Annotated in this window: 38 protein-coding genes and 2 other RNA genes (1 of these 40 running past the window's edge); 16 read left to right on the top strand and 24 right to left on the bottom strand. The window is 33.9% G+C overall.

The window, feature by feature from the left end; genetic code table 11:
• The 11 genes from RLT85_RS11065 to RLT85_RS11115 form a co-directional block, all read right to left on the bottom strand.
• A protein-coding gene (locus RLT85_RS11065) for an NB-ARC domain-containing protein (RefSeq protein ID WP_311402104.1) crosses the window boundary here: on the bottom strand, window positions 1-2,191 show its 5' portion. 410 nt of this gene lie to the left of the window's left edge; 2,191 of the gene's 2,601 nt are visible here — the first part of the coding sequence; the start codon lies at window positions 2,189-2,191; its stop codon lies off the left edge, out of view.
• Between the two features lie 36 nt (window positions 2,192-2,227).
• Window positions 2,228-5,329: an Eco57I restriction-modification methylase domain-containing protein gene (locus RLT85_RS11070; RefSeq protein WP_311402105.1), complete on the bottom strand. Its 3,102-nt coding sequence runs from the start codon at window positions 5,327-5,329 to the stop codon at window positions 2,228-2,230.
• Between the two features lie 104 nt (window positions 5,330-5,433).
• Window positions 5,434-6,006, bottom strand: coding sequence for a hypothetical protein (locus tag RLT85_RS11075; RefSeq protein WP_311402106.1), 573 nt, complete (start codon window positions 6,004-6,006; stop codon window positions 5,434-5,436).
• A gap of 26 nt (window positions 6,007-6,032) precedes the next feature.
• Complete coding sequence (locus tag RLT85_RS11080) at window positions 6,033-6,398, bottom strand: hypothetical protein (RefSeq protein WP_311402108.1); 366 nt, start codon at window positions 6,396-6,398, stop codon at window positions 6,033-6,035.
• 446 nt (window positions 6,399-6,844) lie between these two features.
• Window positions 6,845-7,756: a DUF5712 family protein gene (locus tag RLT85_RS11085; RefSeq protein ID WP_311402109.1), complete on the bottom strand. Its 912-nt coding sequence runs from the start codon at window positions 7,754-7,756 to the stop codon at window positions 6,845-6,847.
• The gene (locus tag RLT85_RS11090) at window positions 7,756-8,220 is read right to left on the bottom strand and encodes a BfmA/BtgA family mobilization protein (protein ID WP_311402110.1); all 465 of its coding nucleotides are present in this window, start codon (window positions 8,218-8,220) and stop codon (window positions 7,756-7,758) included. The genes RLT85_RS11085 and RLT85_RS11090 overlap by 1 nt, the downstream gene beginning before the upstream one ends.
• Window positions 8,221-8,457: 237 nt before the next feature.
• Window positions 8,458-9,345, bottom strand: coding sequence for a DUF8464 domain-containing protein (locus RLT85_RS11095; RefSeq protein WP_311402111.1), 888 nt, complete (start codon window positions 9,343-9,345; stop codon window positions 8,458-8,460).
• 213 nt (window positions 9,346-9,558) lie between these two features.
• On the bottom strand, window positions 9,559-10,824 hold the full coding sequence (locus RLT85_RS11100; RefSeq protein ID WP_311402112.1) for a primase-helicase family protein: 1,266 nt from the start codon (window positions 10,822-10,824) through the stop codon (window positions 9,559-9,561).
• A 102-nt stretch (window positions 10,825-10,926) separates the two neighbouring features.
• Window positions 10,927-11,217: a DUF3853 family protein gene (locus RLT85_RS11105; RefSeq protein WP_311402113.1), complete on the bottom strand. Its 291-nt coding sequence runs from the start codon at window positions 11,215-11,217 to the stop codon at window positions 10,927-10,929.
• Window positions 11,218-11,411: 194 nt separating this feature from the next.
• Window positions 11,412-12,356, bottom strand: a complete 945-nt coding sequence (locus RLT85_RS11110; protein WP_311402114.1) for a hypothetical protein — start codon at window positions 12,354-12,356, stop codon at window positions 11,412-11,414.
• Window positions 12,353-13,690: a site-specific integrase gene (locus tag RLT85_RS11115; RefSeq protein ID WP_446221217.1), complete on the bottom strand. Its 1,338-nt coding sequence runs from the start codon at window positions 13,688-13,690 to the stop codon at window positions 12,353-12,355. The genes RLT85_RS11110 and RLT85_RS11115 overlap by 4 nt, the downstream gene beginning before the upstream one ends.
• A gap of 620 nt (window positions 13,691-14,310) precedes the next feature.
• On the opposite strand from RLT85_RS11115, the gene RLT85_RS11125 reads away from it, so the two are divergent.
• Window positions 14,311-15,225: an NADP-dependent oxidoreductase gene (locus RLT85_RS11125; protein WP_311402115.1), complete on the top strand. Its 915-nt coding sequence runs from the start codon at window positions 14,311-14,313 to the stop codon at window positions 15,223-15,225.
• Between the two features lie 254 nt (window positions 15,226-15,479).
• On the opposite strand, the gene RLT85_RS11130 is transcribed toward RLT85_RS11125, so the two are convergent.
• Both RLT85_RS11130 and RLT85_RS11135 read right to left on the bottom strand, forming a co-directional pair.
• Window positions 15,480-17,999: a TonB-dependent receptor gene (locus RLT85_RS11130; protein WP_311402116.1), complete on the bottom strand. Its 2,520-nt coding sequence runs from the start codon at window positions 17,997-17,999 to the stop codon at window positions 15,480-15,482.
• Window positions 17,950-19,650 carry a M23 family metallopeptidase gene (locus RLT85_RS11135; RefSeq protein WP_311402117.1) on the bottom strand — a complete coding sequence of 567 codons (1,701 nt, stop codon included), beginning with the start codon at window positions 19,648-19,650 and terminating at the stop codon, window positions 17,950-17,952. Before RLT85_RS11135 ends, RLT85_RS11130 begins: the two co-directional genes overlap by 50 nt.
• Before the next feature lie 173 nt (window positions 19,651-19,823).
• On the opposite strand from RLT85_RS11135, the gene RLT85_RS11140 reads away from it, so the two are divergent.
• The 6 genes from RLT85_RS11140 to RLT85_RS11165 all read left to right on the top strand — a co-directional run bounded on the left by RLT85_RS11140 (window position 19,824) and on the right by RLT85_RS11165 (window position 25,789).
• Window positions 19,824-20,114, top strand: coding sequence for a coiled-coil domain-containing protein (locus tag RLT85_RS11140; RefSeq protein WP_311402118.1), 291 nt, complete (start codon window positions 19,824-19,826; stop codon window positions 20,112-20,114).
• A 6-nt stretch (window positions 20,115-20,120) separates the two neighbouring features.
• Complete coding sequence (locus tag RLT85_RS11145) at window positions 20,121-20,414, top strand: cell division protein ZapA (protein ID WP_311402119.1); 294 nt, start codon at window positions 20,121-20,123, stop codon at window positions 20,412-20,414.
• A gap of 65 nt (window positions 20,415-20,479) precedes the next feature.
• Window positions 20,480-20,587: non-coding RNA, 6S RNA (gene ssrS / locus RLT85_RS11150), on the top strand.
• A gap of 44 nt (window positions 20,588-20,631) precedes the next feature.
• The gene (rny, locus tag RLT85_RS11155; RefSeq protein WP_311402120.1) at window positions 20,632-22,203 is read left to right on the top strand and encodes a ribonuclease Y; all 1,572 of its coding nucleotides are present in this window, start codon (window positions 20,632-20,634) and stop codon (window positions 22,201-22,203) included.
• Between the two features lie 743 nt (window positions 22,204-22,946).
• Window positions 22,947-25,109: a M3 family metallopeptidase gene (locus tag RLT85_RS11160; RefSeq protein ID WP_311402121.1), complete on the top strand. Its 2,163-nt coding sequence runs from the start codon at window positions 22,947-22,949 to the stop codon at window positions 25,107-25,109.
• A 2-nt stretch (window positions 25,110-25,111) separates the two neighbouring features.
• Window positions 25,112-25,789: a M15 family metallopeptidase gene (locus RLT85_RS11165; RefSeq protein WP_311402122.1), complete on the top strand. Its 678-nt coding sequence runs from the start codon at window positions 25,112-25,114 to the stop codon at window positions 25,787-25,789.
• A 404-nt stretch (window positions 25,790-26,193) separates the two neighbouring features.
• Here RLT85_RS11165 and RLT85_RS11170 read toward each other — a convergent pair whose 3' ends face one another.
• From RLT85_RS11170 to RLT85_RS11180, 3 genes are all read right to left on the bottom strand, one after another.
• Window positions 26,194-29,220: an SbcC/MukB-like Walker B domain-containing protein gene (locus RLT85_RS11170; RefSeq protein ID WP_311402123.1), complete on the bottom strand. Its 3,027-nt coding sequence runs from the start codon at window positions 29,218-29,220 to the stop codon at window positions 26,194-26,196.
• 13 nt (window positions 29,221-29,233) lie between these two features.
• Window positions 29,234-30,442 carry an exonuclease SbcCD subunit D C-terminal domain-containing protein gene (locus RLT85_RS11175; protein WP_311402124.1) on the bottom strand — a complete coding sequence of 403 codons (1,209 nt, stop codon included), beginning with the start codon at window positions 30,440-30,442 and terminating at the stop codon, window positions 29,234-29,236.
• An 80-nt stretch (window positions 30,443-30,522) separates the two neighbouring features.
• On the bottom strand, window positions 30,523-31,071 hold the full coding sequence (locus tag RLT85_RS11180; RefSeq protein ID WP_311402125.1) for a DUF3575 domain-containing protein: 549 nt from the start codon (window positions 31,069-31,071) through the stop codon (window positions 30,523-30,525).
• Between the two features lie 119 nt (window positions 31,072-31,190).
• On the opposite strand from RLT85_RS11180, the gene RLT85_RS11185 reads away from it, so the two are divergent.
• Both RLT85_RS11185 and RLT85_RS11190 read left to right on the top strand, forming a co-directional pair.
• Entirely contained in the window at window positions 31,191-31,340 is a 150-nt protein-coding gene (locus RLT85_RS11185) for a hypothetical protein (RefSeq protein WP_311402126.1), read from the top strand.
• Between the two features lie 118 nt (window positions 31,341-31,458).
• Complete coding sequence (locus RLT85_RS11190; RefSeq protein WP_311402127.1) at window positions 31,459-31,926, top strand: hemerythrin domain-containing protein; 468 nt, start codon at window positions 31,459-31,461, stop codon at window positions 31,924-31,926.
• Here the strand turns inward: RLT85_RS11190 and RLT85_RS11195 are convergent.
• Window positions 31,923-32,447: a 1-acyl-sn-glycerol-3-phosphate acyltransferase gene (locus RLT85_RS11195; protein WP_311402128.1), complete on the bottom strand. Its 525-nt coding sequence runs from the start codon at window positions 32,445-32,447 to the stop codon at window positions 31,923-31,925. The two genes, RLT85_RS11190 and RLT85_RS11195, sit on opposite strands and share 4 nt — an antisense overlap.
• Before the next feature lie 89 nt (window positions 32,448-32,536).
• A complete protein-coding gene (gene clpB, locus RLT85_RS11200) occupies window positions 32,537-35,137 on the bottom strand; it encodes an ATP-dependent chaperone ClpB (RefSeq protein WP_311402129.1) in 2,601 nt (866 codons plus the stop codon).
• 328 nt (window positions 35,138-35,465) lie between these two features.
• Between clpB and ytxJ the strand changes: the two genes are divergently transcribed.
• On the top strand, window positions 35,466-35,855 hold the full coding sequence (gene ytxJ / locus RLT85_RS11205; RefSeq protein ID WP_311402131.1) for a bacillithiol system redox-active protein YtxJ: 390 nt from the start codon (window positions 35,466-35,468) through the stop codon (window positions 35,853-35,855).
• On the opposite strand, the gene RLT85_RS11210 is transcribed toward ytxJ, so the two are convergent.
• Both RLT85_RS11210 and fahA read right to left on the bottom strand, forming a co-directional pair.
• Window positions 35,856-37,028 carry a hypothetical protein gene (locus tag RLT85_RS11210; protein ID WP_311402132.1) on the bottom strand — a complete coding sequence of 391 codons (1,173 nt, stop codon included), beginning with the start codon at window positions 37,026-37,028 and terminating at the stop codon, window positions 35,856-35,858.
• A 111-nt stretch (window positions 37,029-37,139) separates the two neighbouring features.
• Entirely contained in the window at window positions 37,140-38,423 is a 1,284-nt protein-coding gene (gene fahA / locus RLT85_RS11215) for a fumarylacetoacetase (protein ID WP_311402133.1), read from the bottom strand.
• 112 nt (window positions 38,424-38,535) lie between these two features.
• Here fahA and glyA point away from each other — a divergent pair, with 112 nt between their 5' ends.
• Entirely contained in the window at window positions 38,536-39,810 is a 1,275-nt protein-coding gene (glyA, locus tag RLT85_RS11220; RefSeq protein WP_311402150.1) for a serine hydroxymethyltransferase, read from the top strand.
• Window positions 39,811-39,833: 23 nt separating this feature from the next.
• Window positions 39,834-40,235, top strand: coding sequence for a DUF2059 domain-containing protein (locus RLT85_RS11225; RefSeq protein ID WP_311402134.1), 402 nt, complete (start codon window positions 39,834-39,836; stop codon window positions 40,233-40,235).
• Between the two features lie 203 nt (window positions 40,236-40,438).
• On the opposite strand, the gene RLT85_RS11230 is transcribed toward RLT85_RS11225, so the two are convergent.
• Complete coding sequence (locus tag RLT85_RS11230; RefSeq protein WP_311402135.1) at window positions 40,439-41,980, bottom strand: hypothetical protein; 1,542 nt, start codon at window positions 41,978-41,980, stop codon at window positions 40,439-40,441.
• Window positions 41,981-41,983: 3 nt separating this feature from the next.
• Window positions 41,984-43,048 (bottom strand): glutaminyl-peptide cyclotransferase, encoded by a 1,065-nt coding sequence (locus tag RLT85_RS11235; RefSeq protein WP_311402136.1) that lies wholly within the window; start codon window positions 43,046-43,048, stop codon window positions 41,984-41,986.
• 87 nt (window positions 43,049-43,135) lie between these two features.
• Between RLT85_RS11235 and ffs the strand changes: the two genes are divergently transcribed.
• The 3 genes from ffs (at window position 43,136) to fsa (ending at window position 44,839) form a co-directional block, all read left to right on the top strand.
• An RNA gene (gene ffs / locus RLT85_RS11240) (signal recognition particle sRNA small type) lies at window positions 43,136-43,234 on the top strand.
• Between the two features lie 117 nt (window positions 43,235-43,351).
• Entirely contained in the window at window positions 43,352-44,158 is an 807-nt protein-coding gene (locus RLT85_RS11245; protein ID WP_311402137.1) for an SDR family oxidoreductase, read from the top strand.
• A gap of 24 nt (window positions 44,159-44,182) precedes the next feature.
• Complete coding sequence (gene fsa, locus RLT85_RS11250; protein ID WP_311402138.1) at window positions 44,183-44,839, top strand: fructose-6-phosphate aldolase; 657 nt, start codon at window positions 44,183-44,185, stop codon at window positions 44,837-44,839.
• A gap of 82 nt (window positions 44,840-44,921) precedes the next feature.
• Here fsa and RLT85_RS11255 read toward each other — a convergent pair whose 3' ends face one another.
• The gene (locus RLT85_RS11255) at window positions 44,922-46,349 is read right to left on the bottom strand and encodes a TlpA family protein disulfide reductase (RefSeq protein WP_311402139.1); all 1,428 of its coding nucleotides are present in this window, start codon (window positions 46,347-46,349) and stop codon (window positions 44,922-44,924) included.
• Between the two features lie 169 nt (window positions 46,350-46,518).
• Between RLT85_RS11255 and RLT85_RS11260 the strand changes: the two genes are divergently transcribed.
• Complete coding sequence (locus RLT85_RS11260; RefSeq protein ID WP_311402140.1) at window positions 46,519-48,144, top strand: ABC-F family ATP-binding cassette domain-containing protein; 1,626 nt, start codon at window positions 46,519-46,521, stop codon at window positions 48,142-48,144.
• 450 nt (window positions 48,145-48,594) lie between these two features.
• Here RLT85_RS11260 and RLT85_RS11265 read toward each other — a convergent pair.
• A partial coding sequence (locus RLT85_RS11265) for a hypothetical protein (protein WP_311402141.1) occupies window positions 48,595-49,401 on the bottom strand: 807 nt, incomplete at its 5' end.

The following is a 49,401-nucleotide window of genomic DNA, read 5'->3' on the forward strand; positions in this document are numbered from 1 at the left end:
CTACTGCTACAATATATTTGTTACAAGCTTCAATGGCTTCATCTATAAAATCGAACTCCTCTAGCAGCGTCGAATATAAAAGATAGGTTTTTGGCCTTTTAAGAGAGATATATTCCATAATCGGAATAAATTTATCAATTTGTTCTGTTTCTGATGAGACTTCCTTAGCAACTTCTTGGAAAAACTTTGAAATTCTATCATTAATACCATTTTTCAATTCTGTGTTTCTTCCGACACCCAATTTCATTAGAATTCCAGCGTCTTTTTTTATAGCGAACTGATGAATGTCTGTTTTTAATTTCTTTTCGGCGAATAGTTGTGCGCTAATTGGTAAACTTAGAATTATATCTTTCTTCTGAGTTGTCATCTTGTCTATGAGTGAGAATTTATATAGTTCATCAATTGCAAGCTCAACATCAATTTTTTCATCAATTGTTGATTTTAAAACGGCTTCGATTGCAATTCTAGGGATTGAACTTCGCCAAGAGCCTAATGTTAAAAACACCCTTTTGGCAGCAGCAGATAGTTGCTTGTATGTTCTTTCAAAAAGTGCTTGAAGCAAATTTTCTTGATCGGCCATAATTCGTTTGATATCTCCAAGTTTTCCTTCATTCGCAACTTGTCCCAGTAAAATTTTCGCAACGTAGGGATGACCAGAAGACTCTTCAAAAAGTTGATCTATGTATCTTGAAGTAATAAGCTCATTAATATGAAGCTCCTCGCTAACATTTGTGATTAACTCTTTAAACTCACAGTATTCCATACCTCCAACACTTATCGGATAATCAGCTTTAAATTCATTCATTCTAGAGGTAATTAGAACCTTATTCGGTAATCGAATATGAGTATCTAGCCAATTAAACATTGTTAATTGATCTACTACAGTTTCAAAATTGTCAAATACAAACAGAGAGCTTGCCGATTTGTCCTGTAAACTTTGCTTAAATAAATCAAATCTTTCGTCTTGTTTAAGTTTGGGGTCTTGAGGGCCAATTAATTTGTTAAATACATTGACTACATCTGTAATGTCCAAAATATCTGGTTGCACTCGTTTAGCTCCTAAAGACATTAAATCTATATCTCTTGAGCTAAACCAAAATATATTTTCAAATCTATTTTTTGAACAAAAGTCTCTTAACACTTTGATCGCTAATGTTGTTTTTCCAATACCTCCACGTCCAATAAGTGTAATGATTGGATGTCTTTCATTTTTTAAAACATCTTGTAGTTCATTTTCTAGTGATGAACGCATAATGTAAACAGCCTGATTTTCTGGTATATTGGTGAAGCAATTTTCGACTATTCTCAATTCCTCGGAACCTGTAGTTTCGCTTTTAGGTAAAGAACCTGGAGGTGTCAAATACTTCTTACCATCCTGAACGATTTTTGTTCCCGTAGAATAGGATAATGTTTCAAATGAATCTCGTCTAAAAGATCCATTTGGAAAGAAGAATTCATTTAGTTCATTATCCGTAAAAATAAGCTCAATTTTTATGGGTTCATTTATAAAAGTATAAATTCCGGTTTCTAAGCTACTTTTGCTACCAGCAGTACTTGTCAAATATGCAAAATTATCAATATGTTCGGATATCCCTGACACTTTATATTTTCCAGAAAGATTTTGACTTAAAAATGCCCATTGCAGTTTAAAGGGTGAAAATTGTTCGCAAATAATTTTAATAGAAGTTGCTAAGCTTTTATTCAATTCTTCAGCTAACTCAATTGTAATAGCTCCGTGACCTCTTGTCTTGTTTCTTAGGTAAGCAAAATATCCAAACCATGTTTTTAACTGTATTTTATTCACCCTAACTTCAGGACTTTGATCGATAGTCTTCAAGCATTTCAATAGAGCTGTTACGGCAATATTTTGCCAATCATTTTTTGAGGTTTTGTCATTCAGTTCTTTAGAATAAATATTGTATTCAATTTTCATTTCTTGAGACGAGGGACCAGTTAAAAGCTCATCAAGGCTACTACTCCATTCACCTATACCGTTTGCACGAACCAATTTATAGAACTGAGTATATTTATAATTTTTTTGAGATTCTCCAAGACCAGAAAGCATAAATAAACAAGTAGTCTTCGTGACTACTTCTCCTAAATACATTAAACTATTAAAGTAAGATAATTGTGAATCTTTTTTTTCTAATTCTATTCTATCCCAGATTTTTTGAAGTATTTGATTTTTCAAGATATTGCTATTTATTTTATTACTAATATTAATGCTTTAACTATATTCCACAACCTTAATTTCTTCCTCCGTTAATCCATAAAGTTCATAAACCATTTGGTCAATTTCTGCTTCGGTTTGGCTGATTTGCATTTGCAATTCTTTTGCTTTTTTCTTGTTGTCTTCAAAAAGCTCCATCCACTCAAACTCATCTTTTTTCGTAAGCTCTGGAATTGGGTTTAGATTTTCTTTGGCTCTTTCTTTATTGGTTGATTTTATGGCTTTGTTGAGTTCTTTTATGAAGTCTCCGAAAGTTAAGTGGTGCCAGTTTTGAAGTTTGCGAGATAATTTCGTTAAATCCAGTTTATGATTTAAATAACTTAAAAATTTAGAGGATTCTTTATTACTTTTCAATACTAATTCAATAATTTTATTTGCCTCTGACTCAAAAAATATAGTATCACTTTTAATTACAAATGGAAGCTCTAATAATTGTGAACGCTTAACTTTTGGAAAAGTTTTTTTATTGTCAGAAAAAGTGTTCTTAAAGTAATAATAGATAAGTCTTGAATTCAAAATACATAAGAGATATAGTAGTTCACAATCTTCCTCTTTTTTATTTATAACATATGTAGTCTGATCAGTATAGATTTTAGATTTATCGAAACAAGTCTTGATTTTATCTCCTAAAATTTGACGAACTATTAATTTATCCTCTTCAAATATTTGAGGTGTTCTAAATGCTTGATTAGTAAAAAGTTTTTCGTTTTCAACTTTATAATCTATGTAAATATTATCGTATGAATAATAATAAGAGTCAATGTTCTTACCTAAAACAAATGGTTTATGATATTCATCTCGCTTAACATTATAAAGTAAATCTTTTCTAACCTTAACCCCATTCTTAACTTCATAATGTTTCCCAATTCGAGAGAACTTGTTCATTTTTAAAATTATTGAAAGAGACTCAATTTTAAAGTTTTCATTGATGAGATAATCTTGCTCGATAAAAACACTCACTGGAATCTTTTTCTTAAAGAAAAATTCATTGTTATGAATTGATATAAATTCAGTGCTTTTACTGTTAGAATTTTTGGAAATAATAAATATAACCGTTTTGACACTTGCTCCCTCAAAAATGTCTTTTTCACTCGATACAACTTTTTCTAATAAATGTTTCTCTAAAATAAATTTACGTAAAGGTTTATCATAATCATTAGTAAGAAATACAGACGGCGTAATAAAAGAGAGAACACCTTGGTCGTTTATTAAATTACAAGATTTCTCTATGAAAAGCTTATATAAATCTAACTGATAAGAAGTTGTAGTATAATATTTTAAATAATAATTCTTTTCTTGGTCATTGAATAGTTCACGACTTCTCACATAAGGCGGATTCCCAATGACCACATCAAAACCACCTTTAGCAAAAATTACTGGAAATTCAATTTCCCACTTAAAAGCCTTATCGCCCGCAATTGACTTACTATCAATCAAACTGTTTCCACATTTTATATTACTGCTTAAATCGTTCAGTTTACGTCTTGGCTGTGCAGTACGCAACCAAAGGGAAAGTTTAGCGATTTCTACGCTTTCTTCATTAAGGTCGACGCCATAGATATTATTTTCTAAAATCGTGTTTTCAATATCAGGAAACTGTAAACCACCTCCTAAAATCTTGGTTTTCAGCTCATCAATATAGGTGTGTTCTTTTATTAGAAAATCTAAAGCTTGATTAAGAAATGCCCCAGAACCACATGCAGGATCACAAATGGTTATTTGCAAAAGCCAATCTCGGTATTCATCAAGAATCTTAACAAGTTTTCCAATCGTAGATTTTTTTCGGTTTTTTCGGCCTTTAAAGTATTCCTCTTCGCGGAAGTCTAATTCAATTTTCTTCTCTTCACAAAGCTTCCCTACAGTATTTTCTACTATATATTTTGTAATATACTTTGGCGTATAGAAAACACCATCTTTTTTACGTTTACTAGTCTGTTTATCAAAATTATTGCCCTCAATTTCAGCATTTATGCTTTCAATTTCGTTAAGTGAATTCTCAAAAATATGACCAAGAATATTAACATCTACTTGACTTTCAAAATTATAGGAAGCTAGAGTTTTTGTGTGTTTGTATAGTAAATCATTACCAATTTCAATATTATCTAAAATAAAATCAGGTTTAAATAACCCTCCATTATAAGCAAATATCTCTGCTTGTCCATTCCCTCCTTTACGTCCTTTGTCGAGGTAATTAAAGTGTCTTTTAAAACGATCGTATAACGGTTCATCAACGTCTAGCCTGCGTACCGTGTCCCATTCTCCCAGAAGCTGAAGAGTATGATTAGGTTGAAGCAGGCCACGATCTTCGGCAAAAAAAATAAAGAGAAAACGATCAATAAGTTTTTGGGACTTTTGAAAGAGTGTTAGCTTTACATTTTTCTCAAGTCGGCTGAGATCATTTTGATAATCAATGTCACCAAGTTTATTCAACTTAGCTCTTACCGTTTTGGAATTATTTTTAATCAGGTCTCTATACAATTCTCTTTTAAAAAGAGAATAATCTTTATAGAAGATTTTTGTAATCTCCTGTTCTTCGGTAACAGAGGCTTCATTAATTTTAAGTGGAATATTTTTAAAAATTTTGTCTTTATGCAGACACAAGTACAAAAGCTTAAACCTCTTTTTAGAAAGTGTAAATAATTCAAACTCTTCAAATTCAGTAGCGTCGTTAATATAAAAACGCAATTTCTCAAAATTGGAGGTAACAACATAAGTGCATCCTTTATGATTTGCTTTATAATCAAAGGCCTGCCGTCTAATGCTCTCCAAGTCTTTCGTATTCGTTCCTTTCAATTCAATTACACCAATAGCAATTCCTTCCTTTAAAATAGCGCCATCCGCCTTACGTTGATTTTTCTCGTTTTTAAATTCGGTGGTTATATTTGACTTAGAATCTGGATATAATGTGTAGCCAAGAATATTTACAAATAACTCGTGAAGAAATTTTGCCTGAAATTGTTCTTCCTTGGCAGTCCTTATATTCTCTTGTATGGTAGTGTTCCAGAAATATTTTTGATAATCCTTATACGCTTTATCAACTGTTGCTTCATCTAGCAAAGCAAGGTGAGATTTAAGAACTGAGGTTTGAAATAATGCCATTTACTATTTTAGAGTATTATGAAGCGTCTAAAATAACAAAACATAATTAGCATCCACACTACGAACTCCTATAAATATTAGTAGTTTTTAACAAATAATGTTCATTAATTACAAAGCTTCCAACCATCATTGGTTTTTCTAAATGTTACAGATTTCAAAATCTCCTTCGGATTTTTCTTTTCGTTACTACTATCAAACAAAGGAGTTTCGTTAAATCGAATGAATGTAATTTTAACCTTTGCCTCGTTGCGTTCTGGAATTTCTTGTATTTCCTTTACAGAATCAAATTTATATTCGCAAATTTTAAATTTACCTGCTATCTTCCCACCTGAATCTTCTTTTGAACTTTCTAAATATTCTTTCCCTTTAGAAGTTAGAGTTACCTCATATCTATCTTTTTTACCCATAATTCCTTTAACTCTCTCTAATGGGCCAATATTTACAATTCCTAAATTTTCATTTTTTTGATACGGTTTCAAATAATCAGGGAATTTAGATTTTAGCATATCATCCATTTCCACAGTTCCGTAAGTGATTGTTTTTGTTTTGATTAGGGTTTCTTTAGTTTGGCAATCTCTAATGATAGATTCAGCTTTATTATTGGTTAATTGGTCAGAACCACAACTGATTATGATGAAGCAAGAGATAATTGTAAATATTGATATATTGATTTTCATAAGAATTTTATTAATTGATTAATATTTTAGGATGCGATATCGCCATCAAATTTCATGGAGAAATTTTGTCCTATACCATAATGAAAGCCTTTACAACCTAGGCATAGCTTATAAGTTGATTGAAGGTAACGGTATAAGTGCGCTCTGTCATTTATACTCACTTTATAAGGTTTAAGGCATTTATCGCATTTTTCGATCTGATAAACTGCATGGAAGTCTATATTTCTCATTTCGCGATAACCATAAGTTCCTTGATATTTATGTATAAATGCTGTTTCAGAAGTTAAAAATCCTTCAATCTTTTTTACTCTTTTTATTGCAAAATATTCTCTAATCAAATCTTCTGCGTCAAGGCTTAATTTGCCAGTGATTACTATATCTTTTTGTTTCATAATTGGGTATAAAAAAAGCCTGGGACTCAACTTGAAGATTTCGAAGGTATCACCAGAGACCAACCATCAACAAGAAAAGCCCAGACCAAAGTCTGGGCGTCTTGCATTGAGATGGCGGTTATAAAAAACTGGTGATTTTTCGAAACCAAATCAAGCTTAACGCTTTTATATTATTTTAAAAATTTATTTCTCTTATATTATATTTTTAGTTCCCTACAAATTTAAGAATTTATAATTTTAATCAACGTCTTTTTTAATCTTAATGCTTTTGTTGAAGAACGATCAGAAAAACGTTTTTACTTTTCTAATTTAAAACCATTTTATGATAAAGTATTTTTATATTAAAAGATTATTATGGCAATACATTATAACATTAATGTCATAATACTGTAATGCAATATTATAATAATATGACTATGCATTTTTATTGTACAAAAACTATACACTTACATCCTTAACCCCTTTGATAGTTGGGTTTTTTCCTTTTTAGTCTCATTCTCAATTTTTATGGCTTGATTTTTAATTTTCCGATTCACTACATCTCTTTCCATTGGCGAACCGTTCTTTAAAATATTTTGATTTCTAAACTTCTCACGTTCCCTTCTTTGGTAATTAAAGAGTAAGTCAAAAGCTTTTTCATTCTTCTCGGTCCATTTAGTTCTATCAAAACCGACTTGATAAGCATTTCCCCCAATAGTTCTTTGAGTAGAACGTTCTTTCGTAGTAGGATCTAATTTTAAAAGTTGCGTTTTATCTTTTCTGCTTACAATAATATGGGCATGTGAATTTAGTCCAGGCTTATAATCACCATTTTTGAACAATCCTTTTTTTACTTCGGGGTCGATACCTTTAAATTTTCTGAAGTGTTCTATTTTAGCGTAATAAACTAAATCGTTGCCATTTTTTAATCCTTTATTTTGACGGTTGAAGTTGTCGGCATAATTGTCCATTACCTTTTTAACGTACTCTTTTAGTAGTCCGTTATATTTTTTCAGTTCATCGACATTCAGTTTCCAAACATCATTTATTTCTTTTTTTTCTGTAGCGAGAAGAATAAGATGATTCAGCTCTGACTGACTAAAGCTTATCGTTGGGGAATAATATTTAGCATCAATCTTACCTAACTTTTTTTTGTTTTTATCGATGCCATTAATCACTTCGATCAAACTGATATCCATTCTTTTAGAGTTGAAAAAATCTTGTTTTCTATCTTGGAACTGGTTGATCTCTGACAAACTATTTTGTTTATTGATAATAGCTTCTAATTCTATGTTTTCTTTATCGAGGTAATTTGCCAATAAAGAACAGCTTCCTGTATTTTTTGCCCCTAATGTGCTATGTGGCTTACTTATTGGCATTATTTAAATTTTTTAGTGATAATATTCATAATTCCAGACTTGTTTTTACTGTCAATTAATTCCAGAATAGCAATCATCACTTCTCGCTGATTTTTAATTTCCGATAATAATAAATCAGTTCTTTTCTTTTCGTATTGATTCATTGTATTTAGAGTAGTCATAAGATTCTTAAATACAATTTGAGTTTCCTCACTTCTTTCTTGTGAATAATTATATACTTCTTGTCGAAGTGGCTTCAAAATATCTCGCTCTTGAACTTTTAAAAATGAGACCATTCTCTTATCCAGTTCTCTCAATCCTTTAGAAGGATTTTCATTTTTTGGGTCAGATGGATTGATGCCTGTCTTTTTGAAATAAATAATCATTTCCTCAATTAATTTGTAAAAATTGAGACCAAAAGCTTCAGATAACTTCTTTAGTTCTTTATGATGATAAGGCGATATTAATATGCTTTTTTTTGTCATTTTATATATTATTATGCTGATAAACAGCTGTTTAATTGTTTAGATATATTTCTGCTATATTTTATTATAATTTTAAAATCCTTGCTGACGCTGTCATAGCAAGGGTTCAGCCCCGCAGGGCAAGTAGAGCAATAGGGGCAGAGCCCCTGTTCTACTTGCTATTTCTTCGGCATACACTTATCGTACGCTCCAAGTTTTCTGCTATCTCTATTCATTGTTTTCAAATTCAATATTGGATTATCCCTTATATGCTATTAAGTAATCATTCACATCAGTGTGTTTTTTGTATTTCTCGCTCTCGTCAAGGTAATTACTACTACAATTTTCTTGAATTAGTTTAGCCGCCTTTTTACCTGAAAGGTCATTATCAAAAAACGTTTTTACTATGTAATATTCCGGCAGTAGTTCAATTGTATTTTTTACAAGGGAAGTAGAATTGGTGATTATAAAATCTTCGTTTTCTTTAGTTGGCATTAATGTCAAATAGGATAAAAAGTCTATAAAACCCTCAAAAAGATTAAGCGTATTCGAGCCATTTTTAATTGTGGATATTGCCTTTTTGTTCAAGCATCTTTTATAAGATTTATTTCGCGTATCGTAACCATCCAAATCATTTTTAATTCCAATAGTGTATAGTGGTTTTCTAACAATATCATTTTGTTTTAATGTATCATTACCATAATGTGATTTTGTCATTTTATTATAAAAATGTATTTCCTTACAATACTTTCTCGCCAAGGAAATATCAATTTTTCTCGAATGCAAATACTTAATCAATTTAAAACTCTCTATTCGACCGACACTTATTATTTCGCAATTACTCTTGTCTTTTGGAATGAAGTTTTTTTGCTCGTGAAAAGAAAAAGAATTATTGTTGAAATAGGCTAGAGCTTCTAGAACTGTACAATTATTTAATTTGATAATTAGATCAATCGCAGTTTTACCAGAACCGTCACCATAGTCCCGCCATCTATTTTTACTTTTAACAACCCGAAATGAGGCTGTTTTTTCATTTCTAAATGGACTTAGATACCAGGCGACATTTTCCGTCTCTTTAGTAGGTTTGTGGTTGAGCTTGGTCAGCAAATCGACCAAACTAAAATTATTAGCTTCAGAACAGTTCATATCTTTTTCTTTTCAGTAGCAGTTTAAATTTGTGTTTTTTTGATGAATTGATGAGAAATGCACTTACTCCATTCATATTTAATAAGTTATATCTCATCAAACGACTCATCATTTCTTCATCATTCATCATCCCTTAAAGTTGATTCTCATCATTTTTAATTTTGATGACAATTTGATGAGCTATTTGATGAGAACTAATACTCTAATAATCAGTTAATTATTAGTGTCCTGCATCAATTCATCATAATTTTCAAGCAAATAGGATTTTTTCAAGGAATAATACCGACCTCTATCGCTAGATTCGATGATAGTTCCGTCACTCAGTACTGTGAATTTTTTGTAGGATAATGAGTTTTTTGCAGGTGTAAGATTCCATTCATCCTTTATAATATTTTTAAGTCTAGTTTTTGAGGGATTAAAGGGCGACTTACTCATTAAATTCTGTAAATCCTTAAAACAAAATTGAAACTCATCTAACTCAAAATTCTCGATGATTTCAATTATCGAATTAACAAGTTCTATCTCTAATGCATTTTTATTATACGATTTGAGCCGTTTTAATGCATCCGTTTGCAATTGTTGTGGCGTGAACCACATTCTTGTTGCAGAGGGCGTACTAAACTCCCTTTTTAATAAAAATGAAAGAAAAGCAGGGATCTCCAAAATCAATTTATCGAGTAGATTTTTATCCTCCGTTTTGAATGGAACTATTTTACGAACCCAAAATCTTATTTCTCCAGCTTCAATCCTGATAAAAGTCCGTTCATTGTTTGAACAAAGTACAAATTTTCCAAAAAATTCAATTTCATTCTTATCTTTACCCTTAGCTTCAACTTTATAAGTCCTAGCAGTTGACAAATTCTTTATTCGTTCCGTATCTTCAATTTTATCGAGAAGAACTTCATCTACCGCAATTAATAATTTACTAGACCAATCTGAATTAAACTGAGATCTGAAATCATCATTAGTATTGTAAGTCATATTAGGACCAAAAATGTTTTTGAGCCAATTTAGAAAAGTTGTTTTACCAGTGTTCCTTTCTTTTGAAACTAAACAGAAAACTGGAAGTATCTGAGTAGGAATTTCATATAAAATTTTCAAATAGTCCAATCCAATACTAAGTTGACTTCCAAAAATATGTTCTAAAAAATTTATTGTGTTGGTAATTTCACCAGTCCCTGGTTTAAATGGTAATTCTTTGTAAGTATTATAAAAGTTTGAAATCTCTTGTTGAAACTTTATATGAGATGGTACACAGCAAAAGCCATCATATTTTTTAATCTTATCTAAAAAAGGTTTGCCGCGATCATCCCTAATACAATCTTTACTCCAAGGTGCTAACATATCCAGTGTATCGCCAGAGATTAGAGGTTTTTTAATATTCTTAAAATAAGATGTAGCTATTCGAAAATAATCTAAAGCTTCTGATTCTTCACTTTGTGTATTATTTTTTGGGTTTGAGTTTGCGTTTTCTTCCATTATTTGAAAAGTATTTAAGAAAACCGTATATTTGCATACGGTTATTGTTAGAGAATAACTGTAAAAATTTAAGAAAGCATCGTGTTTGCGCACGATGCTTTTTTATTTTGATTTTTTTAAAAGTTCTAGAGCAAGCTCAGAATCCACAATAATTTTGCGACCGTTTTGGATGATTGCTTTATCGATAATTCCAGTTTTCTTGATTCTATTAGCCGAAGATTGGCTGCAACCTAGAAGTTTTGCTATACCCCTAATACCATAGACATAATTCTTCCCTGATATTGTATCGGGTTTTTCTTTTGGAAGATCTGTACTAAAGTTTTTCTGCAAGTAAATAAACTCTTCACCTGTTAAGTGAATAAGTAATTTATCTTTTAATGTTTCTAAATTCATAATGTTTATTTTTCTTGTTTTATAATGAACCGTGTACGCCGGTTTTGATGTTCGAACAAGAGCAAATTTAGAAGTGATTGTATATAGAAAGGGTGTGGAAATAAATCAATATTTCTACACCCTAACGCCTTTAAACTATATATTTTCTATTGTCCTTCTGTGGATTTACTATGGATAGTGAATCTTAGAGAGGCTTAATGCAACAAAGGTTTTATTTTGTCTGTCATAAAGGTATTGAATTCTTTCGCAAAGCCTTTTTGTTTTTCATTAGCATCCGTCCAATCGAAAAATTTGTATTGACTTGAATAATACTTTTTAGTTACCTGCATTTCCTCTAATATAGCCTTAAGCCATATTTCTTTTAGCTGGTCATTCAAAAGTTCTCCTAAATGATGAACTATGTAAAACAATTTTCGAGAATCCTTCTTTTTGAGATAGGTTACAGTATTTTGAAGATTTAGAGCTTTGTATAATTGTGACTCACTTATTTCTTCAAATGCAATTCCATTAAATTTATAATGTATTTGATGAACAACTCCCATATTTAAGAATATAGTATTATAGACGTTCAAATAATTTGAATCGTAACTATCCGAACTCTTAAATTTAGTTTCAAGTTGTTTTTTAATACTTAACGAATAATAATAAATCTTTTCGTGGTAATTGACTTCCAAGAATCCCACGGTATTGTAAAGTTCTGATTTAAAATAAATTGGTCTTAAAGTTAATTCTTTAAACATTATAAAATTGTCATATATTTCAATATCGCTCTTCGTGGATTCGGGAAATTCACGTTGTTTATACTCTTTTATGATAATTTTTTTTCTCGGTAGATCAGAAAACAAATCTCTGTGATTTTTAAATAATTTAAGATTTTCATTAACTGCTTTCAGCAGATCCTCGACCAGTATTTGTCTTTCTTCCTTTTCCGTTTGTGGATTAATTTTTTCTATAATCTCACTCTTTATGAGAATTTCATTTAATGCTTGTCGATATATATCCTGCGAATCATAATTAAAATTATCCCCATCTATATTTATCTCTTCAATCCATTGAAGGTTAGTGTTTTGAAATATCTTTCTTAAGTTCAGTAAATTACCATCGATATGGTTAACATTAATAGTCTCTTTTTCAATCATAACATATCAAATTTTTCCATTGCGTTTTTCTTAGTTTTATCCGCCACGTCTATATATGGTTTCATTGCCTTATAGTCAGAATGTCCAGTCCACTTCATCACAACTTGTACTGGAATCCCTATTGACAAAGCAGAACAGATAAAAGTTCTCCGACCGATATGTGTGCCAAATAACTCATGCTTCGGAAGCGTCTCATCAATTCTTTTATTACCGATATAATATGTTTGTGTAACAGACGTATCTATTTCTGCCAACCTTCCTAATTCCTTCAAATAATCATTCATTTTTTGATTTGAAATTACAGGTAGAGCTTTATCGTGTTCATAAGGTAGATGCTCATATTTTTTTAGAATAGCTCTGCTGTGCTTATTAAATTCAATAATCAAACTATCTGAAGTCTTGACTGTAGTAATCTGAAAATGGCTAGGCTTTATATCACTTCTCTTTAAATTGTAAACATCTGAATATCTTAATCCTGTATAGCAACAGAACATGAGAACATCACGAACCCTATCCAGATAAGCTTTAGAAATTGGGATTTCATAATTTATAATTTTTGTTTTTTCCTCTTCGGTAAGAAAGATTACAGTTTTATTTGAATCTTTAATTTTTGGTCTAAAAGCTTGGTAAGCATCGTTGCTATGATATTTTTTTTCAAAACCCCATCGAAGAAACCACTTGATAAATCCTAGCTGCTTTTTGATGGTGCTATTTCTCATTGATCTTTTAGTCCGAAGATGGATAAGATAATCAGTGAGTCCACTTTCATCGAAATCCTCAAATTTTGAATTTGAATTAAAACTGGTAATATGATTTTTTACGGCAGAAAACTTTGTTATGGTAGCAGAACTCCAATTGTTCAAGCGACTATTTTCTTTTACAAATTTGTCAAATACTTCAAAAAAGGAAGAATCAGAAATTTTTTCAGCGCCGACCTTTCCTTTTTCTTTTAAGCTTTTAGCAATATGCCTAATTTCATCTTTAGTTGGAATTTTATCTTGGCTTTCAAACTCTTGGAATAAATCTTGAATTGCGACCTTTAATTCTAACAAACGAGAGTTAATCGATGCAGAGCTTTGGCCAAGTTTGTTAAATGACCCATTCCTCACTTGCTCTTTTTCATCGTTCCATTTTGCTACATCAATACGGTATCCTGTTTGTATGTCTAAGCGAGTGCCATCATAATTTATTCGCAGACGAATTGGGACATTTTCAATAATTATCTGATCTTTCTTTTTTCTCTTTTCCAATGAGAAAATTAGATTTCGTTTTATTTGAATCATAGGCTGCAAAAAAGTTACACCCAAAATTACACCCAATTTTAATGAAATCAAATGATATTTTAAGAAACTTTATGACACTACAAAAAATAAAATTCCATAAACAGTAGCGTAAAGAGACTTTATGATTTTTTATAAATACATAGGTGTTAGAGCCTCTTTCTCCGCCATAAAAGCTCGTAAATTCAATGTTTACGGGCTTTTTATTTTTAGTGAGATCAGTATTTAGTCAGTATTCCAAATCAAATTCAAAAGGGATCATTCCTAAATGTTGTGGGATCAAGGCATATTCTTGGGGAGCAGTAAAAGTTATGCATATAATTTAGTTAATCTATAGAGAAAGAATTTCACACCTCCTACTCCTCTAAACATTGCTTTAAACGCTTTTATTTTTGCATTAAATGATTCTGCTGATGCGTTTGTGCTTCTGAAAATCACTTCCCCGCTGTCTACATTTTCAGTTTGTCACATCGGATAATATAAATTATACATAGCTTCGATCCAACTATCTATCGAAAATCACTCGGCTCTTGTTTTTTTTTATATTTTCCTTTTTCATTCCTAATTCCATTTCTTGTATACAAAGATTAACAGGCTTTTATGTTGATAAATTAGGGAGTCGAGAAGAAATACTTAGATTGAAGTATAGCATTTATAACTAAAAAAATAAAGAGATGAAAGCGATACAGATGAAAGAATATGGAGATGAAAGTGTATTAAATTATATTGATGTGGAGTGCCCCGAGCCTAAAGCAGATGAAATTTTAGTGAAAATTCATGCGGCGAGCGTCAATCCTGTCGACTGGAAGATACGTGACGGAAAAGGAGAGAAATTCGGGATGAAGCTTCCTTTGATTTTGGGGGCAGATTTTGCAGGAATCGTAGAAAAAACTGGAGACAAAATAAAGAAATTTAAAAAAGAAGATCAAGTTTATGGGAAAATCTTAGTTGGTTGCTATGCAGAATATGTGATTGTGAGAGAAGATGAACTTGGTATAAAACCAAAGAATTTAGATTATAAAGAAGCCTCCTCTGTCCCTATGGGAGCTTTAACCTCTTGGCAAGCCATTTTTGAAACAGCAAAACTAGAAAGCGGACAAAAAATTCTTGTGCACGCAGCATCTGGCGGAGTAGGTTCTATGGCAGTTCAATTGGCAAAAGCTAAAGGAGCTTATGTGATTGGAACTGCGTCGGCTAGTAATAAAGATTTTGTCAAAGATTTGGGAGCCGATGAGTTTATTGATTACACCAATAACAATTTTGAAGATGTTGTAAACGATGTAGATGTGGTTTATGATACCATAGGAGGTGACACTCAAAAGCGTTCTTTTCAAGTATTAAAAGAAGGCGGACTTCTAGTCTCTCTTGTGGAAAATCCTTCCAAAGAATTATTGAAAAAATATAAGGTGGAAGGTAAAGTGATCGCTTCCGTAGCTAATCCAAAACAACTTGAAGAAATCACTCAATTGATAGAAGAGGGGAAAGTGAAGACCCACGTAGAAAAAGTGTTTCCGCTTTCAGAAGCAAAAGAAGCACAAAAATTAAGTAAAGAAGGACACGTTCGTGGTAAGATTATTTTAGTTCCTTAAGTTGTTATTGCTTGGTTTAATACCCGAAGAAAATAAACACTTAAAAAAGAAGCGATCCCAAAAGATAGATTTGTCACTCTAAGCCTGCCCGTAGCATTCAGGCATATTTATTTGAGGATCTCTTAATGGTCTGTAAATCATTTTCATGAGATTCTGAAATAAATTCAGAATGATATTTTTTGACGTTTTTGAGTCCGCTTCTTTAGTTTATAAATAACAAAAGTTATAAATGGGTGTTTCCGATTCGTCTTTAACTAAAATCGCATCGAAAGCTTTACATTAAAAACACGCGGCGATAGATAATTCTTAATCGCATACATTCTTTTGGTGTAAACATCTCGTACAAATGTATTGGTAATCGAGTTTTGATTATCGAATAAATTGAAGATTTCAATTCCCACATTTAACTCTTCAAAAGCCTTTAAAAAATTGGTATTGGTATTATTTATAGAGGGATCTACAACGACATAAGAAAAACCAACATCAGCTCTTCTATAATCTGGCAAACGCGTTTGGTAATCGTAAGGATCTGCGTAATTAGGAGAACCTCCAGGCAGTCCTGTATTGTACACCAAATTCAAATACATTTTTAAACTCGGTATCTTTGGAACATAATCCTGAAACAATACCGCAAACTTTAAACGCTGGTCAGTAGGGCGGGAGATGTAGCCTCTATCATTTATATTTTCTTCGGTTTTTAAATATCCAAAACTCAACCAACTTTCGGTTCCTGGAACAAACTCTCCGTTTAATCTAAAATCAAATCCGTAGGCATAGGCTTTCGCATTATTATCTGCTTCATAACGAATTCTAACATTCTCTAGGGTATATGGATTCACATTCGTAATATCTTTATAATAAGCTTCAGAAACCAATTTAAAAGGACGATCTCCCAGCTTAAAACTATAATCATTCCCCAATACGATATGAATTGATTTTTGCGCTTTTACATCTGGATTCACAGCTCCGGTTTCTCCGCGTAATTCTCTGTAAAACGGAGGTTGATAATAATATCCTCCAGAAAGTCTAAACAACATGTCGGCTTCCCAATTGGGTTGAAGGGCAAATTGAGCACGCGGACTAATAACGCTTTGCGCGGAAGAAGTCTCACCCTCACTAGTTACTGCCCACGTATGCGAGCGTAATCCTGCATTAAACCAAGCGTCGCTTTCTCCTAGTTTCGTTTTATAACTCCATTGGGCATAGGCTTGTATTCTATTAATTTGTGTAGAATTGAATGCTCTAACGCTATTAAAAGGTGCTAACGGAGCATCAAAAGCTTCGTAAGGTTGGTTGTTTTGAAACTCATTAAAAGGAGGTCGTATCGAAAAACCAGCCGAATCTATCATTTCATATTCTTGAATTCGGTCTCTAATATCTTCGTGAGTATATTTGATGCCGTAATCAATATGATGGTCATTCATTTTAATGATTCCCTTGTGTTCTACATTAAAAATCAATGCATCCAAGTCATTTCGTGCGTGGGTGAGTTGCCCTCCAACTCCTTCAGAAAATTCTACTTCCCCCAAATCTGAACTTCCAATATCTGTATTTACATCGCCCAAGCGGTATTCGGCTAAAATGTCATAATATTCCTGTTCTTGAGTGTTGTAAACAGATCCTATAAGTTTGGCGGTATAATTATCTGAAATCTCATAAGAACCCTTTAAGGCCGCAAAATAAGTTCCGTATTGGTCTTTCTCTTGCCCTTCGTAAAAAATAATCAAGGCTTTAGGATCTTGAATCGTTCCAAAGTTGGTTTGCCTCGCAATAGGTTCGTAATCATATTTGTTGATGGAAACATTTCCTAGAAAACCCAATTCAAACTTATCGTTCACTTGGTAACTAAGGTAAGTTTGTGCATCGGCAAAACGAGGTTTAAACGTACTTTCGGTCTCTTTAGCATCTACAAAAAGACTATTATCTCTGTACCTTAAACCTAAAATAGCAGAAAACTTTTCATTTTTTGAGATACCTTCTACAGAGGCACTTGCACCAAGTAGACTAGCTTCTACAGAAGCGCCAAAATCAACCGGCCTGCGGTAATCAATACTTAAAACGGATGATAGTTTATCGCCGTACTTTGCTTGAAAACCTCCTGCAGAAAAGTCTACATTTCTTACCATATCAGTATTTACAAAACTCAAACCTTCTTGCTGTCCCGAACGAATTAAAAACGGACGGTAGACTTCAATTTCATTCACATAAACCAAGTTTTCATCATAATTTCCTCCACGTACCGAATATTGTGTACTCAGTTCATTGTTAGAAGAAACTCCGGGTAACGTCTTTAGTAAATTTTCTACTCCAGCGTTGGCACCAGGTATTTTTCTAATGGTTTTAGGAGAAATGGTGGTGAGACCTTCAATTTTACTTCTTCGGTCGCCAGTAATTATAATGGTGCTTATTTGCTCAATATCTGTTCTCAAAACAGGATTGATTTCTTTTTCTTCGTTTTCTTTCAGATTCACCGTAAAAACTACTTTTTTAAAACCTACATAACTTATGGTTATGGTGATATTTTTATTGGAAGGAATACTTAAATTATAGAAACCATTTTCATTGGTTAGAGTTCCGCCATCCAAATAACTTACATTCACGAATGGAATAGGAGTATTGCTTTCGTCAAGAATAATTCCTTTTACTTGGGCGGTTTGAGCCAAAAGACTGGTAGAAAATAACAGTAAAGAGAGGTAAAAAAGATTTTTCAAAGGATGGTAGATTTTAATTTTTTCTGAAAAATGTGCCCTCAAATGTAGTACTATTTCCCACATTATCGAGTACGATAAGTTTTAATTTGTTTTCGGATTCTTGGATGATGTCATCTTCAAAGTAATAGACTAGCCTGTCGGTTTTATAATCGTACTCCATTAAGATAAACTTTCCATTAATTGTGGCTCGATAATCGCCAATATTGGTGAGTTGATCTTGTACTTTAAAAACCAATTCTTGTTCATTAGACATCCAACGCTTTTCTCTAAAATTAACGGGAGTGATCACTGGCCCTACGCTATCTTGCTTTAGTTCATAGGTGCCAAAGGTTTTAGTACTAATGCTAAAACGGTTGTTTTTCTTATACGTATTCACATAATAAGCTGCGCCCCAAGAGGTCATTCTGGCTACATAAAGCTGCTCTCTGTCTTTTGGAGTATATTTACTTACATCAAAACCAATGGTCATATTTTTATGCAATGGCACCTCTTCATAATGAACTTGAATCCCTTCTCCCTCTTTCTTGATGTCTAAATACATATCTTCATACAGCGCATCTTTGGGAATGTAAATATCAAAACCATCTTCATCAAAAGCGATTGCCTGACTTGCTTTTGCATAGTAAGCGGTGGTGTCAATTTTCTTCGGAAGAATTTCTGCTAACGGAAGCTCTTTGCTGTTAATAGGAATTTTTATCGTGCTTGTATTTCCTTTAAAGTCTCTTACTTTGATCACATACGTATAATCCAAACTGTCTTTTACGTCTACCAAGCCGTTGTTGCCGAAAGTTGTAATCATACTTAACGGATTATTTTCTTCCTGAAAAAGCTTTTGTACACGTTCTTTTTTACTTTTATAATGAGCGTAATCAATAAACCGATTGATGTATCTGCTTTCAGCAAATGAGAACTTTTTAAAATCGACTTGCATGAGATCATTTCCGTTAAGAGAAGTTTTTATTTGATAGATTCCGTTTTTATTGGGTGCAAAATCCAGTCGGTCTACTGTAGAAACTCCAAATCCTAAGGTTCCGAAGGCTTCAAGACTCTCTGTGATATAAGTCCCATTTCCTTGCGGAATTACTCTTAACTCTTGTTGGTTATTATTGCGATTAACGTGTGCGTTTTCTCCCTGCGGATATACAAAAACACCTTGTATGAGGGGAGGGGAGCTATCCTGAATATCAAATCCGAAGTTTAAGGGATTCATAGGCCGCGCTCCAGCATCCCTAATTTCGAAATGCAAATGCGGACCGCCACTGCCGCCACTATTTCCGCTAAAGGCAATCAATTCACTTTGCTGTACTTTTAGCTCGTTAGCTTTAGGAAAAACTTCTACTTCATAACTTTCCTTAGCGTATTGCTCTTTTCTAATATACGCTTGAATAGCGGGAGAGAACTTTTTTAAATGCGCGTAAACCGTTGTATAACCGTTTGGATGTTGTATGTAAAGCGCCTTACCGTAGCCAAAGTGAGAAACTTTAATCCTACTTATGTATCCTTCCGCGGAAGCGACAACATTAAGACCTGTTTTTTGATGTGTTTTAATATCTAATCCGCTATGAAAATGATTAGACCTTAACTCAGCAAAAGTACCTGAAAGGATCAATGGAATATCTAATGGACTAGCGAAATAATCTTGGGGTAAATCTTGTTGCGCTCGGAGCGGTAAATTAAGCAATAGCGACAACAATACTAAAAAAGTAACTCTCATAAATAGGGATTAGAAATATACTAACTTTAAAGATAGTGTAAATATTATAAAAATAAAATATAATGATGAATTCCAGCGAAGTAACATAAACTTTTAAAATAGATAAAGAAAATGGTTGGCATTTTGGTAAAGGTATGTTAACTTTGTGGGGATAAGTATTACGTGATTAGCAGATGGGTAATTTGATTGAAATAGTTGATTCACTGGAAAATAAGATTGGTAAGCTACTACATACACATGAACTTTTAAGAAAAAGGAATAAGGAATTAGAAGAAATCATACAAGAAAATAAAAGTAGAGAAGCACATCTTCAAACTCAGTTAGAGTCGTTTTCGCAAGAAAATCAAAGCCTTAAGTCTGCCAACGCAATCTTAGGCAGTAACGAACATAAGAGAGAAACAAAACTCAAAATAAATAGCTTAATACGAGAGATAGATCAATGTATTGTACAACTCTCAGAATAAATTTGGATGAGTAATGACAAATTAAAAATCAAACTTTCTATAGCAGATAGGATATATCCTTTAACTATTGCTCCAAGTCAAGAAGAAGGCTTGCGTAAGGCTGCAAAGAAAATAGAGGAAGTGATTAAGCAATATGAGCAGAGTTATGCCGTGAGAGATAAGCAAGATGTATTGGCTATGTGTGCCTTGCAATTTGCTTCAAAAACCGAGCAGCACTCCATTAATAATGATAAAGAAGTGATAGATGCAAGACAAAAACTAAGCGATTTGGTAGCAGTTTTGGATGATCATTTAACATAATAATAAACGTTCTTTAAATTAAAAACAAAGGTTTACTGCCTGTATTAGTTATTTATATTTGATAAACTCAACACTTATTCTTTTAAAAAGGGTGAGTCTAAGTTGTAAAAGCAAGCCGTCTTAGAACGGATCCTTGATCAGCTTGTTAGCCCTATACTTGTTTAAAGGAGTTTATACAAAATCTATGCTAATACAGGCTTTTTTTATATATAAATTTATGGATATACAATTAATTATAGGTGCAGTTATAGGGATTATAATAGGAGCAATTATCGCCTATTTTATCGTGAAATCGATGCAAAGTAAAAGCGCTAACTCTATTGTTGCTGAAGCAAAAAAAGATGCAGCATCAATTATTAAAGACGCAAAAGCGGAAGGAGAAAGCAAGAAAAAAGATAAAATTCTACAAGCAAAAGAGAAATTTATTGAGCTAAAGTCTGAACATGAAAAAGTGATTTTATCTAGAGATAAAAAATTGGCAGATGCCGAAAAGAGAACTCGAGATAAAGAGTCTCAAGTTTCGTCTGAGCTTTCTAAAAATAAAAAACTCAACAAAGACGTAGAAGCAAAAGTTAAAGATTACGATTTAAGAAATGAGTATCTCGAAAAGAAACAAGAAGAGATAGATAAAGTATACCAGAGTGCTGTAAAGCAATTGGAGGTAATTAGCGGGGTAAGTGCAGAAGAGGCGAAGTCGCAATTGGTTGAAACCTTAAAAGAATCTGCCAAGACAGATGCGATGGCACTTATTCAAGATACCATTGAAGAGGCTAAAATGACGGCGCAACAAGAAGCTAAGAAAATTATTATCAATACCATTCAGCGTATTGGAACCGAAGAAGCCGTAGAAAACTGCGTTTCGGTTTTCAATTTAGAAAGTGATGATGTAAAAGGTAGAATTATTGGGCGAGAGGGTCGTAACATTAGAGCGATTGAAGCTGCAACTGGCGTAGAAATTATTGTAGATGATACGCCAGAAGCAATTATCCTTTCTTGTTTCGATTCGGTACGTAGAGAGGTTGCTAGGCTTTCTTTGCATAAGTTAGTTACAGACGGACGTATTCATCCCGCTCGAATTGAAGAGGTGGTGAAGAAAACCCGTAAAATGATCGACGAAGAAATAATCGAAATAGGAAAACGCACCGTAGTAGATTTAGGAATTCATGGATTAAATCCAGAATTGATTAAAATGGTAGGGCGTATGAAATACCGTTCTTCGTATGGTCAAAATTTATTACAACACTCTAGAGAAGTTGCCAAGTTATGTGGCGTTATGGCGGCAGAATTGGGATTAAATGCGAAGCTGGCCAAGCGCGCCGGACTTTTACACGATATTGGAAAGGTGCCAGATTCAGAAACCGAAGTACCTCACGCCATCTTAGGAATGCAATGGGCAGAGAAATTTGGTGAAAAACCAGAAGTTTGCAATGCTATTGGAGCTCACCACGACGAAGTAGAAATGACCTCGTTGTTATCACCCATCGTTCAGGTTTGTGATGCGATAAGCGGAGCTAGACCCGGAGCGAGACGTCAAGTATTGGACTCTTACATTCAGCGTTTAAAGGATTTAGAAGAGATTGCATTTGGTTTCAATGGTGTAAAAAAGGCCTACGCCATCCAAGCCGGTAGAGAATTACGTGTGATTGTAGAAAGTGAACGCGTAAACGATGATAAAGCTTCTAACTTGTCTTTCGAGATTTCTCAAAAAATCCAAACCGATATGACCTATCCAGGGCAGGTAAAAGTAACTGTCATTAGAGAAACCAGAGCCGTTAATATCGCTAAGTAGAATTAGAAATAGATTTAAAAAATCCTGCCTGCTTACTGAGTTTGGCGGGATTTTTAGGTTTTGACAATGTATTAATGATCTAATTTGAAAATGTGTTAATTTGATAATTTGGAAATGCGCCAATTCGAAAATGATTCACGGCGGCTGAGTGATTTTCGATAGAAAATTGTATCGAAGCCCTGCTTGGTAATGTGATGATTTACTAATACGAGAATTTGAAATCGAAATTTAAGTCTAGCTTCTAGTATCTATTTTCTAAGCTCTATTTAGGTGATGTGCCAATTTGAAAATGTGTTAATTTGATAATTTGGAAATGTGCCAAATTGAAAATGATTCACGGCGGCTGAGTGATTTTCGATAGAAAATTGTATCGAAGCCCTGCTTGGTAATGTGATGATTTGCTAATACGAGAATTTGAACTCAAAATTTAAGTCTAGATTCTAGCCTCTATTTTCTATGCTCTATTATAGGTGATGGGCTAATTTGAAAATGTGTTAATTTGATAATTTGGAAATGTGCCAATTTTAAAATGATTCACGGCGGCTGAGTGATTTTCGATAGAAAATTGTATCGAAGCCCTGCTTGGTAATGTGATAATGTGCTAATACGAGAATTTGAACTCAAAATCTAATTCTAGACTCTAGCTTCTATATTTTATTATCTATTTTCTAGTATCTATATTCTAGCATCTATTTTCTATACTCTATTTAAAATCCTTACCTTTAAGCCAGTAAAAAAACGCTATGAACACAACCACAAGAAGCCTTGGTATAGCAGCACTTATTCTTTTTAGTGCCTGCCAGGATCAACCCGAAAAGCAATCCGCCAACACACAAGACACTCAAGATATGCCGCAAATGTTAGGAAAATGGGACGGATCTTATGAAGGAGTTCCTGCCTTTGATCAAATGGAAATAGGAATGATTCAGCCTGCCATTACAGAAGGAATGGAAAAGCATTTAGCAGAACTAAATGAGATCACCAATCAAGAAGCCGAGCCTAATTTTGCGAATACCATTGTAGCGATGGAAGAAGCTGGAAAGCCTCTGGATCGCGCTTTTACGTACTACGGAATTTACAGTAGCAATAAGTCTTCAGAAGAATTTAGAGATGTTCAAAAAGATTTAGCTCCCAAAATAGCCGAATATCAGTCTAAAATATTACAGAACGAGAAACTTTTTCAGCGTATTAAAAGCGTTTATGATCAATCTCGAAAGAAGACGCTGAGTGATCAAAAGCAACGTACGCTCGAGTTAATTTATGAACGCTTTACGATGAATGGTGCCAACCTTTCTAAAGAAGATAAAATGCGTTACGCCGAGATAGAAAAAGAACTTTCTAATCTCTACACCAAATTTTCTAATAATGTTCTTGCTGATGAAGAGAATTATGTGGTCTATTTAAACGCAAATCAGTTAGATGGTTTGCCAGAATCGTTTAGTAAAGCATCTGCTACAGCAGCTGAAGAACGCGGAGAAAAAGGAAAATACGCCATTACGAACACGCGTTCTTCGATGGATCCTTTTTTGACCTATTCTACCAATCGTGAATTGCGAAAGAAAGTATGGAACAATTACTATTCTCGTGGAGATAACAATGATGAATATGATAATAAAGACCTGATTGCTAAAATTCTACAACTGCGTGACGAACGAGTAGAATTATTAGGATATGACAATTATGCCTCTTGGCGTTTGCAAAACCGAATGGCAAAAACTCCAGAAAACGCTATGAATTTAATGGAAGCCGTTTGGCCAGCTGCGGTAGGTAGAGCGAAAGAAGAAGTAGCCGATATACAAAATACAGCCTATAAAAATGGAGACGATATTAGCATCAAACCTTGGGATTATCGCTATTATGCAGAGAAAGTGCGCAAAGAAAAATACGATTTAGATAGTGAAGAAATCAAAGAATATTTGGTTTTAGACAATCTAAAGCAAGCTTTGTTTTTTACAGCGGGGGAGTTGTTTAATTATGAGTTTTCTAAAATCACCGACGGAAGTGTTCCTGTATTTCATAAAGATGTAGAAGTATATGAAGTGACACAAATGGAAACAGGAGAGATGGTTGGTTTGTGGTATTTAGATCCGTATGCGAGACAAGGAAAACGAAGCGGAGCTTGGGCAACCACTTATCGCAGCAAAACGAAGCTCGGAGGGAATAAACCAGTTTTAGCTTCTAACAATTCTAATTTTATAAAACCAGCTCCCGGTGAGCCGGTATTGGTTTCTTGGGATGATGCCGAAACTTTTTTTCACGAATTTGGTCACGCCTTACATTTCCTTTCTGCGCAGGTAGATTATCCTACATTAAATGGCGGAGTAAGAGATTATACCGAGTTCCAATCGCAGCTATTGGAACGTTGGTTGTCCACAGATAAAGTGATCAATCAGTTTTTACGTCATTATAAAACCGATGAGGTGATTCCACAGCAATTGGTTAATAAAATTAAAAAAGCAGCGACTTTTAATCAGGGGTTTGGAACTACCGAGTTTTTAGCTTCAGCGTTAATAGATATGAAATTGCATACTAGCAATCCCAAAAATATAGATGTAGCCGAATTTGAAAAGAAAACCCTAGACAGTTTAGGAATGCCAGAACAAATTGTAATGCGTCACCGTACGCCACATTTTGGACATATTTTTTCAGGAGAAGGGTATTCTGCTGGGTATTATGGTTACTTATGGGCCGATGTTTTAACTGCTGATGCTGCTGAAGCTTTCGCGGAAGCTCCAGGCGGTTTTTACGATAAGAAATTGGTAGATAAGCTGGTAAAATACCTTTTTGCACCAAGAAACGCTGTAGATCCTGCCAAAGCTTATCAGCAATTTAGGGGAAGAGAAGCTAATATTGACGCGTTGATGCGCGATCGTGGTTTTCCAGTTTCTAAAAAAGAGAATAAATAAAGATGAAAAAAACATTCGGATTCTTAGGCGGAATTTTACTCGGATTAGGAGCCTTGGCTCAAACTGATGAGATTCCGCCAGAGTTCGGTTACATTACCAATTCCTTACCGCTGGTGGTTTTAGAAATTCGCTATGCGGGAAATCATAATTTTACCGGAAAACCAATTAATGGCTATGAAAAGCCCGAAGCTATTTTAAGTAAGTCGGCATTAATTCAACTAATGAAAGCTTATTATTACTTTTTAGGTAAAGGTTACACGTTTAAGTTTTTTGATGCCTACCGACCGCAAACGGCGGTGAATCATTTTAGAACTTGGGCGCGCGATGAAGCCGATACTTTAAGTAAAAAAGAATTTTATCCCAATATTCCAAAAAAGAATTTATTTAAGCTAGGTTATATCTCTACCCAATCGGGACATTCGCGTGGAAGCACCCTAGACCTCACTTTAATCGATTTAAAAACAGGTGTAGAAGTGGATATGGGAAGTCCGTATGATTTCTTCGGAGAAATTTCTCATCACAACACCCAAAAAATTACTAAAAAGCAAAAACAAAACCGCTTATTATTGAAACAAGGTATGCGAAAATTCGGCTTTATTGCTTATCCTAAAGAATGGTGGCATTACACGTTATACAACGAACCTTTCCGCCATACGTATTTTGATTTTCCAGTGCATTAATGTGGTTGATGTGGTTGATGTGGTGATGTGTTGATTCGCTAATGTGAAAATGATACACGGCGGCTGAGTGATTTTCGAGAGAAAATAATATTGATTATTGAGTCCTGAGTTTTGAGTCCTAATTTTCAAATCCTAAGTCCTAAGTCCTAAGTTTTGAATCATAAATCCTACGTCTTGAGTATTGAGTCGTGAGTATTGAGTCTTACGTCCTACGTCCTTTGTTATCAGTTTTGAATCATAAAACCTACGTCGTGAGTCCTGAGTTTTGAGTCCTAATTTTCAAATCCTAAGTCCTAAGTCCTAAGTCCTAAGTCCTAAGTCCTGAGTCCTAAGTCCTAAGTTTTGAATCCTAAGTCTAGCCTCTAGCCTCTAGCCTCTAACCTCAAACCTCAAACCTCTACCTTCTAAACCACCTTCAAACTACTATATCCTTGCCCATTCTGGCTCAGTTGAATTTGCGTCGCGATGCGTTCTTTTAAACTAGCAACGTGACTAATTACGCCAATCATTTTAGAAGATTTTGCTTGTAAAACCTCCAAGGTATCTAAGGTTTGGTCTAAAGTTTCGGGGTCTAGCGTACCAAAACCTTCATCTATAAATAAACTGTTAATTTCTACATTGCGCGAAGCAAAATCAGAAAGCGCTAAGGCCAAGGCTAGACTCAATAAAAAAGTCTCTCCACCAGACAAAGTTTTTACAGATCGTCTTTGTCCGCCCATATGTTCATCGATGGCCACCAAACTATCATCTTCATCTGCTAAGGGTTTGTCCATTTTATAGCGGTCGGTGAGCAGTGCCAAACGCTTGTTGGCTAGCATAAGCAGTTGCGATAACGTTAAATCTTGCGCGTAATCATTAAATTTATTTCCGGTAGAATCGCCAATTAGATTCCTTAAAATTTCCCAGCGTTTGTTTCTTTTTAATTGCTCACTAATTTTCTCTTTTAGTTGGGCAATTCTACTTTGATATTCGTCTTGATTCTTAAGAATGCGTTGCAGTTCAAGAAGTTCTTCTTCCAGTTTTTGTAGCTGATTTTGGAGCGTTTCAAGCTTAGTTTTTAATTCTTTTAAAGGGCGTTCAACTACTTTTTCATTTAGAATTTCCTCTTGTTTATGAGATTCTTTTAATCGGGTCTCTAAACTGATTTCTAGATTTTTTAGCCGTTGCTTTTCTTCTTGATACTGGCTAACTAGCGAGTGTGACAATAGATTTTTGATAGCTTCAGCAATACTCGAATATTTTAATTGAGTTAAGTGACCTAGCAAATGTGTAGAGCGACTTTCGTGCTGAGCTTCTAATTTATTTAGAGCATTTAGATTCTCTTGTTTATTTTCTTGTAGCTGAGCTATACTTTGATGCGCTTTTAAGTAAGATTGTTCTAAATTACTAATTTCTGTCTCAAAATCTTTTCCATGATAATGTGCTTTAATCTCGTCTTTTACCGTCGTTCCTTGCGTGAGTAATTCAGATAAATCTAAAAGTGCTTTGCGATTTTTTTCTAACTGAATTTCTTGCTGATGCAATTTTCCAAACGCTTGTAGCGCTTTGTATTTCGTATTCAATTCATCTTCCAAATCTTCAAAAGAGCGCTCTTTCCATAGATTTAATTGTTCACTATAGGTAGTTTGATAGTTTTCACGCTTCGTCTTCAGTTGTTTTTTTTGTTGAGAAATTGATGATTCTAATTGTTTGTTCTTTTTTGTAGCCTCAGCTAACTGTACGCTAATTTTTGTGAGCTGTTGTTGACACTTTTTTAAATGAGTTCGTAGTTTTTTAATTGTGAGTTCCAAGTCATTTTCGGTTGCAGGTAGGTGAGTGGCAAAGGGGTGTTCTTTGCTACCACAAAGCGGACAAGGCATGTCTGCTGCTAAATCTTGTCGGTAATCTTCCAATTTCTTCTGCAAATCAGATACTTTTTGGGCGTTTTCTTTAGCTTCTAATTGGGCAGATAATAATTTCTCTTGCTGTTCTAAATCTTCAATTTGAGAAGGAAAATCTTTTATCGCATCTGTATTGAGAGCAATTTCTTTTGATAATTTATCCAGCTCTTTTGTTACTTCCTGAATTTCTAATAAAGACTTTTCAGCAGTTCTAATCTTTTTTAGCTGAAGCTGAATTTTTTCCTGCTCCAATTCAACCGAAGTACTCTCTGTGAATGAATAACGAGTTTTAAGACTTTCTAATTCTTTTTTATTTTGCTGAATAAAGCTTTCAACCTGTTGAAGAGTTTCAAAGGGGTTTTGGATATTCAGTTCTATTTGAAACTCTTTTAATTCCAAACCTATATTCTTTCCTAAGCCTTTGTATTCACTTAATATGGAGCCTCTTTTTTGATATAAAGTCCGCAGCTTTTGCTTATAATTAGTTAAGCTTTCTTGAAAATTATTTTCAGTAATTTCTAAACCAAAAACAGTTAAAAACTGAGTTTTATTTTCTTGAATCTCTATGTTGAGTTTTCTAAGTTTCTCTTCTATTTCTTCCTTTTTATCTTCAAAATGAATGAGTTGCTTCGTGTCATTTTTCCATTGATGAATTTCTTCCGTAAAGCTTTGCAGTTCTAGATGCTTTTGTAGAGCTAATCCTTTTTCTTCCTGAAAATCTTGCCACTGCACCTTATTTTTTTCTTGCTGCTCAAGCAATTCTTGTTTGGCATCTAGAAGCTTCGTTAAATTTTCTTTGTCTTTTATTTGAAGTTGAAGTAAGTCTAATTTCTTTACTAATTCTTGTTTTTTTGCTTTTTGACTTTCCGCCAGACTGTATTTTTGCTTGTATTCTTCTTCTGGAATTAATTGTTCTTCGTGTGTTTTTATTTTTATTTTTTGCTCACTTACGTCTTTTTCTAACTCATTATATTTCAAAAAAGCCAGTCTACCTAATTCCCTATAAATTCCTGTTCCTGTAATTTTTTCTAGCAAAGCACCACGTTCTTTTTTAGGAACTTGCAAAAACTTAGCAAAATCACCTTGCGCCAAGACCACAGATTTTATAAACTGCTCATAATTAAGTCCGATAAGCTCTTCATTCTTAGCAGGAACTTCAGATTTTTTTAAATCTAAAGAACTGTCTGTAGCGATTTCAGAAATAAGCATTTCATAATCACGTAAATTTCCTGTTCTAGCGGTAGAAATTTCCCAGCGAGAACGAAACTCTCCCAAAGTGCAAGAATAGGTTACTTCGGCGTAAGCCTCACTTTGATTGCGAGTAAGTATAGCTCCTTTTTTAATTATATCACTGTTTTTTACACTTCCCAACCTTGGAACCATATCAAAAAGCGCCAACGAAATAACATCCAAAAGCGTAGTTTTACCGCTTCCTGTGGGACCGGTAATGGCAAATAAATTGTTTTGTACAAAAGGAGGTTGGGTAAAATCTACTTCGTGCTCTCCTTTTAAAGAATTGATATTTTTAAACTGAAGTTTTAAAATTTTCATAGAAAGGCAAAGCTTAGTCGGAGGTGGTTAACATTTCTTTTAATTCATCAAACGTATGGAGTAACTCTTGGCGTTCTTCGGGCAAAAAAGGTTCATTTTCTAATAAAGACTCAAAGACTTCTTTGGGTTTTAAATCTTCCAAGTTTTGCTCGGCTCCAAATACAGCGCTACTTTGCTTTTGCTGCTCTTTAAACTGCGTACGGTATTTGATAATTTCTAGATGGTCTTTATCAAAATTGCTGACCAACTCGTCTAAATTTGCCAGCTTTTGACTGCTGTACTGCTCTTCCAACATTTCCACTTCAATTAAAGTGTTTAATTGCCCTTCGTGTTCTAAAATTGACAATTTCTGCTGAAGTTGTTCCAAGCTTCCGCTCACTTTTAATAGTTTTCTAAATTGCGGAATCGCAATACTTTCAGGTTCAAAACCGTTTTGAGTATCGATAAGCAGCACTCGTTTTTCATCTTGGCGTTCGCTAAAAGAAAGCATTAGCGGAGAACCGCTGTAAAATGTAGGAATTTGAGCGCTTACTCGCTGCGGTTGATGAATATGTCCCAAGGCAATATAGGAGAAATAAGTATTGAATTGCTCTGCTTTAAAGGCAGCTTGGTTCCCAATTTGAATGTCGCGTTCACTTTCTGAAGTACTCACACCGGCAGCGTACAAATGTCCCATGGCTATGGCGGGAATGTTGGGATACGTTTTTTCACAATAGGCTGCGGCTTCATCAAATTTAGCTTGTATTCCTTTTCTTATTGCTGCCAATCGGTCTTCGTAAGTATTTCCTTCGCTTGCCAATCGTACATCAGAATCCCGCAAATAGGGGAGAGCGGCGATGACTACTTCGGGATTTTCTTTGTTGGGTAAAGGAATAATACAATCTTTAATCAATTCGGGCAAACCGCCAATCATATTCATCTCTAGAGCAAGAAGTAAATCTTTAGGAGCGTCCAACATACTTGGAGAATCGTGATTTCCGCCAGTAATTATCAAGTGACAGTGTAAACTTTTTAAAGCGATTAAAGCTTGGAAGTATTGTTTTCTCGCTTCCGCGGAAGGATTTGCAAGGTCAAATACATCTCCAGAAACTAGAATGGCATCGATTTGTTCTTGATGAACGAGGTCACAAAGCCAACCAATAAATAAATCAAAATCTTGATATAAGTAATGTTTGTGTAAGCGCTTACCAATATGCCAGTCGGCAGTATGTAAAATTCTCATGAAATAAAATTATAGAAGTTTCAATTTACAAAGTAAATATCCAAATCTAAAATGAATTGAATTAAATAAGAAGATGCTTTTTAAAATCTATAGCCTAAGTTAAAACCAAACTTACCTACAATGGTGGTACCAAATTCATCTGCATGAAGAAGGTTTCTTCCTATACCGCCTACGAGTTCAAAGACAATACCTCTTTTGGTCACCCATTTTCCACCAATTCCAAACCCTAGAGCTAAATCTACATAGGTATCTGTTTTTTTCTCTAGCAAATTTCCATTGTTATCGTAAATCCAAATTTTTTGATGATCGATAGAATTCAGCATGGTAAAACCTTCTACAAAAAAACCAGCAGCATATTTTCTGCTAAAATATATTCTATAATAAGGAGAGATGGAATAATTATAATCTTCAAAAACCTCGTCATCAAAAGGAACAAATGCGGAAATTCCTGCGGAAGAATCGTCATTTAAATTTCTCTCATAGCTCATCTCAAATGCGCCTACCAAAAGCATCACTGCATTTAATTTTATTTCGTTTTTTTTATCTAAAGAATTAACAATACTATCGTCTTGAGCCGTTATGGTATTGGCAGAAAATAAAATAAAAGCGAAGAATAAAATTTTTTTCATCGGGGTGCAATTTTAAATAAATTTATTAATTTTAAGGATTACTTTTGCTACTCATAGCGGTACAATATACTTAGTAAATTTATTTTTTAGTTGGTATAGGGTTTAAATCTAAATTAAATATGGCAAAATCTGGCTCCGAAAAAAATACCAAAAATAAGGCGAAGCATACCAAGCTTATGAATCGTAAGAAGAATAAAATGCGTGACGAGAAGGAAGCTAGAAAAGCTAAATTAAAGGAGTTGGCGAAAAAAATGAATGAGAAAAAGTAAGTTATTCTTTTTAAAACTGATTTTTCTATTTTTTGGCGTTACAACTTTTTTTTTGAGCCATGAATAATGACTATCTTAGTTTTTTGTAAATATTAAATTACTAAAAACCTAAAACTCGATGGAAAAACCAAAACCCATAAAACGTCACGAAGCCTTGCAACCTCTAAGTAGGCAACATCATTTTGGACTTTTGTTTTCTTGGAAAATAAGAAAAGGTTTTGCTAAAGAGGTTTCTATAAGTAGAATGAAAGCTTATGCCGATTGGTTTTTTGAGAAAGAAATACAGCCTCATTTTAAATTGGAAGAAGAATTTGTTTTTCCCGTGTTAGGTAATGATGATCCACTAATAGAAAGAGCTTTAAAAGAGCATAGAGAAATTAAAGAGCTTTTTGAAGATGCGGAAGAGCCTTCTAAATCTCTCCAAATTCTCGAAGAAAAACTAACAGATCATATTCGGTTTGAAGAGCGAACTTTGTTCAATAGAATACAAGAAGTGGCTAGCAAAAGTGAAATAGAAAAGATAGATGAAATTCATTTGCAAATTTCTACACGTGAAGAGTATACTGATGCTTTTTGGGAAAATTAAAGATCTGCTTTTCCTTTTACACCTTTAAAGAAGAGTCGTAAAAGTCTGCTGTCTTTTTCATAATCTCCAGTAGGGTAGAGGGCTTGTCCTATTTTAACCACTTTTCGCTCATAATCAAAACTAACAGGAATAATAGGAACTTCGGCTGCTAAGGAGATATAATAAAACCCAGTTTTCCAGTTCAATACTTTTTTTCTCGTACCTTCTGGAGCTAAGGATAATCTAAACTCTTTTTTTTCGGAAAAAATTTGAGCAATGGCCTCTACTTTATTTTGCCCTTCACTTCTGTCGATTGGGGTGCCGCCCATCCACCTAAAATAAGCGCCAAAAGGCCAACGAAATAACTCTTTTTTTCCAATAAAATCAATAGGAACTTTAATGATACTTCTTGTAAAAATCCCAAGATAAAAATCATGCCAGCTGGTATGCGGAACAACAATTACCACCGATTTCTTTATCGCTGGATCAAAAGCGCCTTCCAGCCTCCAACCTAGAATCTTCGTGAATATGTAATTAGTCATTATTTTGCTTTAAGCGAGCTAAAATAGAAAATTTTTAACTAAAAAAAAGCGAGAGTTTTCCACTCTCGCTTCAACCTTATTTCTAGTTCTTAATTTTGGGATTCATTTCTAAATACCAATTCTTCATCAAAAGCATCAATTAGGATAATGCTTTCTGCAGTTACTTTACCCGATAGAATTTCTTTAGAAAGTTTGTTAAGCACTTCTTTTTGAATGGTTCTTTTTACGGGTCTTGCACCATATTGCGGATCAAATCCTTTTTTAGAAAGCAAAGCAATCGCTTCTTCCGTAGCATCTATAGTTATATTTTGCTCTGCTAGCATTTTGCTCACTCCTTTTAATTGCAAACCAACAATCTCTTGAATGTTCTCTTGATCGAGCGGTGTAAACATCACAATATCATCGATACGGTTTAAAAACTCTGGTTTTACTTGTTGTCTTAACAAACCCATAACCTCTACTTTTGCTCCTTCCATTGCAGTCTCAATATCTTTTACCGCTTCATATTTTTCTTGAATCACATGGCTTCCCATATTAGAAGTCATAATAATAATGGTGTTTCTAAAGTCTGCCAGGCGTCCTTTGTTGTCTGTTAGTCTACCTTCATCTAATACTTGTAATAAAATATTAAAGGTGTCTGGGTGTGCTTTTTCAATCTCATCTAATAGTACAACCGAGTAAGGTTTACGTCGCACCGCTTCGGTTAACTGTCCGCCTTCATCATAGCCCACATATCCAGGAGGTGCACCAACCAATCTACTCACCGAGTGTCGTTCTTGGTATTCACTCATATCAATTCGCGTCATCGCCGCATCATCATCAAAAAGGTATTCGGCTAGAGCTTTAGCTAACTCAGTCTTACCAACTCCAGTTGTTCCTAAGAATAAAAAGCTTCCAATGGGTCTTTTTTGATCTTGCAAACCTGCTCTACTTCGTCTAATGGCATCGCTTACCGCGTTGATGGCTTCGTCTTGTCCTATCACGCGTTTGTGTAGTTCTTCTTCTAGATGCAGAAGTTTTTCTCGCTCGCTTTGTAACATTTTGGTTACAGGGATTCCCGTCCATTTAGCGACTACTTCTGCAATATCTTCATTGGTTACTTCTTCTTTAATTAATGAGTTAGAACCGCTGGCTTTTTGCTTCGCCATTTCCGCTTGTAGTTTTTCCAAGCGTTCTTGAGCTTCTTTTATTTTTCCGTAGCGAATTTCTGCTACTTTTCCATAATCCCCTTCACGTTCTGCACGTTCTGCTTCTAGCTTAAAGTTTTCAATATCAGATTTTGCTTGCTGAACTTTGTCTACCACACCTTTTTCATTCTGCCATTGTGCATTCAGCTCACTACGATCTTCTTTAAGATTGGCTAGATCTGCTTGAAGCGACTTGAGTTTAGTTTCATCTTTTTCACGTTTAATGGCTTCAATTTCAATCTCCAATTGCATAATCTTACGATCTAAAACATCCAACTCTTCGGGTTTCGAATTGATTTCCATGCGCAGTTTAGAAGCTGCTTCATCCATTAAGTCGATTGCCTTATCGGGTAAAAAACGATTGGTAATGTAACGTTGAGAAAGCTCTACTGCGGCAATAATAGCTTCATCTTTAATACGTACTTTGTGGTGCGTTTCATACTTTTCTTTAATTCCGCGAAGAATAGAAATCGCACTTTCAGTATCAGGTTCATCTACATTTACAATTTGGAAACGACGTTCTAGTGCTTTGTCTTTTTCAAAATATTTTTGATATTCGTCTAAGGTGGTAGCTCCTATCGCACGCAACTCTCCACGCGCCAAAGCAGGTTTTAAAATATTGGCAGCATCCATAGCTCCTTGTCCGCCGCCGGCACCTACCAAAGTATGAATCTCATCTATAAATAAGACAATATTTCCATCACTAGAAGTTACTTCTTTGATTACTGCTTTTAATCTTTCCTCAAATTCTCCCTTGTATTTTGCGCCTGCAATAAGAGCTCCCATATCTAAAGAAAAGATAATTTTATTCTTCAGGTTCTCAGGAATATCTCCCGCAATAATTCGGTGGGCTAAACCTTCAGCAATAGCAGTTTTACCTGTACCGGGTTCTCCAACCAACATCGGATTGTTTTTGGTACGACGTGATAAAATTTGTAGAATACGGCGTATTTCTTCATCTCTACCAATAACGGGATCTAACTTTCCGCTTTCGGCAAGTTCGTTTAGGTTTTTAGCGTATTTATTTAAAGAGTTGTAAGTATCTTCTGCACTTTGCGAAGTCACACGGTCTCCTTGTCGCAATTCTTCAATCGCTGCTTTTAAGCCTTTTTCACTGGCTCCTTGATCTTTTAGAATCTGAGCTACTTTAGAATTGGATTTAAAAATCGCTAAAATAAGATGCTCAATAGAGACATACTCATCGTTCATTTTTTTGGAAATGCTGGTGGCTTCATTCACTGTTTTTCCAGCTTCGCGAGAAAGTACCAAATCGCCTCCAGTAACTTTAGGGAAACTCTCTAAAGTCTTATCTAGCAACTGCGAAAAAAGGTTGACGTTAATGCTTAATTTTTTCAGCAAAAAAGGTGTTACATTTTCATCTACCATACTTATGGCTTTAAAAAGATGTTCGTTCTCTATTTGCTGATGGCCTAATTCCTGCGCCAACTGCTGCGCTTGTTGAATCGCCTCTTGAGATTTTATAGTAAAATTGTTAAAGTTCATGTGTTGTTGTTTTTGATTAGAATATTTCAAAATGTGTACCCTATTTCGAAAAAGACAAAAAGTCATAATGAAACTGAATTAAACCGACAAAAAGTCTGATTTTTAAATTTTTATGATGATTTAAAACTTAAAAATAGATATTTCTAGAATCGAAAGCTACAGAATGGCGCTTTAAATCCAATAAGTAATACAATTAAACTTAACTTAATTAGAATATGAAGTTTTATATTGACGGAATAATTAGAATTTTAAAAACAAACCTGTTTCTTTAAATTCTCTTAATTATCTTTAAAGCTGAAGCATAAATCGTATTTTAGTAAAAAAAAATATGGGACTATTAGATAAAATTTTCAAGAAACAAGACGATATCGCTAAGAAAGAGATAAAAGAAATTCCGTGGCAACTTCTAACTAAAGAAGAACAATTGGATCAAATTTTAGACGAATCTAAGCACCAGCCTGTAGTAATTTTTAAGCATTCTACGCGTTGTGGAGTAAGCCGGATGGTTTTAAAACAATTTGAGAAAAATTACGATTTAGATCCCCAAGAAGCTAAATTATATTTTCTGGATTTATTGGCATATAGAGGCTTGAGTAATGCGGTAGCTGAGAAATTTAAGGTGATGCATCAATCGCCACAAATGATTGTCATCAATAACAAGGAAGTAGTGCACCAAGCATCACATCACGATATTGATGTAGAAAATATTGCAGTATAGTTAATTAAGTGCATTTTTTTTTAAAATATCAACAAATTTATATTTTATATCATTTCCTGCATCCATTAACATCTGCTCATTGCTGGGAAAAGGCATAGAACCTTGGGAAAGTAGTTGTATCTCTTTAGCGTTTAGCACTTTTTTATTGCCATTGAATCTTGCATATTCATTTCCAAAAACAAAAGTAGTTTTTAAAGGAAATTTTTGATACACACGGTTTTCTTGTGTATTAAAGTATTCTACAAGAGCGACTACTTGAATGCCCTTGCTTTGTTCGGTTTTTAAAAGGTCACCGCTTGCAGTAATGTATTGGTCTATCTTAATTTTACCGCCGTTATCATTTAAAATATAATCTCCATTTCGATTTTTCTTGTACGTATAACCGTCTTTTATTTCGCGTTCTAAATGAATTTCTTTTTGAAGAATTCTTTCTGGAATGATAGAAATAGTTTTAAAATCGAGATAGATTTCATAGTTGTAATTGATTTTGTCTTCTCTTTGATCGTGAAAGACAGTCCAACGGTCATTTAAACCATAGGTATCAAAATTTAAGAGATCTTCTTCCAATAATCTCGGAATCATTTGATTGGTCTGGTTTTCTAAACTTACGAAAACAAAATCAGTTCCGTAGAATTGAGCATCGTCTAGAAGTTGCTTTGTATTCTTATAATTAGGTTTTAATTGAGAAACCTTACTTAATTTGCCATGAGCATTTCTATAATCTAGCTTGCTACCCATGTTTATGTCGCTTTGCGCGGAATAATATAAGTCTTCAGCATACTTATTTTTAGCTGTAATTAATTCATCTGAATAATTATTCAGTTTAAATTTAGCTTCTTTTCCATTTTGAAAATGGAGTGGAAGTAGAGGCTTAATTTGTCTTTGTACTTGCGCTAGCTGCGTGTAATTTCTATAGATTTCTTCGGCATTGACATTCTCTTTCTGTAAATGGTTGATGTCTTGCTTTTTTTCTTCGGTGAATTTCTTAAAAGCATCTTGTAAAAGAAAGATATATTCTTCGTTGTTCTCCTTGGTTTTATCTTTTTGAAGTTTACTAACAGCAATGTCAATCGCTTCGCGATAATCTCCAGAATAGAGTGCTTTTTGAGTTCTCTTAATTCCGCTGCAAGCGATAAATAAAGACATGCTAATCCATAAAAATAACTTTTTCATAAGTTTGAAGTTGCTGTTAAGAGAGTTATTGAAATAACTAAAATACCAAAATAATAAAAAAAGCCCATTTCAGTCTAAAGAAACGGGCGATTAAAAATAAGTAAATTCAGTTTATTTGCTTTTAAAGGAAGGCAATACTTTTGTACTGCACTCTCCAAAACCAATTCTTACGTTTTTATCTTGGCAATGTCCTCTTAAAATTACGGTATCCTTATCTTGTATAAACTTGCGGTCACCTCCTTCTTTTAGTTTAAGAGGCTTCTCACCATTCCAAGAAAGCTCTAACATAGAACCATAACTATCTTTTGTGGAGCCAGAAATAGTTCCACTTCCCATCATGTCTCCGCTATTCACGGAACATCCATTAACGGTATGATGTGCCAATTGCTGACTCATATTCCAGTAGAGATATTTAAAATTAGAATTAGAAACTATGGTTTCTTTCTTTCCTTCTGGCTGTATGGCAACTTGCAAATGTATATCAAACGTTTTCTTTCCTTTAGATTGTAAGTACGGAAGTTGCTCTGTGGTTGGTTTAGGGCCTTCTGTTCTAAAAGGCTCTAGAGCGTCTAGAGTAACTATCCACGGAGAAATTGTTGAAGCAAAATTTTTGCCTAAAAATGGTCCTAAAGGCACATATTCCCATTTTTGAATGTCTCTGGCACTCCAGTCATTAAATAATACCAACCCAAAGATATGATCTTCAGCATCTTCAACGGGAATGGGTTCTCCTAAGTGATTGGCTGCGGTAGTAATAAATGCCATTTCCAATTCAAAGTCAAGATTTCTAGAAGGTCCAAAGATGGGCGTATCAGATCCGTTTGGAAGTTTTTGCCCTTGTGGCCTTCTAATAGGAATTCCGCTGGGAATAATAGAAGAACTTCTGCCGTGATACGCTACGGGAATATGAAGCCAGTTGGGCATTAAAGCATTGTCTGCTCCTCTAAACATTTCTCCCACATTTCTTGCATGCTCTTCACTCGAGTAAAAATCTGTATAATCACCCACCTGTACTGGTAATTGCATTTCTACTTCATTCATGGTAAAAAGGATTACTTTTTGGTGTTCCTCATTTTTCTGAAGTTTTTCATGCTTCACATCAAAAATTTCAGCTATTCTATTTCTCACTGCTCGCCAGGTTTTTCTACCATCGGCAATAAAATCATTTAAAGTATCTTGAAGAAAAATATCATCTGTTAAAGGTATGCCTTCAAAATATCCCAATTGATGTAAAGCACCCAAATCAATTGCGTAGTCACCAATTCTAGTTCCAATAGTGATGACGTCATCTCTAGTTAAGAATACTCCAAAGGGAATGTTTTGAATTGGAAAATCGGTTTCTTTGGGTATTTTTAACCAAGTTTTTCTATCGGTATTGTTGGCGGTTATTTGCATAAGCTTAAATTCAAATAGTTTTAAAAAAAAGTATCTTCAAATATATTATTATCCATGTAATAACCGAATGATTTCCTTATTTTTGGTGAAACTTTTAACGATTACTGTACTTATGGAAAGAGATACTCAGATTTTTGATTTAATAGAAGCCGAAAAGAACCGTCAAATCAACGGTTTGGAATTAATTGCAAGTGAAAACTTTGTAAGCGATCAGGTTTTGGAAGCTGCCGGGTCTGTGCTTACCAATAAATATGCTGAAGGTTACCCAGGAAAGCGTTATTATGGCGGTTGTGAAATTGTAGACAAGGTGGAAACACTTGCTATAGAAAGAGCAAAAGAACTTTTTAATGCAGAATATGTAAATGTGCAGCCTCATTCGGGCTCTCAAGCAAATACCGCAGTTTTTTCTGTATGCTTAAAGCCAGGAGATACTATTTTGGGATTTGATTTGTCTCACGGCGGACATTTAACCCACGGCTCTCCAGTAAACTTTTCTGGAAAATTATACAATCCAGTGTTCTACGGAGTTATAAAAGAAACGGGCTTAATCGATTACGATCACGTGAGAGAAATGGCGCATAAAGAGAAACCAAAAATGATTATTGCGGGTGCCTCCGCATATTCTAGAGAATTTGATTATAAGAAATTTAGAGAAATAGCCGATGAAGTAGGAGCTATTTTATTAGCCGATATGGCACACCCAGCTGGATTAATAGCAAAAGGTCTTGTATCTGATCCTTTACCGCATTGCCACATTGTTACAACTACAACGCATAAAACCATTAGAGGACCTCGTGGAGGGATGATCTTGATGGGGAAAGATTTTGAAAATCCATTTGGACAGAAATTAAAAAGCGGAAAATTAAAGAAAATGTCTTCTTTACTAAATAGTGGAGTTTTTCCAGGAAACCAAGGCGGACCTTTAGAGCACATTATCGCAGCCAAAGCGATTGCTTTTGGCGAAGCCTTAACCGATGAGTTTCTACATTATATGGTACAAGTGAAAAAGAATGCCAAAGCAATGGCCGAAGCATTTGTAAAAAGAGGTTATGATGTTATTTCTGGAGGAACCGATAATCATATGATGTTAATCGACTTAAGAAATAAAGGAGTTACTGGAAAACAAGCGGAAGAAACTTTGGTAAAAGCAGAGATTACCGTGAATAAAAATATGGTTCCTTTTGATGATAAATCTCCATTTGTTACTTCTGGAATAAGAGTAGGAACTCCGGCCATTACTACTAGAGGTTTAAAGGAAGAGGATATGGATAAGATAGTAGGCTTTGTAGATGCTGTGATTAGCAATATTGAAGACGAAAGCATTATTGAAAAAACAAAAAATGAAATTCACGAAATGATGGGGCATAGACCATTGTTTCAATTTTAATAACCATTAATCAATTATAACTTATGAAAAAATTAATTTTATCTGCAGGTCTGGTCATGTTAAGCTTTGCCAGTGTTGCACAAGACGATTTTAGAGACGATATGTTACATTTTGTAAATGTACAATCTGGTTCTTCGATGGACGCTGCACTGATGCAAGTAATGCCAATGATTCCTGAAGCAAATAGAGAGGAATTTAAAAAGGAGTTAAATGCTGAATTAAAAGGGATGTATGCGGATATTGTAGATATTTATATTGATAAAGTTGGAAAAGAGGATTTACAAAAAATGTTAGATTTCTACGAAACTCCAGCAGGAAAAAATATACTAGCGAAAACTCCAGATGTGGTAGAAGCAAGTATGACTTTAAATCAAAAATATATGATGAAATTGCAACCTATCATGCAAAAATATATGAGCAACTAAGTTGTTTAAATTATACAACAAAAGAGGCTGTCTAAAAAGTTTTGAAAACTGTCATTCTGAATTTATTTCAGAATCTCATCATGTTGATTTGCAAACCAGTATAAGAACCTGAATCAAGTTCAGGTTGACAGAATTCGACTTTTTAGACAGTCTCTTTTTTTATGCTTAGACTTTTCAGATTTATTTCAGATTTTAAATTGACGTTATTCCTCAAAAATAACACTTTCGTAAGCACCACTGTCGGGATTATTGCCTCTAACTGTTCCTATAATATCTTCAAAAGTTGCTGTAGAAGGATTAGCCAAACTATTAGCGGCAGATTCTTCTCCTATTTGCAATAGATTCTCCCTTACATCTTTAAATACTGGATCTTCATTAATTACTGTATTCTCAAATAAAGCAGGATTGCTAAAATCGTAGGCTGGGTTTTCTGCATACAAATTATTAAAATCGTTAAAACGGATCAAACAATTCTCAAATTTATAATTAAAAGCAGCCTCATCAGATTTAGAGAATAAAAGTTCTAAGTTTTCATTTCCGTAGATAATGCAATTGTAAAAATTAGCTTCAATTAAATCTGAAACAAGAATATTCTCTTGCGTTTCTAGTAGGTTTTCAATCAATACCGCAGGAAACTGCCTAAATCCATTACTGAAATAATTAACGAATGTAGAGTTGGTAAACGTATATCTTCCACCGTAAGAAAGGTTAAGTGACGCTTGCCCGCTATTGTTAATGACAAGGTTTTCTCCTTCAATAAACCCAGTTCTTGCCAATAAACCAACGTTGGCAGAGTTATAAATTTTGGTGTTCTTAATGCTTAAAGTAGGTTGATTGGTACCGTCGTTAGAATCCATTCTAATTCCTACAGAAGCATTTTTAATCGTAGCAAAATTAATTTTGTTGTTTGTGCTTCCTTGCGTTAACCAAATCGCTCCCCATTGACCAGCAACTTCGCTAAATGCAGGTTCCAAACGATCGCCTTCAAAGATAACTTCGTTTTCTAAAATTTCGGGATCGTTGCTTAAGGTTCCATTAACATGTAAAGAACCGTCTTCGGCAACTATAAGTCCACTTTCTCTATGAAAATGTACGCGTGCTCCAGCATCTATATTTAGTGTTTTATTGGATGGAACGGCAGCGTAACCATAAATAACATAGGGTTTTTCGTTGGTAAAATTCAGTTCGGTGTCATCTAGAACAAAACCTTCAATAAGAATTTCGTTACCTTCATCGTCAAATCCAAAAGAAAGCGCTTCGGTAGTGCCATCAGCAAATTTCTCGGGATATAGAAAGTGAGCATCTTGTATCAGTGTAACTAACTCTACTTTTTGCTGATTGCTTTCCGTATCAAATTCGATCGCATCGGTATATAAAAACTGATTTTCTGTTTGCGATAAATCTTCAATATTGGCGGTGGTTTCAATAAAGATAAAAATACTATCGTTAGCAAGAATATCGATGTCTCGGAAATCTTTTCCGGGTAAACCGTCTACATTTAAACGGTAATTAGAGTTTTCTCCATTTGCTAATTGAATGTTGGGAATACGTATGTCTTCATCACTCTTATTGTGAACCGTTAGGTTGTAAGTACTCGAACCAATATTGGTAAAAACAGTATCTAGGTAAACCGTGTCCTTAGAAAAACTAAGTTTTCCTGAGCTTGGGGTTGTTTCAAAATCTTTTCTACAAGAGCTCCAAAAAACAACCGAACAAAGCAATAAAATGCCGTAAATAGATCTCATAAATTACTTTTCTTTAATTTTTATTTCAAAAAGTTTGTCCCAGTTTTTACCCGTAACGTATAACTTTTTAGTGTTTTTGTTGTAAGCAATTCCATTAAGGACATTATCTTGCCCCGTTATATCTTTCGTGTTATTCAGCTGGTTTCTTAATCCTCGCATATCAATTATACCTTCAATAGCTCCGCTTTTAGGATCAATAATCGCAATCCCATCTTTTTGCCACGTATTGGCATAAATTTTTCCTTCTACCCATTCCAATTCATTGAGTTTGGTAGAGAGAGAGGTATGAGTCACAGGCTGAAAATAGCTTTCTTCTGCCAAAGTTTCTGGATTGAGGATCCAAATCTTCTCTGTACCGTCACTCTTGTATAATTTTTCGCCATCATTGCACAGTCCCCAACCTTCTTTGCTTTCACTATAACTAAACGTTTTGAGTTTCTTTAAATTGTTGACGTCGTAAATTATTCCTTCCCCAGAGCGCCAAGTAAGTTGGTAGATTTTATCGTTCATAATAGAAATCCCTTCGCCAAAGTAAGCATCTTTTAGTTGTATCTTTTTCAATACTTCCCCAGTTTCATAGTTCACTTTTCTCAACGTAGAGCTTCCGTTTTGTCCCGTTCCTTCGTATAAAGTGTCTTTATAAAACTCCAATCCTTGCGTAAAAGCATTTGCATCGTGAGGATAAGAGTTGATAACTTCATAGGTATAAATCTTTGGTGCTTTATTATGATGTAAAACCAATTCTTTTTGAATACTGAAATTTTCTCCTTCCGTAAAGATTTTAGCTTCGATTGTATTTTTACCTAAAGGCTTTTCTAAATTCGCCGAAACAGTTTCGCTTGCTGCGGAAGAACCAATTTTTTGCTGGTGATAAAAATACTGAACCGAGTCAATAGAAAAGTTTTTAGGATTGCTCAAATTTAAATTTATAGCATCTCCAGATTGTATTTTCTTGCTTTTATGATTTATTTGAATAAAAATAGATTCTTTTTTCTCTTTTAAATTATCGCCGCAAGAGTGGAGAATAGAGGCTAAAAAAATGATAAACAGGGGCTTATAAAAATGCATACTAAGTATCTTAAAATAGATTGGCTAATTTAGTTAATTCCTTTCAAAAAAAGCTTGCGAAAAACGATATTCCTTGTATATTTGCACTGGCAAGTCCCACACAACCAGCTCCTGCTGAATCCCCCAGGGCGGGAACGCAGCAAGGGTACGCGGTCGTAGCGGTGTGATGTGGGTAGCTTGCCTTTTTTTGTACCCAAAACTCAAGGGATTTTTCTTCACTTTAGTTTTATCTCTAGTAAATTCTTGCATTCTTTTTCACTTTCGCTTCAAAAGTCGATATTTGTCTTTTATCTTAAATTCTACATGTCAAAACAAGTTGTATTAATTACTGGAGCATCTTCAGGAATAGGAAAATCTATTGGCGAGTATTTGCACCAAAAGAATTATAAAGTGTATGGTACTAGCCGTAATCCTAAACAAAAGGAGCTGAACGGAATTCATTTTTTAGCACTCGATGTGACTTCTACGTCTACTATTTCTTCCGCAGTAGCAGAAATTCTTCAGCAAGAAGGAAAAATTGATTTTCTTATCAATAATGCCGGAATGGGAATTACTGGGCCTATTGAAGAAACCCCAGATGAAGAAATTAAAAAAGTTTTTGATACCAATTATTTTGGGGTAATTAAAGTGATTAAAGCGGTTTTACCGAGTATGCGTGCTCAAAAAAGTGGTTTTGTGATTAATATCACTTCCATCGCAGGATATATGGGATTGCCTTACCGCGGAATTTATTCGGCTACCAAAGGAGCTTTAGAACTTACTACCGAAGCTTTTAGAATGGAATTAAAAGAATTCGGTATAAAAATGACCAATATTGCTCCAGGAGATTTTGCTACCAATATCGCCGCAGGAAGATACCATGCGCCAGTAAAAGAAGATTCTCCTTATAAAAAGAACTACGGAAATACGTTGAAACTTATGGATAAGCATGTTTCTGGAGGGGAAGATCCTATTGTGATGGCTAAAAAAGTATATGATGTGATGCAAGAAAAAAATCCTACCATACATTATAAAGTGGGAGAGTGGTTGCAAAAAGCTAGTATCGCTTTAAAGCACATTTTACCCGATAAAATGTATGAAAAAATGCTGATGAAACATTATAAATTATAACTTTACGTAACAAAAACTAATATTATGAAATTTTTTATAGATACCGCAAATTTAAATCAGATTAAAGAAGCTCAAGATTTAGGAGTTTTAGATGGAGTAACCACCAATCCTACTTTAATGGCCAAAGAAGGAATTTCTGGAAAAGAAAGTATTCTACAACATTACAAAGATATTTGTGAAATTGTAGATGGCGATGTAAGTGCAGAAGTGATTGCAACAGATTTTGATGGGATGGTGAAAGAAGGAGAAGAACTTGCTGCTCTACACGATCAAATTGTCGTAAAAATACCTATGATTAAAGAAGGGGTTAAGGCGATAAAATACTTTAGCGATAAAGGTATTAAAACCAATTGCACGTTGGTATTTTCTGCTGGACAGGCTTTATTGGCTGCCAAAGCGGGAGCTACGTATGTTTCTCCTTTTATAGGAAGATTGGATGATATTTCTAGCGACGGTCTTAGTTTAATCAATGAGATTAGACTTATATATGACAACTATGGTTTTGGTACCGAAATCTTAGCAGCTTCTATAAGACACACCATGCATGTTATTGATTGTGCAAAATTAGGAGCTGATGTAATGACAGGACCTTTAAGCTCTATTGAAGGTTTATTAAAACATCCTTTAACCGATATTGGATTAGAAAAATTCTTAGCAGATTATAAGAAAACAAATTCTTAATTTTTGCCGAGTATTTCATATTTCTATATGCTTGGATGAAGTAAAAATGTTTACAAAAAAAAGCGCTCAACCGAGCGCTTTTTTATTGATTTAAAAATTGAAGAATTTTATTTTCAAAATTGGGACTGTCTAGATTCAATTTGTTTTGAACAATAGTTCCCTTCTTATCTAGAATCAAAACTTTATCTAGAAGACTTTTATAGAGGTAGCGCTTGTTCTTTCTATCTCTTATTTGATACTCGAAGTTTTTATCGTACCCAAAATTCTCAATAGATTTTAACCAAAGCTTAGTATCTTCTTCATCTATATTAACTGCGATAAAAGTAATTTCTGGATATTTATTTCTAAGCTCATTGATAAGATGATGATGTATTTTATGACTTTCTTGATATAAAGACCAAGTGTAGGTAATCATAGGTTTGCGAGAAATATCCTCAATTTTTATTTTCTCTCCATTTGCCGACAAAAGTTTTGCATTAGAGACATTTTTTCCTACAAAATATTGTTTTTGTAAACTTCCTAGAGCTTCCAATTCTGTCACTTGCTCTTGCGGTAGATCAAATTTATTTACCAATTGAATTGTAGAGTCTATTTGATTATCGCTAACAGAGAAATTGACTTGTTTTTTAGCGAGATTACTTAAAAATCGATTGCGCAGACCTTTAATTTCAAAAAGGCTATCGGCAATTTGCAAACGTTGCCTTAGATTACCCACGGTATTTACGCGAAAACAATAATTTAGCGAATCTTTAGGTGTACTTTTAATGCAATCTTCTATGGCCTTATTTTTTAGGTAGTTATCTAAAAAGCGTTGATAGGTATAATATGACTGAATGGATTGATCGTTAAAATTCACCTTTTTCCTGTAGTCAAAGAAGTCTTTGGGTATTCTATTTCTAAAATCACTAAAATACCGATTAATCAAGTAAGCATATCGCTCTCTTAAATCATAATATTCATAATCAATGGTTTTCTGAGCTACTTCCGTAAAGTTTTCTGAAAATTCATATTTATTTTTTAAGGAAGTTAAGCGTTCTAGCTTAAAGTCTTTGATAGAGTCTGTTTTTTGAGCAAAATCCTTCGGACTCATTTTATAATAGGAGAGAATAAGGTCGTTGTCTTTTTCATTTAAAAGATACATTTCCATCAAGAAATTGTTTTCTTGAGACTTATCTTTAGTATACATTAAAGACTCGTCAAACTCATCCATATTAACGCGCAAAAGCAAACTATCTCCTTCTTCTATATAAAAAACTTGGCTCTCTGGAGTATGTCTAAACGTATAAAGACCAGCAGAAAAATTTTTTTCTTCAAAGGAGTAAGAGAATTTTTTATCTTTATTTAATAAGATAGAGTCAATAAGTATATTGTCTTTAAAAAGAGTAATATAATTGTCATTACTATTTACGATTTCTCCACCTAAATAAGTAGCAGTTTTTTTTTCGGTATCATTTTCACATGATAGCAGCAAAAAAAAGAGAGGTATTGCTAAAAATAATTTTGAATTCATATGTGATTATAAATCAATAAAATGAACAAAGGTGTAGTGATTATGACTAACAAATATAGAGTTTGAAAAGGTTTAGCTTGTTAATTACTAGTTAAAAGGAGAAGATGAAAAGTTAATCTTTCTCCAAGTAGTTTTAATTAATTACTTTTGCCAAAATTTTAAGACAACTATGTTATCAGTATCTAATTTATCGGTTCAGTTTGGAAAGAGGGTTCTTTTTGATGAAGTAAATACCACTTTTACACAAGGCAATTGCTACGGAATTATAGGCGCAAATGGTGCAGGAAAATCAACTTTTTTAAAAATACTTTCTAGAAAATCAGAACCTACCTCTGGGCACGTACATTTAGAACCTGGCAAGCGTATGTCTGTTCTAGAGCAAAATCATAATCTTTATGATGATCACACGGTTTTAGAAACGGTTTTAAAAGGAAACCAGCCTTTATATAATGTAAAAGCAGAAATGGACGCGCTTTATGAAGATTATAAGGATGAAAATGCAGATAGAATAGGGGAGCTGCAAGTCACTTTTGAAGAAATGAACGGTTGGAACGCCGAAAGCGACGCTGCTTCATTACTTTCTAATTTGGGAATAAGTGCAGATTTGCATTACACACAAATGAAAGATATAGATGGTAAACAAAAAGTAAGAGTGTTATTAGCGCAAGCACTTTTTGGAAATCCAGATGTGTTGATTATGGATGAGCCAACCAACGACTTGGATTACGAAACTATCTCTTGGTTAGAACATTTCTTGGCTAATTATGACAATACGGTAATTGTAGTTTCTCACGACCGTCACTTTTTAGATGCCGTTTGTACACATATTTCTGATATTGACTTCGGAAAAATTAATCACTTTAGTGGTAACTATTCGTTTTGGTATGAATCTTCTCAGTTAGCGGCGAGACAGCGATCTCAGCAAAACAAAAAAGCAGAGGAGAAAAAGAAAGAATTACAAGAATTCATTATGCGTTTTAGCGCTAACGTCGCCAAATCTAAGCAGGCTACTTCGCGAAAAAAGATGATTGATAAATTAAATATCGAAGAGATCAAACCTTCTAGCAGAAGATATCCTGCCATCATTTTTGAAAGAGAAAGAGAAGCCGGTGATCAAATTTTAAATATTGAAAAGCTAGAAGCCACTATAGAAGGAGAAACCTTATTTAAAAACGTAGACCTTAATCTTAACAGAGGGGAGAAAGTAATCGTTTTCTCAAGAGATTCTAGGGCTACCACCGCTTTCTACGAAATCATTAATGGAAAGCAAGAAGCTGCTGGTGGTAAATACCAATGGGGAATCACCACCAATCAGTCTTATTTGCCACTAGACAATGCGCCTTTTTTCGAGGAAGATTTAACTTTGGTAGATTGGTTAAGACAATATGCAAAAACCGAAGAGGAAAGAGAAGAAGTTCACATTAGAGGTTTCTTGGGGAAAATGTTGTTTAGTGGCGAAGAGGCATTAAAAACTGCAAGAGTGCTTTCTGGAGGAGAAAAAGTACGGTGTATGTTGAGTAGAATGATGATGATGCGTGCCAACGTGTTGATGCTAGATGAGCCTACCAACCACTTAGATTTAGAATCGATTACAGCGTTTAACAACTCCCTTAAAAACTTTAAAGGAACAATTTTATTTACTACGCATGATCACGAATTTTCGCAAACTGTGGGTAATCGCGTGGTAGAATTAACTCCCAACGGCGTTATAGATAGCTACCTTACTTTTGATGAGTATATGAGCGATCCAAAAATTAAAGAGCAAAGAGATAAAATGTATAATGTTAAAGGTTAGCGTTTTTCGTTTGTGCTGTATGCTGCATCACTAACGCAAAATTTTATAATATTAAATAAATAGCGTCCTAAACGTTTTTAGAGATATTTTGTAAGAATTTATTATAATTGGGTTTCGATAGCTTTTTATAATGATTGGTGTGATTTTTAGTAGTACGCTTTCTTCGATTTAGCGAAAATTTTTCGTAAAACTCGCTTGAATGACTAGTCGGGCAGGTTTAAAGCGAAAATCCCGAAATCCCGAAGCTTCGGGAAGGGATTAAACGATAAATTTAGATAAAGTTTCGTAATCCTTCCCGCCAAAGGGTACGGGCGTGGTTTTGTTTCTTTTTTGGCAATGCAAAAAATAATAAATTGTCTTAGAAAGTTTAAAGATAAATTGTGTTCTAAAGTTAATTAGGACATTGCTGATATTAAAAAATGGATCTGAATATAAGTTATATACAAATCGTTACTCATTAGTTAAAGTTTCTTCCTTTTTATTGATATTTGAATAGTTAAAAACTAAATAAACAAAAAATAAGCTAAGTACTATCAATATGCAACTAAAATAGAAAGCAATATGATTATTTAATAAAGCAGTAGCTAAAATGAAAGCTAATCCCGTGGAAATCATGCGGCTTTTATAATCGTAATACATTAATTGTTTTTGTAAATAAATAATTATCATTGATACAAGGCTAAAAATACCTATGAAAATTGCCAGTTGATAGTATCCATTACTGAAATCTTTAAAGCCAGTAATTATTAAAATTGAAGATATTAGTGAACCCAATAATAAATGTTTTATATTAGGATTTACTTTTCTAGCTTTATCTTTAGCTATAGAATAAAAGTCTAAATTAAAATCATTGAATTCTTCTTTAGATACAAATTTTCCAGTCAGGCACTCTCTTTTTAAGGTATCAATATACTTTGTGAAAAAGCTATCTCTAAAATTTAAATATAATATTAGATAGACATTTTCGTCACTAGTAGTTGGAAGCTTAATTTTTGATTTAAAAAAATCTAGTTTTATAGTTACTTCTTTAACATCATCATTTATTGTTATAACTTTTTCTTCCAAATTGATTATGCGAGTAATTAGTTTTCTATTGTTATCGTATAATTTTACTCTACGATATTGATACCAATTGTATGGAAATGCTAATTTGATATTTAAATATTTCATGATGATAATTAAACTTGAATTCAACCTATAAACGCAACTTTTAGCGGAAATAATATAATTATTTTTCAGAAGGAAAGAAGGGATTAT

The organism is Mesonia ostreae (genome assembly GCF_031845265.1).
Classification (GTDB): Bacteria; Bacteroidota; Bacteroidia; order Flavobacteriales; family Flavobacteriaceae; genus Mesonia; species Mesonia ostreae.

Coding starts and splice junctions, on each gene's coding strand:
- RLT85_RS11070 (WP_311402105.1), bottom strand. CDS start 5,329: ATGGCATTATTTCAAACCTCAGTTCTTAAATCTCACCTTGCTTTGCTA.
- RLT85_RS11075 (WP_311402106.1), bottom strand. CDS start 6,006: ATGAAAATCAATATATCAATATTTACAATTATCTCTTGCTTCATCATA.
- RLT85_RS11080 (WP_311402108.1), bottom strand. CDS start 6,398: ATGAAACAAAAAGATATAGTAATCACTGGCAAATTAAGCCTTGACGCA.
- RLT85_RS11085 (WP_311402109.1), bottom strand. CDS start 7,756: ATGCCAATAAGTAAGCCACATAGCACATTAGGGGCAAAAAATACAGGA.
- RLT85_RS11090 (WP_311402110.1), bottom strand. CDS start 8,220: ATGACAAAAAAAAGCATATTAATATCGCCTTATCATCATAAAGAACTA.
- RLT85_RS11095 (WP_311402111.1), bottom strand. CDS start 9,345: ATGAACTGTTCTGAAGCTAATAATTTTAGTTTGGTCGATTTGCTGACC.
- RLT85_RS11100 (WP_311402112.1), bottom strand. CDS start 10,824: ATGGAAGAAAACGCAAACTCAAACCCAAAAAATAATACACAAAGTGAA.
- RLT85_RS11105 (WP_311402113.1), bottom strand. CDS start 11,217: ATGAATTTAGAAACATTAAAAGATAAATTACTTATTCACTTAACAGGT.
- RLT85_RS11110 (WP_311402114.1), bottom strand. CDS start 12,356: ATGATTGAAAAAGAGACTATTAATGTTAACCATATCGATGGTAATTTA.
- RLT85_RS11125 (WP_311402115.1), top strand. CDS start 14,311: ATGAAAGCGATACAGATGAAAGAATATGGAGATGAAAGTGTATTAAAT.
- RLT85_RS11130 (WP_311402116.1), bottom strand. CDS start 17,999: ATGTGGGAAATAGTACTACATTTGAGGGCACATTTTTCAGAAAAAATT.
- RLT85_RS11135 (WP_311402117.1), bottom strand. CDS start 19,650: ATGAGAGTTACTTTTTTAGTATTGTTGTCGCTATTGCTTAATTTACCG.
- RLT85_RS11140 (WP_311402118.1), top strand. CDS start 19,824: ATGGGTAATTTGATTGAAATAGTTGATTCACTGGAAAATAAGATTGGT.
- RLT85_RS11145 (WP_311402119.1), top strand. CDS start 20,121: ATGAGTAATGACAAATTAAAAATCAAACTTTCTATAGCAGATAGGATA.
- rny (WP_311402120.1), top strand. CDS start 20,632: ATGGATATACAATTAATTATAGGTGCAGTTATAGGGATTATAATAGGA.
- RLT85_RS11160 (WP_311402121.1), top strand. CDS start 22,947: ATGAACACAACCACAAGAAGCCTTGGTATAGCAGCACTTATTCTTTTT.
- RLT85_RS11165 (WP_311402122.1), top strand. CDS start 25,112: ATGAAAAAAACATTCGGATTCTTAGGCGGAATTTTACTCGGATTAGGA.
- RLT85_RS11170 (WP_311402123.1), bottom strand. CDS start 29,220: ATGAAAATTTTAAAACTTCAGTTTAAAAATATCAATTCTTTAAAAGGA.
- RLT85_RS11175 (WP_311402124.1), bottom strand. CDS start 30,442: ATGAGAATTTTACATACTGCCGACTGGCATATTGGTAAGCGCTTACAC.
- RLT85_RS11180 (WP_311402125.1), bottom strand. CDS start 31,071: ATGAAAAAAATTTTATTCTTCGCTTTTATTTTATTTTCTGCCAATACC.
- RLT85_RS11185 (WP_311402126.1), top strand. CDS start 31,191: ATGGCAAAATCTGGCTCCGAAAAAAATACCAAAAATAAGGCGAAGCAT.
- RLT85_RS11190 (WP_311402127.1), top strand. CDS start 31,459: ATGGAAAAACCAAAACCCATAAAACGTCACGAAGCCTTGCAACCTCTA.
- RLT85_RS11195 (WP_311402128.1), bottom strand. CDS start 32,447: ATGACTAATTACATATTCACGAAGATTCTAGGTTGGAGGCTGGAAGGC.
- clpB (WP_311402129.1), bottom strand. CDS start 35,137: ATGAACTTTAACAATTTTACTATAAAATCTCAAGAGGCGATTCAACAA.
- ytxJ (WP_311402131.1), top strand. CDS start 35,466: ATGGGACTATTAGATAAAATTTTCAAGAAACAAGACGATATCGCTAAG.
- RLT85_RS11210 (WP_311402132.1), bottom strand. CDS start 37,028: ATGAAAAAGTTATTTTTATGGATTAGCATGTCTTTATTTATCGCTTGC.
- fahA (WP_311402133.1), bottom strand. CDS start 38,423: ATGCAAATAACCGCCAACAATACCGATAGAAAAACTTGGTTAAAAATA.
- glyA (WP_311402150.1), top strand. CDS start 38,536: ATGGAAAGAGATACTCAGATTTTTGATTTAATAGAAGCCGAAAAGAAC.
- RLT85_RS11225 (WP_311402134.1), top strand. CDS start 39,834: ATGAAAAAATTAATTTTATCTGCAGGTCTGGTCATGTTAAGCTTTGCC.
- RLT85_RS11230 (WP_311402135.1), bottom strand. CDS start 41,980: ATGAGATCTATTTACGGCATTTTATTGCTTTGTTCGGTTGTTTTTTGG.
- RLT85_RS11235 (WP_311402136.1), bottom strand. CDS start 43,048: ATGCATTTTTATAAGCCCCTGTTTATCATTTTTTTAGCCTCTATTCTC.
- RLT85_RS11245 (WP_311402137.1), top strand. CDS start 43,352: ATGTCAAAACAAGTTGTATTAATTACTGGAGCATCTTCAGGAATAGGA.
- fsa (WP_311402138.1), top strand. CDS start 44,183: ATGAAATTTTTTATAGATACCGCAAATTTAAATCAGATTAAAGAAGCT.
- RLT85_RS11255 (WP_311402139.1), bottom strand. CDS start 46,349: ATGAATTCAAAATTATTTTTAGCAATACCTCTCTTTTTTTTGCTGCTA.
- RLT85_RS11260 (WP_311402140.1), top strand. CDS start 46,519: ATGTTATCAGTATCTAATTTATCGGTTCAGTTTGGAAAGAGGGTTCTT.